Source organism: Neobacillus sp. FW104-15D2 (assembly GCF_058790155.1).
This window is the reverse complement of sequence record NZ_JBYTCJ010000004.1, coordinates 168,780-209,996: the sequence shown is the minus strand read 5'-3', so window position 1 is coordinate 209,996 and position 41,217 is coordinate 168,780. Positions and strand designations below refer to the sequence as shown.

Genomic DNA, 41,217 nt, shown 5'->3' with positions numbered 1-41,217 from the left:
GATTTTTTCTGAGGAACACAAAAACCCCGAATAAGGGGCACTTTTTTAATCGTGTCCGTTATTCGGGGTATGGATCAGTCAATGCGCACCTTTTTTGTATATTGAGTCTTATTTTTTTAGATTGTAGAAAGATTTAATTCCGTTGAACTGAGCTGTTTCACCTAATTGATCTTCGATACGAAGTAATTGGTTGTATTTTGCCACACGGTCAGTACGTGATGGAGCACCAGTTTTGATTTGGCCAGCATTTGTAGCAACAGCAATGTCAGCGATTGTAGTATCTTCTGTTTCACCCGAACGGTGAGAGACAACCGCTGTGTAGCCTGCGCGCTTCGCCATTTCAATCGCATCAAAAGTTTCTGTTAATGTACCGATTTGGTTAACTTTGATTAGGATAGAGTTTCCAATGCCATTTGCAATACCTTCAGCAAGCTTTTTAGTGTTTGTAACGAATAAGTCGTCACCAACAAGCTGAACTTTTTTGCCAAGGCGCTCAGTTAATAGCTTGTGGCCTTCCCAGTCATTTTCATCTAAGCCGTCTTCGATTGAGATGATAGGGTATTTAGAAGCAAGCTCTTCATACCAGTCAACCATTTCAGCAGATGTTTTCACAACGCCTTCCCCTGCTAAATGGTATTTGCCGTCTTCTTTGTTATAGAACTCAGAAGATGCAGCATCCATAGCAAGCATAACTTCTTCACCTGGCTTGAAGCCTGCTTTTTCAATTGCAGAAACAATGGTTTGTAATGCTTCTTCGTTAGATCCAAGGTTTGGAGCAAATCCACCCTCGTCACCTACAGCTGTATTTAAGCCTTTTTCTTTTAGAACTGATTTTAAGTTATGGAAAATTTCAGCACCCATGCGAAGAGCTTCTTTAAAGTTTGGAGCTCCAACAGGCATGATCATAAATTCCTGAATATCAACGTTGTTGTCAGCATGCTCGCCGCCATTAACGATGTTCATCATTGGAACTGGAAGCTGCTTAGCATTAAATCCGCCAAGGTATTGATATAAAGGAATATCAAGGTAGTTTGCAGCAGCGTGAGCAGCCGCAAGGGAAACACCAAGAATTGCGTTTGCACCCAATTTACCTTTGTTTTCTGTTCCGTCAAGTGCGATTAATGCTGTGTCAATTCCAACCTGGTCAAGAACACTGAACTCTTCTCCAACCAAATGAGGAGCAATAATTTCATTTACATTATCCACTGCTTTTTGAACGCCTTTTCCAAGAAAACGGCCTTTGTCTCCGTCACGAAGTTCTACTGCTTCATATTCACCAGTAGAAGCACCGCTTGGCACCATTGCGCGTCCAAAAGCGCCTGATTCAGTAAATACTTCAACTTCAATTGTAGGGTTTCCTCGGGAATCTAATACTTCACGAGCATATACATCAACGATAAATGGCATTTGTATCTCTCCTTAGAGTGTAATTTTGATTGAGGGGACTAGCATAGCCCCTCCTTAATTATTTAATAATCGACTTTCCCGTCATTTCAGCAGGCTGCTGAACTCCAAGTAAGTCTAACATAGTTGGAGCCAGGTCGCCCAGGATGCCGCCTTCACGAACCTCAACCCCATTTTTTGTCACAATGACAGGTACAGGATTGGTTGTATGTGCAGTCATTGGCTGGCCTTCAAGTGTTACCACTTCATCTGCATTACCGTGGTCGGCTGTAATAATAGCCGCTCCCCCTTTTGCAAGGATAGCATCTACAACCCGGCCTAAGCACTCATCCACTGCTTCAATAGCTTTAATAGTTGGCTCAAGCATACCGGAGTGGCCTACCATGTCAGGGTTAGCAAAGTTTAAAAGGATCGCATCAAATTTGTCAGCCTCGATTTCCTTTAGAAGGGCATCTGTTACTTCATAAGCGCTCATCTCAGGCTGGAGGTCATAAGTTGCAACCTTTGGTGAATTGATTAGGATTCTTTCTTCCCCAGGGAATTCTTGTTCACGTCCACCGCTCATAAAGAATGTAACGTGAGGATACTTTTCAGTCTCCGCAATTCTCAACTGTGTTAAGTTATTTTGAGATAGCACTTCACCAAGCGTATTATCCAAGTTTGATGGCTTGAAAGCAACATATCCATCAACTGATTCACTAAAATGTGTTAAACACACAAAGTAAAGGTCCTTTGGATGTTTTGGGCCGCGGTCAAATGAACGGAAATCTTGATTTGTAAACGTATTGGATATCTGAATAGCACGGTCAGGACGGAAATTATAAAAAATAACAGCATCATTGTCCTGAATAGTGGCAACCGGCTCACCTTGGTCATCAGTAATGACTGAAGGCAGTACGAACTCATCAAAGATCCCGTTTTGGTATGAATCCTCGACCACTTCTTCTGCACTTGAATAGGAAGGTCCTTCACCATAAACCATGGCACGATAGGACTTTTCAACACGTTCCCAGCGCTTATCTCTATCCATGCTGTAATACCGTCCGGAAATGGTGGCAAATTGCCCAACCCCATACTCCTTCATTTTGTCCAGCGTCTGCTTAATATATGTTTCAGCTGTTTGCGGTCCAACATCACGGCCATCAAGGAAAGCGTGGATATAAACTTTTTCAACGCCTTCAGATGCAGCAAGCTTCAGCAAAGCAAACATATGATTAATATGGCTGTGAACACCGCCATCTGACAAAAGTCCAAATAAATGCAGGCTTGTTCCATTTTTCTTCACATGATCAATTGCTCCAAGGAAGGTTTCATTTTTTTGAAATTCCCCTTCGCGAATCGAAACGTTAACTCTGGTTAAGCTTTGATAAACAATCCGGCCGGCACCAATGTTTAAGTGGCCAACCTCAGAATTCCCCATCTGTCCTTCAGGAAGTCCTACTGCTTCACCGCTTGCAGTCAAATGAGAGTGCGGATAGCTGTTCCAGTAACGATCAAAGTTTGGTTTGTTTGCGTGGGAAACGGCATTCCCTTTTGTTTCGCTCCTGCATCCGAAACCATCCAGGATGATCAGAGCTACTGGAGATTTACTCATACTTTCCTGCCTCCAATAATTGCAAGAATGACTGGACTTCAAGGCTTGCTCCTCCGACTAATGCTCCATCGATATCAGGCTGGCCCATATATTCTTTAATATTTGCAGGTTTTACACTTCCACCGTACTGAATACGAACGGCATCTGCAGCATCCTGTGAAAATTGCTCTGCAACTACCTTACGGATATGAGCACAAACTTCGTTGGCATCCTGAGCACTAGATGATTTTCCTGTTCCGATTGCCCAAATTGGTTCGTATGCAATGACAGTTTGTTTTACCTGTTCTTCGGTTAAACCTTCAAGCGCTTTTTTAACCTGGTTTCCAACTAGCTCATTAGTTTCACCGTTTTCACGCTGTTCCAAAGTTTCACCACAGCAAACGATTGGAGTCAAATTATATTTAAAAGCAGCAAGAGTCTTTTTGTTAACTGTTTCATCGGTTTCGTTGAACATTTCACGTCTTTCAGAGTGTCCAAGAATAACATATTTAACGCCTAGATCAGCTAGAGCTGCAGGGCTGGTTTCACCTGTAAAAGCTCCCTTTTCTTCAAAATGCATATTTTGAGCGCCAATTTCAACATCATGGTCCTTTGTTGTTTCAACAAGACTTGGTAAAAATAATGCTGGGGCACAAATAACAGACTCAATTTCGTTCTTTGAAGGAACGAGGCCGGTTACTTCTTCAGCAAAGCTTTTAGCTTCGGAAAGAGTTTTGTGCATTTTCCAGTTGCCTGCGATAATAGGTTTTCGCATTTCTTGCACGTCCTTTCGTATCGAAAAGTCTTAAATTACTTATCATTTAAAGCGACAACGCCTGGAAGTTCCTTACCTTCCATAAATTCAAGCGAAGCACCGCCGCCAGTAGAAATATGGCTCATTTGTTCAGCCAGGTTGAACTTCTCAACTGCTGCTGCAGAATCTCCTCCGCCGATCACAGAATATGTATCTTTGGATTCAGCAAGTGCTTCTGCTACAGCTTTAGTACCCTGAGCAAATTTATCGAATTCGAAAACGCCCATTGGTCCGTTCCATATAACTAGCTTGGACTTTTTAATAACATCCATGTAAAGCTCCGCTGTTTTTGGACCGATATCGAGCGCTTCCCAGTCTGAAGGGATTGAATCGATAGAAACCTCTTTAGTATTAGCATCAGGTGAAAAATCATCAGCAACAATTGCATCGATTGGCATATAGAAGTTAACACCTTTTTCTTTTGCTTTTGCAATAAAGGAATTAGCAAGGTCAATCTTATCTTCTTCAAGCAAAGACTTCCCAACTTCATTGCCTTGGGCTTTAACGAAGGTATAAGCTAATCCTCCGCCAATAATCAGGTTATCAACCTTTTCTAAAAGATTATCAATAACACCAATCTTATCTTTTACCTTTGCACCGCCAATGATAGCTGTGAAAGGGCGTTCAGGGTTGGATAGAGCTTTTCCCAATACCTCAAGTTCTTTTTCCATCAGGAAGCCGGCAACAGCAGGAAGATGGTGAGCAATTCCTTCTGTGGAAGCGTGCGCTCTGTGAGCAGCTCCGAATGCATCATTTACATATACATCAGCTAGTGCAGCGAATTCCTTTGCTAACTCAGGATCGTTTTTCTCCTCACCAGGATAAAAACGAACGTTTTCAAGTAAAAGCACATCGCCTTCGCTCATTGCTTCAATCTTTTGTTTAACAGAATCTCCGTAGGCCTCATCCGTTTTTTGAACATTCTTTCCAAGAATCTCTCTAAGACGATCAGCAATTGGAGTTAAACGCATTTCTTCAACCACTTTTCCTTTTGGACGGCCAAAGTGGCTCGCAAGAATAACTTTTGCACCTTGTTCCACTAAATAGTTAATGGTTGGCAACGCTGCACGTATCCGTGTTTCGTCAGTTATTTTTCCATCCTGCATTGGAACGTTAAAGTCTACACGGCAAAATACGCGTTTTCCCTTAACATCTACATCTTTTAATGTCTTTTTGTTCATCGAATGGACCTCCTAAATAGAAAAGTGAATCGGGCAGAGTCACCTTTCAAAAGTTTGGCGAAAATTGACGGCGAAAAAATAGTAAAAGGGAGAGGGGAATCCTCCCCGCTCCCCTTTGAAAAGCTTCAATCCATTTCACTTTCATTATTATAGACGTTCCACTAAAGGATATCCAATAATATCCACAGGGGAAGGCTTAATAATTAAAGACCTTTACCAGCGATGTAGTCGATAAGGTCAACAACGCGGTTAGAGTAACCAGTTTCGTTATCGTACCAAGAAATTACTTTTACCATGTTGCCTTCCATAACCATTGTAGAAAGGGCATCGATAGTAGAAGAATTAGTGTTGCCATTGTAGTCGCCGGAAACAAGCGGCTCTTCGCTGTAACCAAGGATTCCTTTTAAGTCACCTTCTGCAGCTTCTTTTAAAGCATTGTTGATATCTTCAACAGTTACTTCTTTTTCAAGGTCAGCAACAAGGTCAACTAAAGAAACGTTTGGAGTTGGAACACGCATTGCTCCGCCGTTTAATTTACCTTTTAATTCAGGCAATACAAGGGATACTGCTTTAGCAGCTCCAGTAGTTGTAGGAATAATGTTTTCCGCAGCTGCACGAGCACGACGGTAGTCTTTGTGCGGAAGGTCAAGAATTTGCTGGTCGTTTGTGTATGAGTGAATGGTAGTCATCATACCGCGCTTGATTCCGAATTTGTCGTTTAATACTTTTGCAAATGGAGCCAAGCAGTTTGTTGTACAAGATGCGTTAGAAATTACATTGTGGCTAGCTGCATCGTATTTGTCTTCATTAACGCCCATAACGATTGTGATATCTTCGTCAGAAGCTGGAGCAGAAATGATAACTTTTTTAGCGCCTGCTTCAAGGTGTTTAGCTGCATCAGCACGCTTTGTGAAACGGCCAGTAGATTCTACAACTACTTCTACACCTAGCTCGCCCCAAGGAAGCTGAGCTGGGTCACGTTCAGCAACAACTTTTACTTTATGTCCGCCAACTACTAGGTAGTCGCCATCAACTTTAACATCTTCCTGAAGAGTTCCGTGTACGGAATCGTATTTTAAAAGGTGTGCAAGCATGTTTGCATCTGTAAGGTCATTTACTGCTACTACTTCAACGTTAGGATTTCTAAGAGCCGCACGGAAAACTACACGTCCGATACGTCCAAATCCGTTAATACCAACTTTAACTGTCATAATTAATTTCCTCCTTTAAATTGGATAAGGATTAATTTTTTATATAAAAAGGATTTAACCTTTTAATAACTGTCTTGCTGCTCCTTCATCCGTTATCAAAATGGTTGAAGAAGGTGCCTGCTTCATGTAAGCCTGAATTGCCTTGGACTTTGATTTGCCCCCTGCAACAGCGATGACATTTGGTATGCGGCTTAAATCATCTAACTGCAGGCCTATAGTTAGGACTTTATGAACAATATCGCCTTTTTCATTAAAATAATAACCAAAGGCTTCTCCAACAGCTTTTCCCGATTTAACCCTATCCAAATCCTCTGCATTGGTTTTTCTGCGTTCAGCCATTGGAATAGCTTCTCCAATACCATGCAAAACAATGCTAGCAGATTTGATCAGGCCTAGAACCTCATGGACGATGGGTTCTTTGATAAAAGATTCATAAATATCCCTGCTAACCTGGTCGGGCACATAAAATACACGATGTTTGGCATTCGCATTAGCCGCCATAATTGAGCAAATGGTATTCGCCTGATTTTGCACATCTTCACCAATACCTCCACGTGCAGGAACAAAAAGAATATCCTTCTTACCGAAATCAGGGGTAAGCATTTCTGCAACTGACGCCATGGTGGAGCCGCCTGTAACAGCAATGATATTCTTCTCATCAAGAAGAAGCTTCATGCAATTCACACTGGCCTTGCCAAGTTCGGACTTAACAAGCGGAGAATCGTCACTGTCACCCGGGACGATAACTACATTGCGGATCCCAAGCGTGAGTATCAATTCTTTTTCCAGTACATCTATACCCTTTAGTTCACGCATTAAGCTTTCAAGGCTTTCCAATAAATTTTTCCCTTCAGAGGTTAAACTCATTCCAATATTATTAGCTGAAATTAAGTTTTGATCTTTTAAAAAATCAACCTCACTCCGAAGAATTCTCTCGGAAATACCAAGACCGGCAGCCAGACTTCTTCTTCCAACCGGCTGCATGAAACCAATGTTGTGAAGAATGTTGTACCTTTTTTGCATGACTTGAAGGAGATCGGGTAATAATTTTCTTTGGATATCGAAAATAGAATCCATTGTGCTAGCTCCTTTGTTATGTAGATGGACCACAAACGTCCCGCATAGACAAATTATGTCCCACCAGCTGTAAAAAAAATCACCCCGGTCACATTTTTCATTGTAACCGAAGTGAAAACCTATTTCAACCAATAAGTTTGCCTATTTTTTCTGCAACCGTTTACTTATGTCAAACTCGTTAACGTGCCCATATCCTAGCTCTTCCCCGTCAAGGGAAAAGACAGGAATCATCAAACCATACTTCTCCGTTAATTCGTCACTTGTTTCAATATCGATTTCATTTATTGAAAAAGAGTACTCCTTTTGCAGCCCGATTAATTCTTCCTTTGCATGCTCGCAAAGATGGCATCCCTTGCGTGTATAAAAATCAATTACTGGCACTATAGTATCCCCCTTCTTACTGTCCAGCTACAGCATCCAGCGAGTTTTCATCATGGACAACTTCTTTGATTATCTTGCATCAAGTATGAACGTAGGTGATACTTGGTGCAACTAGTGTCCATCCCACTCCTCCCTACGATAGGTCAACATTGAATCGTGTTTCCTTTATCTCAGTCGAAGCGGAGGCCTGCAGGACAAGGAACGCTCCGACAGCTTTGACATCGCACGAAGAAAAAGCTTAGCTTTTTCGAGGAAGCAGGTCTGAAAGGCGTTGCCACAGGACGTGGCGTTTTTAGCCTTTCATCGTATCCTTACGTCGCTAAACAGATGCCTCCGCTTTTCCTAATATCTTTTTCTTTTAGATGAGGATGGTATGCCCAACTGGTCGCGGTATTTCGCAACGGTTCTTCTCGATACCACCGTTCCCTCGGCATTTTTTAGATGTTCGGCAATATCCTGGTCAGATAAAGGCTTTTGCTTATCCTCTTTCTCTATTAAAAGTGAGATTGCTTTCTTAACAGCAGCAGAAGAAATACTTTCCTCATCAATTGTCTGGATTGTACTGGTAAAAAATGATTTTAGTTCAAACGTTCCTGAAGGAGTTTGAACATACTTTTCTCTGACAGCCCGGCTCACTGTAGATTCGTGGATGCTGAGTTCCTCCGCTATTTCCTTCATGGTCATCGGTTTTAAGTACTGCGGCCCCTTCTGAAAAAAGAGCGGCTGCTTTTCAGCTATTTTCATAACGACCCTTATCAAGGTTTCCCTTCTTTGCTCGATACTTTTCAAAATCCACTGATAATCCTGAAATTTATCCTGCAAAAAGCGTCTAACCTGCTGGTCTTTTATATCGGAAAACTGTTTATAATAGGACTCATTAAAGCTGATTTTAGGAAGCGGATCATCATGAGTCCGGACAATAATTTCTCCCTCTGCAACCTCTATAACAGCATCTGGAATAACAAAGGATGTTTTTTCATAAAGGAACTCTCCGCCTGGCCTTGGATTCAGTGATTGAATATGATCAAATACATCCTGAACCTCTTTAAGAGTTATATCAAGTTCCTTTGCTATAACCTTCCACTTTTTTTCCGCCAGCTGAACGAAAAAATCTGACACGACCTGGTGCGCCAATTTATGTTCAGGGCAGTTCCTCTCCAATTGGAGCAGCAGGCATTTCTGAAGACAGTCAGCGGCAATACCAGCGGGTTCCAAGCCTTGCAAAACGGAAAGACTTCTTTCAACCATTTCCCGTTCCGCCTGAAGAGCAGCAGCCGCCTCATCTATACTTCCGGAGAAGTAACCGTTTACATCGAGATTATGAATTAGATAACGTATTATTTTAAGCTGTTCATTAGAATGCTTTTTTAAATTCAATTGGGAGATTAATTGTTCTTCAAGAGTTATAGAGTTGTCCGCGATATTTTCAATCCAATCATCGCCACCCTTAACAGACCGCTTATGCTTTTGGCGGCTTCGGTCCTTTAACGGATCCATTGGCTGGACATTCCCCGGCTCAATTTGAAGAAGAGGATTTTCAAGCGCTTTATTTTCCAGGAAAGCAGTCAGCTCTTGCGCTGTATATTGCAGCAGGGCAATGGCCTGGGTAAGTTCCTGGGTCATATTTAGCTTTAACGTCTGCTGCTGCCATAATCCAGCATTTAAATTCATCTCTCATTCCTCCTACTCCTTATTTTACATTATAGGGGATGATTGGTGTATGGTAAGAAATTGGTATTAAAAAAAATTATCATACTATAGAGTAGGAGTTTTACTTAAAAACTATTCTTCATCTAAGGTACTAATCATATCCCTTTATCATGTTTTCTCGCAAATTCATCCTCACTAGAGATTAAATATTTAATACCTTCAAATAGTCCAACTAAAGAAGGTACATAGGTCCAACATAAAAGTAAGTAAATTAACCCTTGTCCCCATTTACCTAAATAAAACTTATGTAAACCTAATCCCCCTAGTAACAAAGCAAGTATGCCAGCAATAGTTTTACTTTTAGTGTAAATAGCATGTAAGTCGGATCCGAATCCCGAACTTGCTGCAGAGCTTGAAGATGAACTGGAAGAACTTGAGCCTCCTCCACCCCCGCCAGCGTCATAAATACCATAGGTTGTTGATTTTTGCTTCCATCTTCTTATATGAAACCGATCTCAGAAGCGTGGGTTTTCAGAGGATAAAAGTGATAGGTGTTCTTGGTCACTTTTTTTCCATAGATAGTATGCCTGCTGGCCCGTGAAAAATAAAAGCCCTGAATTAAAATGCAGAGCTTTCTTTTTGTTCAAGTATATGTATGGTTCTTGGCGTTCTTTCCTCCCAATCTATTCGTCTCTGTTTCTGTAGCCGGTTTAGATAACGAAGAACAGTTGCCGTTGAGTTTATGCCCACCCATTTCGAAATTTCGTGTACAGTAGGTGAATTTTTATGTTTTAAATAGAATTTTTTAATAGCTTCTAAAATTTCATTATCCCGCTTTACCATTTTTTCTTTTTGGATTACTCCCTCTTCATCTAATCTATTCATATTAACCCGCCTATTCTGCTGATTTAATCCTACTTTACGAACGAGCGTTCTGGATGTAAACATAAAAATACCCCTCTCGTTTGAGCAGGGGTTTTTCCGTCATACATTGACCAATATTTTTGATACAGTTCTATTAAAAAAACCTTTTATTAAGGAAAACTATAATTCTTTCATATCAACTTTAATATCAATTGGCAAACCAATCCTATTAAAATTAAAAGTATAGGATTGTGCTAGATGTTCTCGATAAGGAGGGAGCAATCTTAATCTTTTTCCCCCACGCGAGTGCACTATTTTTTGAATCGAACCCACCGGAATATGATAAACACTTCGAAGCATAACAACATTGTATAGGAGATTTAATTCAGGGTTATTTTCACTTTCATATTTATTCAATAAGTGAAAATCTAAATAATTTCCTTGTCTTATTTCATTAACAACTTCCGCTCTTCGTTTATCTAATTCCACTCCTGGTTCCATTCCATTAAATCTTTTTGAAACTATATCATCTACAATAGTTTTCAATGGAACTAACGGACAAACTGATATCTCTTTTACTTTTGGTTTTTTGTTCTCTAAATCACAAGCTTGGGTCATAACTATTGCTAGAACTTCCGCACCATCATCGGTGGTGTAGAATGGATATGTTTCTGTCTCTTTAAGAACCACTATTGGACATTTTCGAATAATATCTCCTTGGGTTACAATGTTCCCTTTATTTAAAGTATCTTCAAAATCAACTTCCTTGTACCATTTATACTCATCCAACTTTTAGAGCCCCCTTATTTAAACTTAAAAGTTGTTTCAGGCTCAAAGTCGAATAAGCTATATCCCCGGATAACATTTTCTTCATCATAAAAAAGATCCAGTTCTTTTGTCTTATCAATATTAAATTCACCTGAAAATTTAAAAGTTGATTTAGGTTCAAATTCATAGGAAGATTCCTTGACCAGCTTATATTCATTATTGAACGATTCTATGGCAGATTTATCCTTCAATACAATAGCCTCCCTTGACGGATCCGTCCACAGCATAATTTCAGCAATTTCATTTGCCTCATTATAATCTATTCGAGAAGCACTTGAATGATGATAATTCTGTCTCGGGCTTTCAATAGAAGGGGTAAGGAGAATTTCTCTTCCATTTGATAACTTGATTAAACCTTCAAAATGAGTTTGCAAATTACTTATTGTTTGATCAACAATAGGAGATGCACTCGGAGCATTAATTAATCCATAACTTGCGACCAAAGTGGCTCCAGTAGTTGTTCCAGCTTTAAGAACTTTCACGGCTGTTTTAGCAAAAACATCAATTGAAGGATTAGGAAAATTTTTAACAGGAATTACTGTCATGCTAATTTCTCCTTTCCTTTCACCTGAATCGGATATTTACCTAAGCTTTCTCCATCAAATATTACTTCTGTATGATAAATACCCTCTTTTCTAAAAATAACATTTTGGAATCCAAAGTTTAACATCATACCTCTCATTTCAGGAGGTAATTCAAGTCCATTTGGATCATTATTTATAGGAATAGGTAAAATGCCAGTATCAACCAATGGAGCATCTTTAATTTCCGAGCTTGAAAATTTAATTTGTAATGTGTGCTCCCGTTCTAAATCCACATCTAGGATCCCAACAGAAACAGAAAACGACATTGTACCTGGAACAAAAACGGGTGTAAAAACAATCAATGGTGAAACGATATGAAGTCGTTGACCATTTGGAACAGGTTCATGTGCCGTCCCTTCCGAGTACATAAAAGTTGTAATCCGAGGCATTTAATTCTCCTCCATACTATTCTAAAATTAGATAAAATAGAAACACTTATTAAAAGTGTTTCCAAAAACAACATGCTTAAAACTTAACTTTTTCAGACATGTTCCTTTTCATAGCTTTACATAGCTTTACATAGCTTTATATAGCTTTATATAGCTTTATATAGGACAAGTATAAACCAATTCACATGAAAATTGTAAAGTTTTTGCATTTATTTTAATAATTTTTCCAATAATTATCCCGTTTTTTTATTTTCCAAAAAAAATGCCCCTATCCTACTACAGGCAAGGGGCTTAATTCGCTTCAAGAAATGTTTAACCGCAGCAGCTACTTCATAACGATCTACACCCGTAAGAGGAACCACTTTATCCCCTTTAATGCCTGATAGAGATCCACCCACTACATAAACCTCTTTAGCGACTTTCCCAGCTGGAAATGCTGCCCTTGTATAGATAGGAACCATTAAACTAGCTGCCAAAGGTTCAGCCAATCCGAAGTCTGCAAATCTATTAATAACAATTGCTTTTTCTAACATATCGTCTTCCTCCTTTTGTTGTGCTTCAGCATTAAATAGTCCTTCATACTCTGCTTTCACATTGGCCACATGCTGGGTCCATGAGACACCATGATAGGTTAAATAACCAATAGGGGCAACATTCAGTACCGCCCAAGTTATACCCAGGCGTGAGAAACCAATGTTCCACCATCCGTAACACCTAGATTCCGTTTCTTTAATAAATAAGCAGTTAACCAATCATACCGTTTATAGGATTCTTGAAACTTAGCATTGTCCTTTGTCTCACACAGTTCAATATGCACGAATCTAGGGTTTCCATTTCCAGCAGCCCACGCCTGATTATCGATACTGGCTAGCTGAGTTATTGAATCCCAATCAACTACATAGTGAGGGAATGCTTGCGATTCCTCCAATTAGCTTTAAAATAACTGGCTTCTCTTTCATCCGTGGCCTCAGGAGTGGCCGTGGAGTGATCCACAACACCTTCATAAGCAACAGCTCCCTTACGATAAGGCTTTTTTGGAAGACCTGGGATAATATCTTGCTTTATAGGATAATTCACTGACTACCCCTTCCCTTGTAATATTTGTACAGCATTTTTAATTTGTGCCGGGACGGGCAAGCCTGTCCTTCCGACATTTTCGAATATCGAAAGTAACTCATTACCTAAGTAAAAAAAGATAATCGCGTCCTGTATCATATGATCTTTGCCAACTCTACCTTTATGATCCTAGATTCGGGTTACCCTATACTTGGAATGAGGCTACCCTTTTTGTAATAGAAACATTTAAAGTCACAGAGCAATTTGCAGCAACATATGAAATACCAATTAACCCCATAGAACAAGAAGTAAAGGAAACTTATCATTCGGTTGGGATTTATCAGAGAGAATAGCAAGACTTCGAAAAGAAAAAGGGTTAAGTCAATATGATCTTGCTGAACGTTTTGGTTTCTCTAGAGGAAAAATTGCTAACTATGATAATCGGGTTGTCTAGAACCCTGTCTGTGGGCAAAAGAATGGTCTGGATTAGTTTGGGGCATAAAGACATTATTACAACTTTACAAACGTATTCTCACGTTTTAGATGAAATGGAGCAAAAAGAATCGCGCCATGTAGATGAAACAACAGCAGACATATACCGTGCAAAATAGATTCAAAATTATTTCTAAAACTATCGTTTTCTTTAGGATTCAGCCAAAAATAAAAACGACCGCAAACGCAGTCGTATCAGGGGTTTTATAAACATTATTCTTTTTGTATAGGATACTAAAAACGCCCTCGGCAGGAATCGAACCCACATCTCAAGAACCGGAATCTTACGTGCTATCCGTTGCACCACGAGGGCAAATATACAATTTATGAATGGGCGTCTGCCCAACTCACGCTTACATATTATATGACATGTTTCTTTTCTTTGCAAGTGCAGAATATGTTTAAAATGTGCAATGGTGGGTATGATGGTTAAGGTTATATTTGTTGGTAGTATAGTGTCGAACGATTCAGTCTTTACCAAGAGTTTAATTGTTTGACCTTTATTGACCATGAGTGTATGATAACAATACATAGTTTTTCCAACTAGTCTGCCAATAGGGCAGGTAAGGCATTTCCAGTTTAAAGGAGGAAGAAAAAATGAATTTAATCCCTACAGTTATTGAACAAACCAACAGGGGGGAAAGAGCTTATGATATTTATTCCCGCCTTTTAAAAGACCGTATTATTATGCTTGGAAGCGGCATTGATGACAATGTTTCCAACTCTATTGTTGCTCAGCTGCTATTCCTTGAAGCTGAAAACCCTGAAAAGGACATCACACTTTATATTAACAGCCCTGGCGGCAGCATCACTTCCGGTATGGCGATCTACGATACTATGCAGTACATTAAACCACATGTATCAACAGTTTGTATTGGTATGGCAGCATCCATGGGTGCATTCCTTCTTGCCGCTGGTGAAAAAGGAAAACGTTATTCCCTTCCAAACGCTGAAGTTATGATTCACCAGCCACTTGGCGGAGCACAAGGACAGGCAACAGAAATCGAGATTGCTGCTAAGCGTATCCTTTTCCTTCGTGAAAAATTAAACACCATTCTTTCTGAGCGCACTGGCCAGTCACTTGAAGTAATCGCCAAAGATACTGAACGCGATAACTTTATGACTGCTGACAGAGCTAAAGAATACGGTCTTGTTGACCATATCATAACACGCAATCCAAACGTAGAAGAAAAGAAATAAGAATAATGAGAGGTTATCCTGCGGGATGACCTCTTTTTTATTGAAAATAGCTGAGTTTCAATAATCCGTCTTTATAATGAAAAGGGTGGCTCATCCACAGGTTGCATCGTGCTTCATAAAAGAAATGAAGAACTTTTACAAGGCTATTTTCTAAGAGGTTGTTGCAATTTGAAGAAACTGTGAGCAAAAATAGGCGAGATCCTCGAAAATGCATTCGCATTTTCTTCGTGCGGTGACCAATCACCGATGCAATCTCAACGTCCTGCGGGAAAAGCAAGCCAGGCGAGACCCCGCAGGTCGTTAACGACCGAGGAGGCTCGCGGATTGCCCGCGGAAAGCGAGTCTATTTTTGCTTTAATAAATAACAAAGTTTAGGAAAAGTGCTTTTTGCAAAGAATGAAGAACTCCTACAAAATCCCCTGATACTTTTCTTAAAAATCTTTGTCAATGTAAAAGGTCCGACGGCCAGCCGGACCTTCTACTATTAATTTTCTTTTTCAACAAACTGTGACAGTGTTGAAATTGCTTCTTCTTCATCACTGCCGTCAGTAATGATGCTGATGACTGCACCGGAGCCAACTGCCAGGCTCATTAGTCCCATAATACTTTTTGCATTTACTTTTTTTCCTTCTCTTTCAAGAAATACATCAGATGAAAAACGGTTAGCTTCCTGGACAAACAATGCTGCCGGACGAGCCTGAAGACCCGTTTTCAATTTTACTTCCACTTCTTTTACCAACATAACATATTTCCTCCTCTTGGATTTTCTCTTTATAATTTTAAAAAGTCTGCGGGCATAAAACCTTTTATTTAAAATGAGCAGGTTGGCCAGCCCTCAGTTTTTCAGCAATCTCGTCGATCTTGCGCAGGCGGTGGTTGATTCCTGATTTGCTAATGTTTCCGCCACCAAGCATTTCACCAAGCTCTTTAAGGGTAATATCCTGATAATTGACCCTTAGCTCAGCGATTTCTCTTAACTTATCAGGCAAAGTATGAAGCCCTACCGTCTTGTCGATAAAACGTATATTTTCCACCTGTCTTAATGCTGCTCCAACTGTTTTATTCAGATTAGCTGTTTCACAGTTGACCAGGCGATTAACGGAATTGCGCATATCCCTGACGATCCGGACATCCTCAAAGCGCATCAAAGCATTATGGGCTCCGATGATGTTTAAGAAATCAGTAATTTTTTCAGCTTCTTTTAAGTACGTAATATATCCTTTTTTGCGTTCAAGAGTTTTACTGTTCAAGCCAAATGAGTTCATTAATTCACACAAGGACTCATTATGCTCCTGATAAAGCGAAAAAATCTCCAGATGATAAGACGAGGTTTCAGGGTTATTAACGGAACCTCCCGCAAGAAAAGCACCGCGCAAATAAGAACGCTTACAGCATTTCTTTTTAATCAATTCTGGGGAGATATCATGGACAAAGGCAAATCCCTCACCTAGAATCTTCAAATCTTCCAATATACCCCGGGCGTTCTCGTTTAAACGAACGATGTATACATTGTTCTTCTTTAAACGCATCTTTTTTCGAACTAGAAGCTCCACTCGAACTTCATAATTTCTTTTAATCAGCGTATAAATTCTTCGGGCAATCGCAGCATTTTCAGTTTGTATATCAACAACCAGCTTTCTGCTTGAAAAAGAAAGAGATCCATTCATCCGAATCAGCGCTGAAAGCTCTGATTCGCTGCAGCATTGTTTTAATTCCAGTCCGGTCAGTTCTTTTTTCGTTTCCGAAGCAAAAGACATGCCTTCACCCCCTTTTAGAGACAAACGTTTGCATTAACACATTTATACTTACGAGTTAAATCTCTTTTTAGTTTCATCCAAAAGCAATGAATATAAAATTTCAGCTACTTTTTTCGGATCATGTCTAAAAGCACTTTTTTCCTGAATGGCAATATCACCATGTACCACTTCCAGCCCAAGATTAATTAACTCAGGCACATCGTAGACAACAGGATTAGCCAGTTCTTCATTGTATCTTAACTGTATATCATGAGGGATTTCCTCGTTATGAACTAAAATTGTATCAATAAAATGGCACTCCATATGGTCATAAATTGCTTTTACATGGTCACTGGCTGTAAAATCATGAGTTTCTCCCGCCTGGGTCATGAGGTTGCAAATATATATTTTTTTAGCATTCGACTCGCATAACTCTTTACCGATCCTAGGAACCAATAGGTTCGGCAGAATGCTTGTATAAAGGCTCCCAGGGCCAAGAATGATAAGATCTGCCTGCTGGATTGCCTGCAGAGTCTCAGGCAGTGGCAGAATATCCTGTGGAGTTAAAAAGACCTTTTTTATTCTTTTTCCCGAAAAAGGAATTTTCGACTCACCTGAAACGACTGTTCCATCTTCCAGCTCGGCGTGCAGCACCACATTTTGATTGGCAGCTGGAAGCACCTTTCCCCGTACATTAAGTACTTTGCTCATTTCTTGAATGGCATGCACAAAGTTTCCTGTAATGGAAGTCATGGCTGCCAGAATCAGGTTTCCAAGAGAGTGGCCGGAAAGTTCATTTGCAGTTTTAAATCGATGCTGGAACATTTCCTCAATCAAAGGCTCCACATCGGAAAGAGCTGCAAGAACATTCCTTATATCACCAGGAGGCAGGATGTGCAGTTCATCCCGGAGCCTGCCTGAACTTCCTCCATCGTCAGCAACGGTTACAATCGCTGTTATATCAACAGGATACTTTTTCAAGCCCCTCAGTAAAACAGGAAGGCCGGTACCCCCGCCTATAATAACGATTCTTGGCTGTCCGCTGTCAGTCATTTTGTTTTTCCTTCCTCTTCTCAATATCCCTATGGGTTATTTGAGTGTGGTAATCCTTTTGAAAATAGTGCCCGAGGTATTCAGCCAGTGTAACAGAACGGTGCTGTCCGCCTGTACATCCAATCGCAATTACAAGCTGGGATTTACCTTCGCGTTTGTAGTGCGGCAGCATAAAGCTTAAAAGATCCGTTACTTTTTCAAGGAACTTCTGTGTCTCGCTCCATTTCAGCACATAACTTGAAACCTCTTCATCCATACCTGTTTTTGGTCTCATATGATCTATATAATGAGGATTCGGCAAGAAGCGCACATCGAAAACAAGGTCCGCATCTATGGGAATTCCGTGCTTAAATCCAAAAGACATCACATTTACTGTAAACACCGTTTTACTGTTTGTAGTAAATTGGTTAATAATTTTTTCACGCAGTTCTTTAGGTTTCATGGCTGAGGTATTATAGATAACCTGAGCCCTTCCCTTCATTTCTTCCAAAAGTTCCCGCTCCAGCTTGATTCCTTCAAGCGGAAGTCCAGATGGGGCAAGCGGATGAGACCGTCGCGTTTCCTTATACCTTCTCACTAATGCGGCATCATCAGCATCAAGGAACAAAATTTGCGGTGTGACCCATGAGGTCTCAGCCAAATCATCAAGAGCCTTGAACAGATGATCAAAAAACTCCCTGCCTCTTAAGTCCATGACGAGTGCGACTTTATTCATTTTGTTTCCTGATTCCTTCATTAATTCAAGGAATTTCGGCAGCAGGGTTGGCGGCAGATTATCAACGCAAAAGAATCCCAAATCTTCAAAGCTTTGAATAGCAACTGTCTTTCCTGCGCCGGACATACCCGTTATGATAACCATTTGCAAATCGTTGGCAGCTCCGGTACCCATTCCAATTCCCCCTATAAAAATTGTTTATTAACTAGGATCTAATCTATAGCTGATCAGTTCAAAATTCTTCGTATATGTAAACGTGCCATAAATTATGCCGTTTCCATGAATCATATAATCAAGGATGTGAAAGTCTCCGGCTGCCATGGGCAGGTTCTGCAGCTGCTCAGCAGGGTGCCATTCCAGCTTGCCTTCAGCTGATTCCTTCAGCATGACTCCATCAGAATCTGTAGCCATGAAAGTAAACATCATCCATTCCGATATGATCTGATCATTCTCCATCATGATAAAAGTGAAAATGCCTTTTAGCTGAGGTTTTTTTAAATATATGCCGGTTTCTTCCCGGTATTCCCTAATACAGGAATCCCGTACAGATTCACCCGGCTCCATTTTTCCTCCTGGCGCCACCCACCATCCACGGCGCGGTTTTTGAAGCAACAGTACTTGATTATCCTTCACTAAAACACAATTGGTGACTCGCTGCACCTTTCTTCACCTCAATGTCCCGACTATCGATTCTTTTCATTATACTATTTTTGGCAACCTGCCACAATGAACAGAAAAGGAATATTGAGCGAAAAGGGCAGGATACTTTTACCACTAATTTGGAATAAAAAAAGAACACAGGTTATGCACCTGTGTTTAAAAGGATTATATTTTTAAAAGGGGGTCAATTTCTATATTTATCATACCCTACCAATATTTCACTTCTGTTACAGAAGAGTTAAATGCCGTTTACGATTATGTGAATTTTTATCCTAAAAACGAAATAATTGGTTATTTACTGTCTTGCTTTCATTTCTTCCTTAAGCTCTTCTACGAAATGCTGAGCACTTTGAGCCGCGATACTGCCGTCACCTGTTGCTGTAACAATTTGACGAAGTGTCTTTTCACGAATATCTCCGGCTGCAAAAATTCCAGGAACCTTCGTTTCCATAATGGCATTGGTCTCAATATAACCATTTTCGTTAGTTATTCCAAGGCTTTCAAACGGTTTGGATAGTGGAATCATTCCAATATAAATGAAAATGCCGTCTGCCTTGAATTCAGTTTCCTCACCATTGTCTGTTGAAACTAATGTAACGCTCCCTACTTTACCCTCACCATTGATCTCCTTCACCGTATGATTCCAGATAAAATCAATTTTTTCATTGGCAAAAGCGCGATCTTGGAGAATTTTTTGCGCTCTTAGTTCATTCCTTCTGTGAACGATGGTTACCTTGCTGGCAAAACGGGTTAGGTATACACCTTCCTCAACTGCAGAGTCTCCTCCGCCTACAACAACGAGTTCTTTTCCTTTAAAGAAAGCACCGTCACAAACTGCACAATAAGAAACACCGCGGCCGCCCAGTTCTTTTTCGCCTGGTACACCGATTTTCTTATACTCTGCACCGGCAGAAATTATAACAGAGTAGGCTTTATATTGTTTAGAGCCTGCAACAACTGTTTTATAGTCGCCATTGTCGATGATTTCTTTAATATCGCCATAGGCATACTCAGCACCGAACTTTTTGGCATGCTCAAACATTTTAGTTGAAAGTTCAGGCCCAAGAATGCTTTCGTAACCAGGATAGTTTTCAACATCCTCCGTATTCGCCATTTGTCCGCCCGGTACACCACGCTCTATCATAAGCGTAGAAAGGTTCGCACGTGAAGTATATACAGCAGCAGTCATTCCGGCTGGGCCAGCTCCTGCTATGATCACATCATAAATTTTTTCCTCAGTCATTATTTTCACTCCTAAAATGGGACATACATAGCTTTATTTTTTCCAATTATCTTCATACTATAAAACAATGTTTTAGACGTCCATACATCTGCTCACTGCAGACAGGAGTTCACCAATTTAATATATTTTCCGATGGTGGAGGCTGAAATGCCATATTGCCCGGCAATCACCTTTTGTGATAATTTCACACCGCGCAGTTTTGACCATATAAAGTCCATAGCAGCGGCCCAAGCTGTTTTATTTTGTATTTCTGCCCCTGTCTTTAATGCTTCCGCAAACACTGAAAACCACATTAGGTACAAACCGGCTTCCATGGTACCGATTGGCTGGTGGAACTCATATAAAATCTTGGCAACCTCATCTGCATCAGCAGCAGGAGAGTAACGCTTCCGCTTACCTGTCTTAATCATCTGCAGATATTCCTGTTCAAGCAATGACAGTTTGTCATTCTGAGTTACACGTTTTGCGGAGAGCAGTGAATCCCTTTTCTCAGATACAGAAATAAGAAATAGAGCAAATAATCGTTCTTCCAGATAATCGCTGTCCAATTTCTGATAGATAGATTCTACATGATCTTCAAAGCCATTGATTGGCTCCCTAGTCTCATTCCATGGTTCAAGGCCTTCTTTTTCCGGGCTCACTTGAAGTACCAGCTCCCACATTGTCCGGGCCATTTTTTCATGACCTGTATGGTAAGCAGCATAGGACAACCAGTAATAATAAGGGCCATCACCGTTAAATCCACTTTTATAAAGCTTACGCAGCCAAACATAAGCGGACTCATATTCACCAACAAGTGCAAATGTTGCCCCAAGCTTAAATTGATGCTCTGTTAAAAGAGGAGTGACTTTTTTCAGGATCCCAATCAAATGGGAAACCTTTTCTGGCTGCTTCAAATAATGAGCAAAAACGAGAAGATTACACAGCGCGTGTAAATTCCCGGGATTGCGTGTAAGAACATCCATTAAAATGGATTCAGCTTTCTCAGCTTCACCGAGATAAAAATAGGCCAATGCCAGATTATTATAAGCTGACCAATATTCCGGATATTCCTCCACCACTGAATTCAGCAGTTCGATTGCCTTTGGAAAATAACCGGATTCCAGCAGGTCTCTTGCCTGTTCCTGTTTGGCGATCAAATCATCCTCTTCATAGAGTTCGTCATCCATATCATCCTCTTCGAGAGTAAGCAGCTCAATGAGGTCTTCAGTATCCTCCATAAAGTCACCCTCAGGCTCCAGCTCTAAATAGAGTTTGGCATGATTATAGGCATCTTTAAAAAAGCCCATATGGGCATAATTATTGGCTAAAAAATAATGGCACTCGGCCATTTCATCATCCAATTCTTCCAAGATAAGATGCAGCAGCTTATTTGATTGCTCATAATCTCCTAGCTCGGTCCAAACGATGGCCAGCTGGCACGCAATCATCGGCTCACCCGGTTCAAGCTGAAGAGCTCGCTGCAAATACTTTTTAGATTTTATAAAATCACGGCGGTGGAAGGCTTTAAGCCCCTTGGTAAAATAGTATTCCCCCGTCGGAATAAATGAAAGGATTTTCCCCTTTTGTTTTCTTGCTTTAGAGTCTTTACTCATGAAGTCCTCCATCAAACCATAATAACTAGAGTAGTATATCACAATAATGGCACGTACGAGAAGGATTTCAGAAACTTCACCAGCCTTCTGACCCAGGAAATAAATTATTTTCCCAATATCTTATTGGTAAAGAGACTAACCTGCTGGTAAACCAAGATACAATTACCAGAATAAAGTTTGAGAGTGGTACGCCGCTGAATTGAGCTTGGCGGAATTATATATAAAATCGGCGAAATAGAAGTTAAATTTGGCGGAATAAATTTTTAATTGGCGAAAAAGAGGTCCAACCTGGCGGAAACACAATCAAATTTTGCGGAATTAATTTTATTAAACGTCTAAGGTGTACTTTAATTTAAGGAAAGTGCGCCCCCCTCGAGAAACACGGGCTCAGAAAATATCACAGCTAGGTAACGGGCAGTTCGTCAAAACAATAGAGATTTTTATCTATGTTGATTGTAGCGGAAAGTGCGAGACTCCAGCGGGAAAAGCGGTTCAGGGGAGACCCCGCAGGAACGAAGTGACGAGGAGGCTCCCGAGCCGCCCGCGGAAAGCGAGCACTTAAAGCGAAAAGCTACAATTAGTTTTTAAACCCAAAAAAAGACAGCCAATTGGCTGCCTATTTTTTATGTCTTTCATTTAATACCTTAAGAACCTCATTGAATGGAAGCTTTTGCTCTACAAGAAGAACCATCAGGTGGTATATGAGATCGGCTGATTCCCATTTGAGCTCTTCAGGATCGCGGTTTTTGGCGGCGATAATAACCTCTGCGCTCTCTTCTCCAACCTTTTTCAGTATCTTGTCGACACCTTTTTCAAAAAGGTAGGTGGTATATGCTCCTTCTGGCCGCTGGGCTTCACGGTCCATGATTAGTTTTTCCAGCGTCTCCAGGATAGTGTAGCTGCCTGTGTCAGAATTAGTTTGACTACCGCTGCCGGTAAAACAGCTTGTCGTACCATTATGGCAGGCAGGTCCTTTAGGATTAACCAAAACAAGAAGTGCATCCTTATCACAATCATATTTCATTTCCACTACAGATTGTGTATTACCGCTTGTTTCACCCTTGTGCCACAGCTCCTGACGGGATCGGCTGTAAAACCAGGTTTCACCGCTTTCAATTGTTTTTTCCAGGGATTCACGGTTCATATAAGCAAGTGTTAGAACTTCTCTTGTAGCTGCGTCCTGAATGATGGCAGGTACGAGGCCTTTTTCATCGAATTTTATTTCTTCTGGGTTCATCTTACCGTCACTCCTTCTTCTCTTAGAAAATGTTTCACTTCTTCTACAGAGGTTTCTTTATAATGAAAAATGGATGCAGCAAGGGCGGCGTCCGCCTTGCCTTCTGTAAAGGCATCTCTAAAATGGGCTGCATTTCCCGCTCCGCCTGAGGCAATGACAGGAATGGAAACAGCTTCGCTTATCGCCCGTGTCAGACTTAAATCAAAGCCCTTTTTCTCACCATCACTGTCCATGCTCGTTAATAAAATTTCTCCGGCACCACGTTCTGCAGCTTCTATAGCCCAATCAATAGCCTTTTTATCAACAGGGGTCCGGCCTCCATGAGTAAATACTCGCCAGGTTCCCCATTCTTCGTCGTACTTTGCATCGATTGCGACAACAATACACTGGGCCCCGAAAAAGTTTGACCCTTCATTTATAAGTCCAGGATTCATAACAGCAGCGGTGTTAAGGGAAACTTTATCCGCTCCTGCTCTTAATATTCTTTTCATATCATCGAGCGAGTTAATTCCCCCACCGACTGTAAAAGGTATAGCCAATTCAGATGCAACAGCCTTAACAACCTCGACCATTGTTTTCCTGCCTTCTGAAGACGCCGAGATATCCAGAAAAACAAGTTCATCTGCCCCCTGCTCATCATAAAACCGGGCAAGCTCAACAGGATCGCCGGCATCGCGGAGCTGCACAAACTGAATGCCTTTCACAACCCTGCCTTCCTTAACATCAAGGCATGGGATAATTCTTTTTGTCAGCATAATAAGTTGCCTCCATATAAAGCGGTAACGCTTATTTTTTCATCTCAGCTAATGCTTCTGGCAGTGTAAATCGATTTTCATATAGGGCTTTTCCAACAATTGCTCCGCTGACACCCTTTGAAGCAGCTTCTCTTACTGTAATAAGATCTTCAAGAGAGCTAATTCCTCCCGAGGCAATGACACTTTTTCCTGTTACTTCTGCCATCTCCATGACTGCTTCTATATTTGGGCCCGAAAGAGTACCGTCAGTTGCGATATCCGTAAAAATAAATGTTTCCGCTCCCGCATCGGCAAATCTTTTTCCAAGCTCAACAGCTTTAACCTCAGAGGTATCGAGCCATCCATGCGTAGCTACATAGCCATTTTTCGCATCAATGCCAACTGCCATTTTTGAACCATATTTTTTAATCATCTCAAAGGCAAACTCAGGATTTGAAACAGCTACGCTTCCGATAATGACTCGCTCCACGCCATTTTCAAGATAATGGAGGATGTCGGTCTCGGTCCTGATCCCTCCGCCAATTTGAATTTTAGCATCTAACTCTTTGGCAGCCTGAATGACGAAACGGTCGTTTACTCTTTTACCGTCTTTTGCTCCATCAAGGTCCACCATATGTATCCACTCAGCGCCTTCTGCTGCAAAGCGGTTTGCCATGTCAAACGGGGAATCGCCATAAATGGTTTCCTTATCATAATCCCCCTGTAAAAGGCGGACGCAGTTCCCGCCCCTCATATCAATCGCGGGGTAAATAATAATGCTCATTGAACGGTCTTCCTTTCTTCAGTAAGCTCCAAGAAGTTTTTCAAAAGCTCCATTCCAAGCTTACTGCTTTTTTCAGGGTGAAATTGCATTCCGTATAAATTGTTCCGGCCCACAATGGCCGCAACATCCTCATTATAAGATGCTTTAGCCATTACTACTTCTGACTCAGCAGCATCCACATAATAGGAATGAACAAAATACACATAATCTTCCTGAACGTTTTTAAGTATTGATGATTCCTTTACAAACTCAAGCCGGTTCCAGCCCATATGGGGAACTTTATAGGGGGAATCATTTTTCGTGCCTGGAAAACGTCTTACCCTGCCTGGCAATAGAGCCAATCCCTTTGCCGGCCCATTCTCTTCACTTTCTTCAAAAAGAAGCTGCATGCCGAGGCAGATTCCAAGTAAAGGCTTGCCTGTTGCTGCAAACTCCCGGATCATATCCGACAGGCCATCCTCATTCAGCTTTTCCATTGCATCCCGGAAGGATCCAACCCCAGGCAGAAGCAGCGCATCTGCATCCATCAGCGAAGCCTTATCTCCTGATAGAAAGTAATTGGCTCCCAGCCTTTCGAGTGCTTTACTGACACTGAAAAGGTTACCCATGCCATAATCCACAATTCCGATCATTTATAACATTCCTTTCGTTGACGGAACTCCTTTAATGCGCGGGTCAACGGTTGTCGCCTCATCAAGCGCACGGGCTAATGCTTTAAAAACAGCCTCAATCATATGGTGTGTATTTTTTCCATAGTGCACGATAACGTGTAGATTCATCCTTGCTTCAAGGGCAAGCTTCCATAAAAACTCATGAACAAGTTCCGTATCAAAGGTGCCCACTTTTTGGCTAGGAAACTCGGCACGCATTTCCAGATGCGGACGGTTGCTCAAATCAACCACTACTTGAGCTAATGCTTCATCCATTGGAACAAATGAATTACCGTAACGTTTGATCCCTTTTTTATCGCCAAGCGCTTCTCTTAACGCCTGTCCCAAACAGATGCCGATATCTTCAGTCGTGTGGTGGTCATCAACCTCAGTATCTCCTTTGGCATCTACGGTTAAGTTAAATTGGCCATGCTTTGTAAATAAATCAAGCATATGGGTCATAAAAGGAACTCCAGTCTCAAGATTTGACTGTCCTTCCCCATCTATTGAAAGCTGAAGCTTAATTTGCGTTTCATTGGTGTTCCGCACGACACTCGCTGTTCTTTCCATTTCCATGTCCTCCCTCATACTATTTAAAACGTGATTCTACTGCCCGTGCATGGGCTTCAAGGCCCTCCATCCGTGCAAACTCGGCAATTTTAGGAGCATTATCCCTAAAGGCCTGCTCACTATATACAATGACACTTGATTTCTTTTGAAAGTCATCTACATTTAAAGGGCTTGAAAAACGGGCCGTTCCGTTTGTCGGCAGTACGTGATTCGGACCGGCAAAATAATCTCCGACTGGCTCTGAACTATATCTTCCAATAAAAATTGCTCCCGCATGGCGGATTTGCCCCAGAAGCTCCATTGGATTTTCCGTTATGATTTCTAAATGCTCAGGAGCAATAGCATTGATTGTTTCTACTGCTTCATCCATGCTTGATGCTACATAAATAGCACCGTAATCGCGAATGGATGCAGAAGCTATTTCCCTTCTAGGCAGTACTTCAAGCTGTCTTTCCACTTCAGCAGAAACCTCTTCAGCCAATTGGGCTGATGTTGTCACCAAGATACTGCAGGCTCTGGCATCGTGTTCAGCCTGGGATAAAAGGTCTGCCGCTACCTCATTGGCACGTGCCGTATCATCTGCGAGAATAGCAATCTCACTCGGTCCGGCAATCATATCAATATCAACATCCCCAAAAACCTCACGTTTTGCCAATGCGACAAAAATATTTCCCGGTCCTGTTATTTTATCCACTCTTGTAATTGATTCCGTGCCATATGCAAGGGCAGCTATCGCCTGTGCTCCGCCAACCTTAAAGATTTCCCCTACTCCTGCTTCCTTTGCTGCGACCAGTACAGCAGCAGGCAGCTTTCCATTTTCACCTGGAGGAGAAACCATCACGATTCTTTTCACCCCTGCCACCTGGGCTGGAATCACGTTCATTAAAACGGAAGATGGATAGGCAGCCGTTCCTCCGGGTACATAAACACCGGCAGAATCAAGAGCAGTAATTTTTTGGCCAAGGATGGTTCCGTTTTCCTCGGTCGTCATCCAGGAAGGGCGGAGCTGCTTTTCGTGAAAGGAGCGAATGTTTTCAGCAGCCTCCCGGACAATGGCAACAAAATTCTTGTCCATCTCACTGTAGGCTTCCTCAACTTCCTCACTGCTAACACAAAAAGAATCTATATCTGTACGGTCAAATTTCTTTGTATATTCTCTTAAGGCTTCATCGCCACGTGTGCGTACGTTTTCGATAATTTCCTTTACAGCCGCTTGCTGTTCGGCTGTTCCTGCATCGATTGATCTTTTTATAGACGCTATATCCTGAACTTGTAAAATTTTCACCTTACATTCCCCACCTTTGCAACTACCTTGCTTAACCGGTCCACGAGCTGAGTAATGGGTTCATCTTTAATTCGGTAGCTTACTGGATTTACAATCAGGCGGGAAGTTATATCGACAATTCTTTCATATTCGACCAGCCCGTTTTCAACAAGCGTTCTCCCTGTTGAAACAATATCCACAATCCTGTCTGCCAAACCAATGATAGGCGCAAGCTCAATGGAACCATTCAGTTTAATAATTTCAACCTGCTCCCCCTGCTCCCGGAAATACGCAGCCGCTACATTGGGGTATTTCGATGCAATTTTAGGAGCAACTTCATTCATTTTCGTGTTAGGTAATCCTGCAACAGCCAAATAACAGCCGCTTATTTTTAAATCAAGGAGTTCGTAAACATCGCGTTCCTCTTCAAGCATGACATCTTTTCCGGCTATTCCGAGATCGGCTACACCATGCTCTACATATGTAGGAACATCCATCGGTTTTGCCAGTATAAACCGCAGTTTTTCTTGTTCGACTTCTATAATCAATTTTCGGGATTCATCAAATTCCGGAGGAAGGGCATAACCTGCCTCGCGAAGCAGTTCAGCTGCTTCTTCAAAAATTCTGCCCTTCGGCATAGCAATCGTCAGCCAGTTACTCATTTGGCTGCTCCTTCCCCGCTTTTCCTAACAGGTAAGCGGCATCTTCAAATTTGCTTGAAAAAGTATCTACATTTTTTACGCCATTAATATCCTGCAGGGCTGCCCGAATTCCCTTCGCCCGCAGCTCCTGTGCCATTTTAAATGCTTCCTGCCTTCGTTCCTGGCTAAAGAAAATGCATATTACTGGTTCTTTGCTGCCGTTTCCACCGAGTGCTTCGAGCAAGCGGTCAAGCCTAACAGCAAATCCAGTGGCACTTGCAGGTCTTCCGAATTTTTCAAGCAGCCTGCCGTATCTGCCGCCATTTCCAATCGGAAAACCAACATCGCCAGCATATGCCTCAAAAAGCACACCGGTATAGTAGCTCATATGGCTGACGAGCGTCAGGTCAAATCTTACACGTCCCTGCTCGCCATAATCACTGATAATGTTCCATAATTCCTTAAGCTCCTGCAGCGCTTCCCTGCCTTCCTCATTCTCGATAATGTCAAAAGCTTTTTCAATGACATCTTCTCCGCCGCGTAAATCAAGAAAATCAAGCAAACGCTGCTTATCTATTGAAGATAGGGCAAGTGACCGAACATGCTCCCGGTATCCAACATAATTTTTTTCATATAAAAACTTTCTTAATGTATTAGCTCGATCTTCAGTTCCTAGGATCTGCAAAAATAAATCCTGAACAAAGCCGATATGGCCAATGGAAAGCTGGAAACTTTCGAGCCCTGTGCTTTTCAGCGAGTCAATCATCAGGGCAATCACTTCAGCATCACTTGAAACCGTTGGATCATTTAAAAATTCAACGCCAATCTGCTCAAACTCAGCAGGACGTCCACCCTCTCGCTGCTGAGCTCTGAATACATTAGCAGCATAGGCAATTCGGAGCGGCAGGTCTTCCTTTAACATTCTGGAAGCAGCCACCCTGGCAATCGGTGCTGTCATATCCGGTCTAAGGACAAGCGTATGTCCCTGCTGGTCCAGTAATTTAAAAAGCTGCTGATCCAGTATCGCGGATGCAGATCCAACGGTTTCGAAATATTCTAAGGTTGGTGTTTCTAAAAATTGATAGCCCCACAGCTTGATTCCCTCTTCCATCAGTGTGCGGATCTCGTGTTTTTTCTCATATAGCTCTGGCAGGGTATCCCTCATGCCAAGCGGCTTCTCAAACATAAACAGGCGGGTCATAGTTATCCATCCTTTTATCTTTAACTATAGGAAATTGTCAAAATCCTTTAGTTCGCTAATATGGTAGTAAAATAAAGTTATATGTAGTTTACTCCTTCTCATACTTCCCGTCAATTGAAAACTTTACGCCAATTTGTTTTCATATAGTTTTCTATTCATGACCTGTTTTGTCCTCTATCGATTGGTTTTTAGGTTTTATCAATCATCTTCGGCGTTATATCGATTACGCTTGGCGTTTTATCAATCATTTTCGGCATCTTATCGATTACGCTTGGCGTTTTATCAATCATTTTCGGCATTTTATCGATTACGCTTGGAGTTTTATCAATCATTTTCGGCATTATATCGATTACGCTTGGAATTTTATCAATCAATTCGGCATTCTATCGATTACGCTTGGAATTTTATCAATCATTTTCGGCATTTTATCGATTACGCTTGGAATTTTATCAATCAATTCGGTATTCTATCGATTACGATCGGAGTTTTATCAATCAATTCGGTATTCAATCGATTACGCTTGGATTTTTTTCAATCATTTTCGGCATTTTATCGATTACGCTTGGAGTTTTATCAACATTTTTTCAACCTCTATTTTTCGGATTTACGCCACAAAAAAACAGGCACATTTCTATGCCTGTTTTCCGTAAATAGGATCACTCGACCAGCGTTCGGCCAGTTCTTCCTTCGTGTAAATTACTTTCATTGGGTTTCCGCCAACAAATGCCCCCGGAGGAACATCCTTATGGACAAGTGTTCCGGCAGAGACAATAGCACCGTCGCCAATCTTTACTCCCGGAAGGATCGTTGAATTGGCGCCAATCATGACCTCGCTCCCGATTTCAATTGGTCCGAGGCGGTATTCCTTAATCAAATATTCATGTGCCAGTATCGTTGTATTATAGCCGATAACGGTGTTGCGACCGACACTTATTTTTTCCGGAAACATAACATCCAGCATGACCATTAAGGCAAACGAAGTCTGATCCCCAACCTTCATTCCTAAAAAAGTCCGATAGAGCCAATTTTTCATTCCCAGAAACGGAGTATATCGTGCCAGCTGAATGACAATAAAATTTTTGACAACCTTCCTAAAAGGTACGGTTTTGTATACATGCCACAGAGAATTGGCGCCTTCAACCGGATAACGGGTTGTATTCCTCATCTTATTCTTCTCCGAGAATCGCCAATATGTCTGCCATACTTTCAAGCATGAAGTCTGGTTCAAAGTTGGCCAGATAGTCGCGGCCTTTCATGGACCAGGCTACTCCTGCCGTTTTTGTGCCTGCATTTTTTCCAGCCAGAATATCATGGTAGTTATCACCCACCATAATGGCTTCTTCAGGTTTTGCGCCTAGCTGCTCCAGTGCCTTCAAAACCGGTTCTGGATCCGGTTTTTCCTTTTCGACATGGTCTAAAGCCACTACTGCTTCAAAATAAGGTTCAAGATCCATCAGCCTTAACCCTTTAAGGACAACATCGTGGAGCTTAGTTGTTACGATTCCAAGCTTGTAGCCGCGCTCTTTCAGCGTATGAACCGTATCCTTTACACCTACAAATTCCTTAACAAGCAGATCGTGATTCGCAAGATTATACGTGCGATACTCGAGTATCATTTCGTCCACCCGGTCTGGATCCAGCCCTGAAAAAGTGTCCATCAAACTTGGGCCCATAAAAGGATATACATCCTCTCGCTGATACTTGCCTGGATAATATTTATCGAGTGTGTGCATAAAAGTAGAAATAATCAATTCATTTGTATCAATTAATGTTCCATCAAGATCAAATAAGATGGTTGTTATTTTATTGCTCATACGTTGCTTCCTTTCTTTTTAAAAAGCCTTTTCGCTTCCAAATAAAGCCGACCAATAGAGTTAGTACGATTGCAACACCAATGCGTATCAGGAATAAAGGCCAAACTGGTATCCCCAGCGGAATGAATAACAGAGTATCCTCTACCACCGCATGGCAGGCCACCAGAAAAATAAACGCTAGTGTCAGATCCTTCTTGCTGACGCCATCCTCTTTTACTGCCTGAATCATAACGCCTGCACCATAGGCCAGACCAAACAAAAGACCAGCAGCCATAGTTGTAGAGGTATTTTCCTTCATACCCAGGGAGCGTGTAATCGGCCCCATGCCTTTTGAAAAAATATCAAGCCATTTATAGTCCTTCAAAATTTGAATAACAATCATCAATGGCAAAACAATCATAGCTAGCTGTAAAATACCTAGCCCTGCTTTTTGGACGGCTTGGAGAAGTATTTGGATAATCCCGTGGGCATGTCCTGTTTGATCAGGAATAAGTCCATATATAGCCGTATTTGAACCACCATGCCACACCAAATTAATCACAATCGCTGAGAGAAAAGCAAGGCCAAGCCTGGTCACAATAACGATCCAAACCTTCACGCCTGCTTTTACAGCTACACTTGTCTCAACTAACAAATTATGCGAAAACGAAAGCATGACAGCCAATATAAAAACTTCTTTTACAGTAAAATGAAGGGTTAAAATGGCACCGATTGCTCCGTATAAATTCAGGAAATTACCCAGAACGAGCGGAATAGCGGCATCCCCGGACAAGCCAATTAGCTTCATCACGGGTGTTATCAGCTTCATCAGCCAGGGAAGAACAGGTGTATATTGTAAAATTGCCACGATTAGAGTGACAGGGAAGATAATTTTCCCCAATGTCCAAGTTGTCTTGAGTCCAACCAGCAAGCCCCTTTTGAGAGAGCCAATCAGCATGTTCCATCCCCCATTGATTAATTATTTTCTAAATCCTGATACCTATGATTTGCCATTCCAGATTTCCTTCTGATAATGATAGCAATGATTGCCACGACAATCAGGACGATGGATATGGCCTGGGCAATTCTAAGAGTCTGGGTAAGCATTAAGCTATCTGTTCTCATTCCTTCTACAAAGAATCTTCCGATTGAATACCAGATTACATATGATAAAAACAATTCCCCGCGGCGCAGGTTCACTCTTCGCAGTGCAATCAGCAAAATGACCCCGGCAAAATCCCATAATGATTCATATAAAAAAGTAGGATGATAGTAAGCACCATTAATATACATTTGGTTAATGATAAAGTCTGGTAAATGCAAATTTTCAAGAAATGCTCTGCTTACTTCTCTCCCATGGGCTTCCTGATTCATAAAATTTCCCCAGCGGCCGATTGCCTGGCCCAGAATAATACTTGGAGCGGCAATGTCAGCAACCTTCCAGAAAGAAATTCCCCTTGACCTTGTAAAAAAGTAGGCTGTGAGAACAGAACCGATCAGAGCCCCGTGAATGGCGATTCCCCCGTGCCATATTTGAAAGGTTTCCCCGGGATGACTTTTATAATAATTCCATTCAAAAAGGACATAATAAATTCTTGCAGAAATAATGGCAATTGGGATTGCCCATAGCATTAAATCAGGAAAAGTTTCCTTTTGGAGCCCTCTGCGGTCACCTTCCCTAATAGCAAGAAGCAGCGCCAGCGCAAGCCCAGATCCGATAATAATGCCGTACCAGTGAACTTGAATCGGCCCAAGGCTAAAAGCGATTGGATCAAGCGGGTGTATGTTTTTTTCCATGAACATTCTCCTTATTCCTTTGTTCTCTATTTATAAGTGAAGCCTATGGGATCACCCTAGGCTCCTCATCCCCAAATCATTTCCTACATATCGTCATGATCGTTGTCTTCAATTACATCTGAAAGTCTTTCCGTAAACTGCTGGGCAGCATTAACTCCCATCCTTTTCAGACGGTAGTTCATTGCAGCTACCTCGATAATAACAGCAAGGTTTCGACCTGGACGTACAGGAATCGTAAGTTTTGTAACATCAGTGTCAATAATCTTCATTTTTTCTTCATCCAGACCAAGGCGATCATATTGCTTTTTAGAATCCCAGATCTCAAGATTGATAACAAGGGTAATCCGTTTATTGCTTCGAACCGCTCCCGCACCAAATAAGGTCATGACATTGATAATTCCAAGGCCTCGGATTTCAAGCAAATGCTCAATCAGTTCAGGAGAAGTTCCGACGAGTGTATCCTGGTCCTCCTGACGAATTTCCACGCAATCATCCGCTACCAACCGGTGGCCGCGTTTAACCAATTCAAGCGCCGTTTCACTTTTACCAACCCCGCTTTTACCGGTAATTAGCACGCCGATACCGTATATATCAACAAGTACACCATGAACGGCAGTTGTTGGAGCAAGTTTGCTTTCTAAAAAGTTTGTCAGTCGGCTCGAAAAACGGGTCGTTTTCATATTAGCTCTTAATACAGGGACGGATTCCCGTTCTGCGGCTTCCATTAATTCTTCGGGAACTTCAAATCCCCTTGTAACTATGATAGCCGGAGTAATATCTGTACAAAGCTGTTCCATCCGGTTAATACGTTCCTGTTTCGGCAGCTCATTGAAGAAAGACAGTTCAGTTTTTCCTAATAGCTGAATCCGTTCAGCAGGATAATATTTAAAGTAGCCGGCTATTTCCATACCAGGCCTGGAAATATCACTAGTGATGATCGGGCGGTTAATTCCTTCCTCTCCGCTCACTAGCTCAAGGTCAAATTTTTCATAGATATCTTTGGTGCGTACCTTTCCCAAACGAAGCCCTCCTTTTTTGCAAATCATTAATATGGCAGTGCATCCGAAAATCGGATTTAATTTTTATTTCCACGATTCCTCTTATTTTAGCACTTTTCAGCAAAGAACCAAATGAACGAATGCGAATTGAGCTACTTTTTTGTGTGAAAAGTGGTACTAGAACCTCTAACTGGTATAGACAACTAAACCACAAATCAATATAATAATTTTATAAAAGCTATTATCGATAGGAGCTGGTAATGTGGGCACTCTTCTGCTTGTTCAAGGGAAAGCTGTATTGGAAAAAGAAATAAAGGAAGAAATTTATATATATCTAGAAAATGAAAAGATTATGGAAATCGGGCCTCTTAAAGATGCAGAGCTTCGTTTTCCTGAAGCTGAAAAAATTTCAATACCAAAAGGCCAGACAGTTGTTCCGGGATTTATCGACCTTCACATTCACGGAGCTGCAGGCGCTGATACGATGGATGCTACACCTGAGGCACTCAAAACGATTGCCGAAGCTCTTGCCAGGGAAGGAACAACAAGCTTTCTGGCGACCACTATTACTCAGGAAAAAACTAATATAGAAAAGGCTTTGGAAAATGCAGGCAGCTATATTCAAGAGGATAACCAGACTGGAAGTGCTGAAATACTTGGAATCCATCTGGAAGGTCCATTTATAAATGAAAAACGTGCTGGAGCGCAGCCAAGGGAGTATATTCTCAAGCCGGATCTTGATTTATTCAAGCAGTGGCAGAAGCTTGCCGGGGGACATATAAAACTGGTTACTATCGCACCTGAAATGGAAAACGGATTAGAATTTATACGCTTTCTAAAAGAAAGTGGTGTGATTGCATCAATCGGCCATACGGATGCCGTTTTTGATGAAGTAGAAGCAGCTGTATATGCAGGAGCAAGACAGATTACCCATCTTTTTAACGGAATGAGAGGAATGCATCATCGGGAACCGGGAACTGCAGGATCGGCCCTTCTTTTTAAAGAGCTGATGATTGAGGTAATTGCTGATGGCATCCACGTTCATCCTCAAATGTTAAAACTAGCCCTGTCTGCCAAGGGAACAGATGGAACACTTTTGATAACAGACTCCATGAGAGCTAAATGCCTTAAAAATGGAGTTTACGATTTGGGCGGACAGGACGTCCATGTTGCCGATGGAAAAGCTCTTTTAGAAGACGGGACATTAGCGGGAAGTATTTTAAAAATGAATGAAGCAGTCAGAAATATTGCGAAGTTTACGGAATTGACGCTTTTGGAAGCAGTTCAATTGGCAAGCACCAATCCAGCAAGGCAGCTCGGTGTTCTTGAACGAAAAGGAAGCATCACAGCAGGAAAAGACGCAGATATTACCGTGTTAAATGATCAATTCGAAGTGGAATTAACATTATGCCGCGGCGAAATTGCTTTTAAAAAGGAGGAAAAAGAAGGATGAAAATCATTCGAACAGCCAATTATCAGGAAATGAGCCAGGCGGCGGCTAATATAATGACGCATAAAATCCGCTCAGCTGGAAAGCTGACTTTAGGGCTTGCAACAGGGAGCACGCCAAGCGGGGTATACGAACAATTAATTTCCGACCATTTCAAGAATGGAACCTCTTATATAAATGTTCAAACGGTTAACCTTGACGAATATATAGATTTTGCTATTGATGACCCTAATAGCTATCATTCTTTTATGAAAAAAAATCTGTTTGACCAAATAGACATCAATGCTGAAAATACAGCGATTCCTAATGGAATGGCGGACGACCTGGACAGGGAATGTGAACGTTATGACGAGCTAATCAGAGGTAGAGGCGGTATTGATCTTCAGCTGCTGGGAATTGGGCAAAATGGGCATATCGGCTTTAATGAACCGGGAACACCATTTAGCACCCGAACACATATTGTGAACCTCGCCGAAAGTACTCGCCAGGCGAACTCAAGATTTTTCCCTTCTCTTGAAAATGTTCCAAAAAGGGCAATTACCATGGGAATCGCAACCATTCTGGACAGCAGAGAAATCCTTCTGCTTGCTTCCGGAGAGGCGAAGGCAGAAGCCATTTCCCGGCTAATCAGTGGCGATTGTGATGAAAGCTTCCCCGCCTCTGCTCTTAAGCTTCATGAAAATGTCACGATCATTGCGGATGAAGAAGCTTTAAAATATATTTAAGTCCGTTTTCGAAGGAGACTTTTAATGATAAATAAACAATCACCTATACCGATCTATCATCAGCTGGAGAATTTTTTAAAAGAGCAGATTGAAAACAGGACACTCCTGCCAGATGAAATGATTCCTTCTGAACGGGAGTATGCCGAACGGTATGAAATAAGCAGAATGACTGTCAGACAAGCCATTAACAATCTGGTAAGCGAGGGATTTTTATACCGCCAAAAAGGCAAAGGAACATTTGTCAGTAAGAAAAAGATTGAACAGGATTTGGAATGGCTGACGGGTTTTACAGAGGACATGCTGGCACGGGGAATGACACCAAGCAGCCGGCTGCTTTCTTTTAAAATCATTCCTGCCGATATCCAGGTCTCTAGCCAGCTGAAAATATCTGAAAAAGATTCCATCTATGAAATCGTCCGCGTCCGTCTTGCTGATGGGATACCAATGGCCCTTGAATACACCTATGTTCCGGCGGATGTTGTGCCAGGCCTCACGGAGGAAAACAGCAACAGGTCATTATATGAATATATTGAAACAAATTCATCCCGCCGGATAAGTGAAGCCTACCAGGAGATTGAAGCAGCCGCAGCCAGAGAGTCAGAGGCAGAGCTGCTGGAGGTTTCGGAAGGAGCCCCTGTCCTGTTAATCATGCGGACAGCTTCCCTGGACGACGGAACACCCTTCGAATTTGTAAAATCCATTTATCGGGCGGACCGTTATAGATTCATTCATAAATTAAAGAGAAATATATAAAAAGCAGGCAGATACCGATTTAGGTATCTGTCTGCTTATAGCCAATTTTTACCTTTTAATTTGTCCCTGACCTTTCTAGCTTATTTTCCATATATTAAAGATAGAAACAGAGAGGAGATGAATGGAATGAAATTCATGATTGATGCCGGCCATGGGTTTAACACACCAGGCAAAAGAAGTTTTAACGGAATGAGAGAATACGAATTTAACCGTGTTGTTGCTTCCTATGTAAAGTCCCTTCTTGAAACCTATCAAAATGTTACCGTTTATTTTGCCCACTCCGACGAACGAGATGTTCCTTTAAAAGAAAGAACCGATACCGCAAACCATCTAAAGGTGGATGCCTACATTTCCATTCATGCCAATGCGTCGGGAACAACCTGGAATGAAGCAAGCGGAATTGAAACATTCGTATATACGACAAGACCAAAAGAAGCAGTTGAGCTTGCCCAAAAGGTTCAAAAATACCTGGTGACAATGACCGGTGAGAGGAACCGCGGCATAAAGACGGCCAATTTCCATGTTCTCAGGGAAACCAATATGACAGCGATTTTGTCAGAATGCGGTTTTATGACTAATAAGGAAGATGAGGCTCTTTTGGAATCTGATTCCTATCGGCGAACCTGCGCTGAAGCAATTACAAGGGGAATTGCGGAACAATACCATTTAGTGAAGAAATCAGCAGTGAAAGCTGACTCTACACCAGCTCCAAAACCTGCATCGAGCCCTGCTCCTGCGCCTAGTTCAGCCACCGCGTCAAATGCATCAGCGCCTACCGCTTCAGGCTCTCAGCGGGATGGACTTTATCATCTGCAGGTTGGTGCCTTTACGGATCGAAAAAATGCGGAAGCACTCGCCTCACGATTAAAGGCTGAAGGCCATGATGTTTTCATAGACTTCGAAACGAAAAAATAAGCGCAGCAATTAGCTGCGCTTACTTTTTTCAAAAAGAGTTTTCTGAACGATTAAATTTATGACCGACATTAAAATGGCTGCCAGGAGAGCCATCCCGAATCCCGAGATATCAAACGAGCTCCCCATCAGCCTGTCGGTCAGCATAAGGGTAATGGCATTAATAACAAACAAAAACAGACCAAGCGACAGGACGGTAACTGGCAGTGTCAAAAGGATTAGCACAGGACGGACCAAAATATTTAAAATGGACAACAATAAACTTGCCTCCAGGGCAGAAGTAAATCCGTCTAAATGAAAACTCCCCTGAAAATATCCTGCAAACGCCATAAACAAAACGGCATTAATAATAATTCCGGCTATCCACCTCATTTATAGTTTCCTTCATTTGGCATAATGAAAATCAGCAGAATATAAAGAAGCCCCATTGGAAAAAATCCTGTAAACAAAAAGAGTACGAGATACAGAACCCGAAGCAAAGTTGAATCCATTCCTATTCTTTCTGAAATTCCTCCCAGCACTCCGGCCAGCTTCCGATTGGACTTGGACCTAATCAGCTTATTCATGACTATCCCTCCTTACTTATATAAATTCACGATATCAGACTGATCAACAGTGATAGCCCCTGTTTTTGTATCAGCGAATATCTTAGTTGCTCCTGCTGTTTCAATAGACTTAAAGCGGAGTAATTTTTGGAGCTTTTCACTTTTTTCTTCAACAATCTGAATGCCCTCGAGCTTAACATTAAAACTGCCCAAATTGCTTCTCAGCTCACCGTCCACCTTTGTTCCAGCCGGTAAAAATAAATCAATGCTTCCTGTAGTTCCTTTGGCAGAAAAATTTTCACAGCTTTTCCCCATTAAATGACAGGAGATATTCCCGTTTAAGGTTTGAGCCTCTGCCTTTTTAAAATCACCTGAAAGCTCAATGGCTCCATTAATGGTCTCCGCTTCCAATGCTGAAATCCTGCTATGTTCAATCTTTATATATCCATTCGCAGTCTCAGCTTCCATTCGATTCCCTTCAAAAGCTGTAAATTCAATTTTTCCATTTGCAGTCTTCACGCGAAGGTCTCCGATATTCAAGTTTTCACCACTAATCGGGCCGTTAAACATTCTGATTCTCGCTCTCTCGTATTCGGTCCGAGGAATATAAACAATCGCCTCTACCTTCATCCATTTCTGCTGGGTTCCAAAACGGAGCTTCTCTCCCTCAATGGCAAAGAATACATCCTTTAAAAAGTTTTGCCGGGCCTGTTCCTGTGTCTCTACACGGTACACCTTCGCCTGGCATTCAATCCTCACATCTTGCTCGTTCCATGGAACAACCTTCATCGAACCATTGGCAATATCCAGGTCCATCTCTTTTAAATAAACACCGTTCTGCTGAAAGATATGGGAAATTTCAACGGACTGCCCAAAGTTAAAGTCCAAATCAAAATCTTTAATTTTTTTCAGAGCAGAATCAACAAATTCAAAAATTTTATCTTTTGCTGACTGAAATTTATACTGAAACGGCTCTTCCTTCTTGGCCTCTTCAAAGTGAACAGCAGTAGTTAATTCATTGACTATTTCCGCCTGCTTTTGAGCCATCGTTTTCTCTGCTTTATCCAATTCCTCAAGCAGGGTCAATGCTTCCTCAACCTTTAGCTTTCCTTCCTCCACCATTTTCAAAATCCGTTTCCGTTCGTTCTGCATACCATTCCCTCCCCAATTTTTCCTGACTTATTATATTTATTCCGCCCGTAAAGCCTTTACGCCTTTAACGATATTCCATATAACCACAGCCAGGCTTACCAATCCCATAACGATGGATGTAATCAATGTCAAAATAGGTATACTATCCGCCATCCTGCTCATATCGTAAAAAATACTCATAACAAACAGTGGAATTAGGATTAATGGAATAAGATGCGAAAGTAAGGCAGCTTTTGCGTGTTGTTTTGTAACGTGATCGTTTGAGGCCAAATACACTACCAGCGGAAAAAGAAAGCCTGCAAAGAAAATACTAAAATAACAAAGTGAAGAAAGGATCCTTCTAGTTTCCAATCCAGTCAACTCCCCTAACGTTCTTATGAATGGCCATAATGGGCCGTTCCTCTTATAAATAGTACGTTTGGGCGGGCAAAAAGATTCACTGTGGAGTGTTGAAGATTTTTAAAGGGGCAGTTAGATACCGTTCTGCCTTTTTACACCAAAAAGACCGGCCCCAGCCGGTCCCCTTACATATGTTCTTCCCTAATGAAAAGAACTTCTACTTGTTTCACTAAAACTTCTACCTCTTTTCGCAAAACTTCTACTCCTTTTTCCGAAACTTCTACTTCTTACACTAAAAAGACCGGCCCCAGCCGGTCCCCTTACATATGTTCTTCCCTATTGAAAAGAACTTCTACTTGTTTCCCGGAAACTTCTACTCCTTTTTCCCAAACTTCTACTTTTCACACATAAAAGACCGACCCTAGCCGGTCTCCTCAAGTCAAGTCCTATTAATTGTGTAAAATCGAATGCAAATGTTTTCAACTAAAAATTGTGGGCTGTGATCCAAACCCTTTTCATTTTTGAGCGAGACTTCCATGGGTTTCATTCTTCATATCCAGTGCAGATTGTCAAAGGCTTTTCACTTTGACAGTCTGTCCTGGATATGAAATCATCCATAATGGAAGTTTAGCTGAAAAATCATTTTGTGCTATTGTTTAGTGCATTTTTTTTGGAATAAACGGTTTCTTGATAGTGCATTAACACGGCCCCTACGAGGCGGAAAGCAGATTGCGTATTTGGAAAGATACGAATCACTTTTTCTCTTCGGCGAACTTCTTGATTTAAGCGTTCAAGAGAATTGGTACTTCTGATATGAGAGCGTATTTTTTCGGGAAAGTTCATGTATTGAATGGTATCTTCGAAACCTTCATCTAATATGCCGAGTGCTTTCTCATATTTTTTGTCTTCGCTAAACCGGGTCATCAGTTCATCTTTGAATTTCCGTATATCCTCAATTGTAACAGCTTCAAAAACACGCTTAAGCATCAGGCGGAATTCGTCTGAGTCTTTTTTAGGGATTGTTTCAATGATATTCCGTTTGAAATGCACATTACATCTTTGCCAGCTGGTTCCGATGAATTCCCTTTGAATTGCTTTTTGAAGTCCCTGATGTGCATCTGAGATGACCAAATTAGGTGATTGAAGACCTCGGGATTTAAGTTGTTGTAAGAATTTGCTCCAGCTCTCATAATTTTCAACATGATCAACACTCAAACCGAGTATTTCACGTTTGTTTTTCTCTGAGATAGCAGTAGCGATATAAACCGCTTTTGAGACAACCCGGTGATGTTCACGTACTTTAATATACATGGCATCGACAAAAACATAAGGAAAATACATTACATTTAAAGGCCGTTTTGCCCAGTCATTAACAATGGGATCGAGCTTTTGGGTAAGAGAAGAAACAAATGATTTAGAAATGGTTTCACCACATAGCTGTTCCACAATGTGAGTAACCTTCCGGGTGGAGACTCCATTGATGACCATCTCTAACATAGAGAGGACAAGTGCCTGATCGCAACGGGCATATTTTTCAAAGACCGAAGTTGAAAATTCCCCATTGCGAGTTCTAGGGACTTTTAGTTTTAACTTACCTATACTCATAGTTAATTCCCGATCATAGAAACCGTTGCGATAGTCCCGACGCTCTGTAGAACGTTCATAAGCAGCAGCGTTTAAGAAGTCATCTCTCTCTTTTTCCATAAACTCATTTAGAACTAAAACAATAGCTGACCTAACCACTGCATCAATATTTGAATTCATAACTGATTCTTTTAAAAGGTCCATATCTAGGTTAAACTGTAAGTGAGTCATTATTATTCCTCTTTTCATTGTTTATCGTAGTTGAAAACAGTGTTGCCAAGAGTGAATAAAATGACTCTTTCTTTTTACACAATTATATGGACTCAATCGTCTCCTCACATATGTTCTTCCCTATTGAAAAGAACTTCTACTTGTTTCATCA

At 41.4% G+C, this 41,217-nt stretch carries 49 protein-coding genes, 1 tRNA gene and 1 pseudogene; 7 read left to right on the top strand and 44 right to left on the bottom strand.

Going from position 1 to position 41,217, the window contains the following annotated elements; translation table 11 throughout:
* Nucleotides 1-108 precede the first annotated feature (108 nt).
* The 17 genes from eno to AC3WR0_RS05510 all read right to left on the bottom strand — a co-directional run bounded on the left by eno (nucleotide 109) and on the right by AC3WR0_RS05510 (nucleotide 13,171).
* Nucleotides 109-1,407, bottom strand: coding sequence for a phosphopyruvate hydratase (gene eno / locus AC3WR0_RS05590; protein WP_492551373.1), 1,299 nt, complete (start codon nucleotides 1,405-1,407; stop codon nucleotides 109-111).
* A 58-nt stretch (nucleotides 1,408-1,465) separates the two neighbouring features.
* Nucleotides 1,466-2,998, bottom strand: a complete 1,533-nt coding sequence (gene gpmI, locus AC3WR0_RS05585; protein ID WP_492551372.1) for a 2,3-bisphosphoglycerate-independent phosphoglycerate mutase — start codon at nucleotides 2,996-2,998, stop codon at nucleotides 1,466-1,468.
* Nucleotides 2,991-3,752 carry a triose-phosphate isomerase gene (gene tpiA, locus AC3WR0_RS05580; protein WP_492551371.1) on the bottom strand — a complete coding sequence of 254 codons (762 nt, stop codon included), beginning with the start codon at nucleotides 3,750-3,752 and terminating at the stop codon, nucleotides 2,991-2,993. Before tpiA ends, gpmI begins: the two co-directional genes overlap by 8 nt.
* A 35-nt stretch (nucleotides 3,753-3,787) precedes the next feature.
* The gene (locus AC3WR0_RS05575; RefSeq protein WP_492551370.1) at nucleotides 3,788-4,972 is read right to left on the bottom strand and encodes a phosphoglycerate kinase; all 1,185 of its coding nucleotides are present in this window, start codon (nucleotides 4,970-4,972) and stop codon (nucleotides 3,788-3,790) included.
* 203 nt (nucleotides 4,973-5,175) lie between these two features.
* Entirely contained in the window at nucleotides 5,176-6,183 is a 1,008-nt protein-coding gene (gene gap / locus AC3WR0_RS05570; protein ID WP_492551369.1) for a type I glyceraldehyde-3-phosphate dehydrogenase, read from the bottom strand.
* Nucleotides 6,184-6,237: 54 nt separating this feature from the next.
* The gene (locus tag AC3WR0_RS05565) at nucleotides 6,238-7,260 is read right to left on the bottom strand and encodes a sugar-binding transcriptional regulator (RefSeq protein ID WP_492551368.1); all 1,023 of its coding nucleotides are present in this window, start codon (nucleotides 7,258-7,260) and stop codon (nucleotides 6,238-6,240) included.
* 141 nt (nucleotides 7,261-7,401) lie between these two features.
* Complete coding sequence (locus AC3WR0_RS05560; RefSeq protein ID WP_492551367.1) at nucleotides 7,402-7,641, bottom strand: glutaredoxin family protein; 240 nt, start codon at nucleotides 7,639-7,641, stop codon at nucleotides 7,402-7,404.
* A gap of 342 nt (nucleotides 7,642-7,983) precedes the next feature.
* The gene (gene rpoN, locus AC3WR0_RS05555; protein ID WP_492551366.1) at nucleotides 7,984-9,312 is read right to left on the bottom strand and encodes an RNA polymerase factor sigma-54; all 1,329 of its coding nucleotides are present in this window, start codon (nucleotides 9,310-9,312) and stop codon (nucleotides 7,984-7,986) included.
* A gap of 134 nt (nucleotides 9,313-9,446) precedes the next feature.
* Nucleotides 9,447-9,641, bottom strand: coding sequence for a TM2 domain-containing protein (locus AC3WR0_RS05550; RefSeq protein WP_492551380.1), 195 nt, complete (start codon nucleotides 9,639-9,641; stop codon nucleotides 9,447-9,449).
* 268 nt (nucleotides 9,642-9,909) lie between these two features.
* Nucleotides 9,910-10,239 (bottom strand): LexA family protein, encoded by a 330-nt coding sequence (locus AC3WR0_RS05545; protein WP_492551365.1) that lies wholly within the window; start codon nucleotides 10,237-10,239, stop codon nucleotides 9,910-9,912.
* A 96-nt stretch (nucleotides 10,240-10,335) separates the two neighbouring features.
* Entirely contained in the window at nucleotides 10,336-10,944 is a 609-nt protein-coding gene (locus AC3WR0_RS05540; RefSeq protein ID WP_492551364.1) for a hypothetical protein, read from the bottom strand.
* Nucleotides 10,945-10,958: 14 nt separating this feature from the next.
* Complete coding sequence (locus tag AC3WR0_RS05535; protein WP_492551363.1) at nucleotides 10,959-11,528, bottom strand: hypothetical protein; 570 nt, start codon at nucleotides 11,526-11,528, stop codon at nucleotides 10,959-10,961.
* On the bottom strand, nucleotides 11,525-11,956 hold the full coding sequence (locus AC3WR0_RS05530) for a DUF6941 family protein (protein WP_492551362.1): 432 nt from the start codon (nucleotides 11,954-11,956) through the stop codon (nucleotides 11,525-11,527). Before AC3WR0_RS05530 ends, AC3WR0_RS05535 begins: the two co-directional genes overlap by 4 nt.
* Nucleotides 11,957-12,189: 233 nt before the next feature.
* Nucleotides 12,190-12,708 carry a hypothetical protein gene (locus AC3WR0_RS05525; protein WP_492551381.1) on the bottom strand — a complete coding sequence of 173 codons (519 nt, stop codon included), beginning with the start codon at nucleotides 12,706-12,708 and terminating at the stop codon, nucleotides 12,190-12,192.
* Complete coding sequence (locus tag AC3WR0_RS05520; RefSeq protein WP_492551361.1) at nucleotides 12,627-12,884, bottom strand: N-acetylmuramoyl-L-alanine amidase; 258 nt, start codon at nucleotides 12,882-12,884, stop codon at nucleotides 12,627-12,629. Before AC3WR0_RS05520 ends, AC3WR0_RS05525 begins: the two co-directional genes overlap by 82 nt.
* Nucleotides 12,851-13,033, bottom strand: coding sequence for a hypothetical protein (locus tag AC3WR0_RS05515; RefSeq protein ID WP_492551360.1), 183 nt, complete (start codon nucleotides 13,031-13,033; stop codon nucleotides 12,851-12,853). Before AC3WR0_RS05515 ends, AC3WR0_RS05520 begins: the two co-directional genes overlap by 34 nt.
* Nucleotides 13,034-13,036: 3 nt before the next feature.
* Nucleotides 13,037-13,171: a phage holin family protein gene (locus AC3WR0_RS05510; protein WP_492551359.1), complete on the bottom strand. Its 135-nt coding sequence runs from the start codon at nucleotides 13,169-13,171 to the stop codon at nucleotides 13,037-13,039.
* Nucleotides 13,172-13,361: 190 nt separating this feature from the next.
* Between AC3WR0_RS05510 and AC3WR0_RS05505 the strand changes: the two genes are divergently transcribed.
* Together AC3WR0_RS05505 and AC3WR0_RS05500 are read left to right on the top strand one after the other, a co-directional pair.
* A complete protein-coding gene (locus AC3WR0_RS05505; RefSeq protein ID WP_492551379.1) occupies nucleotides 13,362-13,466 on the top strand; it encodes a helix-turn-helix domain-containing protein in 105 nt (34 codons plus the stop codon).
* Between the two features lie 37 nt (nucleotides 13,467-13,503).
* A pseudogene (locus AC3WR0_RS05500) lies at nucleotides 13,504-13,623 on the top strand (site-specific integrase); the annotation flags it as partial.
* 122 nt (nucleotides 13,624-13,745) lie between these two features.
* Here AC3WR0_RS05500 and AC3WR0_RS05495 read toward each other — a convergent pair.
* Nucleotides 13,746-13,817, bottom strand: a tRNA-Arg gene (locus AC3WR0_RS05495).
* 257 nt (nucleotides 13,818-14,074) lie between these two features.
* On the opposite strand from AC3WR0_RS05495, the gene clpP reads away from it, so the two are divergent.
* Nucleotides 14,075-14,704 carry an ATP-dependent Clp endopeptidase proteolytic subunit ClpP gene (gene clpP, locus AC3WR0_RS05490; RefSeq protein WP_492551378.1) on the top strand — a complete coding sequence of 210 codons (630 nt, stop codon included), beginning with the start codon at nucleotides 14,075-14,077 and terminating at the stop codon, nucleotides 14,702-14,704.
* 484 nt (nucleotides 14,705-15,188) lie between these two features.
* Here the strand turns inward: clpP and AC3WR0_RS05485 are convergent, their stop codons facing one another.
* The 21 genes from AC3WR0_RS05485 to hprK form a co-directional block, all read right to left on the bottom strand.
* The gene (locus tag AC3WR0_RS05485; RefSeq protein WP_492551358.1) at nucleotides 15,189-15,446 is read right to left on the bottom strand and encodes an HPr family phosphocarrier protein; all 258 of its coding nucleotides are present in this window, start codon (nucleotides 15,444-15,446) and stop codon (nucleotides 15,189-15,191) included.
* Between the two features lie 64 nt (nucleotides 15,447-15,510).
* Nucleotides 15,511-16,461, bottom strand: a complete 951-nt coding sequence (gene whiA / locus AC3WR0_RS05480; RefSeq protein ID WP_492551357.1) for a DNA-binding protein WhiA — start codon at nucleotides 16,459-16,461, stop codon at nucleotides 15,511-15,513.
* A gap of 48 nt (nucleotides 16,462-16,509) precedes the next feature.
* Entirely contained in the window at nucleotides 16,510-17,493 is a 984-nt protein-coding gene (locus AC3WR0_RS05475; RefSeq protein WP_492551356.1) for a gluconeogenesis factor YvcK family protein, read from the bottom strand.
* Nucleotides 17,486-18,382: an RNase adapter RapZ gene (rapZ, locus tag AC3WR0_RS05470; protein WP_492551355.1), complete on the bottom strand. Its 897-nt coding sequence runs from the start codon at nucleotides 18,380-18,382 to the stop codon at nucleotides 17,486-17,488. Before rapZ ends, AC3WR0_RS05475 begins: the two co-directional genes overlap by 8 nt.
* Before the next feature lie 27 nt (nucleotides 18,383-18,409).
* Nucleotides 18,410-18,868: an 8-oxo-dGTP diphosphatase gene (locus AC3WR0_RS05465; protein WP_027320690.1), complete on the bottom strand. Its 459-nt coding sequence runs from the start codon at nucleotides 18,866-18,868 to the stop codon at nucleotides 18,410-18,412.
* Between the two features lie 295 nt (nucleotides 18,869-19,163).
* Entirely contained in the window at nucleotides 19,164-20,111 is a 948-nt protein-coding gene (gene trxB / locus AC3WR0_RS05460) for a thioredoxin-disulfide reductase (protein WP_492551354.1), read from the bottom strand.
* Between the two features lie 92 nt (nucleotides 20,112-20,203).
* Nucleotides 20,204-21,706: a tetratricopeptide repeat protein gene (locus AC3WR0_RS05455; protein WP_492551353.1), complete on the bottom strand. Its 1,503-nt coding sequence runs from the start codon at nucleotides 21,704-21,706 to the stop codon at nucleotides 20,204-20,206.
* Nucleotides 21,707-22,322: 616 nt separating this feature from the next.
* Nucleotides 22,323-22,943 carry a bifunctional phosphoribosyl-AMP cyclohydrolase/phosphoribosyl-ATP diphosphatase HisIE gene (hisIE, locus tag AC3WR0_RS05450; RefSeq protein ID WP_492551352.1) on the bottom strand — a complete coding sequence of 207 codons (621 nt, stop codon included), beginning with the start codon at nucleotides 22,941-22,943 and terminating at the stop codon, nucleotides 22,323-22,325.
* Nucleotides 22,940-23,698, bottom strand: a complete 759-nt coding sequence (gene hisF / locus AC3WR0_RS05445) for an imidazole glycerol phosphate synthase subunit HisF (protein ID WP_492551351.1) — start codon at nucleotides 23,696-23,698, stop codon at nucleotides 22,940-22,942. The genes hisIE and hisF overlap by 4 nt, the downstream gene beginning before the upstream one ends.
* Before the next feature lie 31 nt (nucleotides 23,699-23,729).
* A complete protein-coding gene (gene hisA / locus AC3WR0_RS05440; RefSeq protein WP_492551350.1) occupies nucleotides 23,730-24,461 on the bottom strand; it encodes a 1-(5-phosphoribosyl)-5-[(5-phosphoribosylamino)methylideneamino]imidazole-4-carboxamide isomerase in 732 nt (243 codons plus the stop codon).
* Nucleotides 24,458-25,093 carry an imidazole glycerol phosphate synthase subunit HisH gene (gene hisH / locus AC3WR0_RS05435; protein WP_492551349.1) on the bottom strand — a complete coding sequence of 212 codons (636 nt, stop codon included), beginning with the start codon at nucleotides 25,091-25,093 and terminating at the stop codon, nucleotides 24,458-24,460. The genes hisA and hisH overlap by 4 nt, the downstream gene beginning before the upstream one ends.
* Nucleotides 25,094-25,681: an imidazoleglycerol-phosphate dehydratase HisB gene (hisB, locus tag AC3WR0_RS05430; protein WP_492551348.1), complete on the bottom strand. Its 588-nt coding sequence runs from the start codon at nucleotides 25,679-25,681 to the stop codon at nucleotides 25,094-25,096. It lies immediately after the preceding gene.
* A gap of 19 nt (nucleotides 25,682-25,700) precedes the next feature.
* Nucleotides 25,701-26,966 carry a histidinol dehydrogenase gene (gene hisD / locus AC3WR0_RS05425; RefSeq protein ID WP_492551347.1) on the bottom strand — a complete coding sequence of 422 codons (1,266 nt, stop codon included), beginning with the start codon at nucleotides 26,964-26,966 and terminating at the stop codon, nucleotides 25,701-25,703.
* Nucleotides 26,963-27,607, bottom strand: a complete 645-nt coding sequence (gene hisG, locus AC3WR0_RS05420; RefSeq protein ID WP_492551346.1) for an ATP phosphoribosyltransferase — start codon at nucleotides 27,605-27,607, stop codon at nucleotides 26,963-26,965. Before hisG ends, hisD begins: the two co-directional genes overlap by 4 nt.
* Nucleotides 27,600-28,787, bottom strand: coding sequence for an ATP phosphoribosyltransferase regulatory subunit (locus AC3WR0_RS05415; protein WP_492551345.1), 1,188 nt, complete (start codon nucleotides 28,785-28,787; stop codon nucleotides 27,600-27,602). Before AC3WR0_RS05415 ends, hisG begins: the two co-directional genes overlap by 8 nt.
* Before the next feature lie 188 nt (nucleotides 28,788-28,975).
* Nucleotides 28,976-29,161 carry a hypothetical protein gene (locus AC3WR0_RS05410; RefSeq protein ID WP_492551344.1) on the bottom strand — a complete coding sequence of 62 codons (186 nt, stop codon included), beginning with the start codon at nucleotides 29,159-29,161 and terminating at the stop codon, nucleotides 28,976-28,978.
* A gap of 257 nt (nucleotides 29,162-29,418) precedes the next feature.
* The gene (locus AC3WR0_RS05405) at nucleotides 29,419-29,952 is read right to left on the bottom strand and encodes an acyltransferase (RefSeq protein WP_027321960.1); all 534 of its coding nucleotides are present in this window, start codon (nucleotides 29,950-29,952) and stop codon (nucleotides 29,419-29,421) included.
* A gap of 1 nt (nucleotide 29,953) precedes the next feature.
* Nucleotides 29,954-30,601, bottom strand: a complete 648-nt coding sequence (gene ppaX / locus AC3WR0_RS05400) for a pyrophosphatase PpaX (protein WP_492551343.1) — start codon at nucleotides 30,599-30,601, stop codon at nucleotides 29,954-29,956.
* Entirely contained in the window at nucleotides 30,591-31,538 is a 948-nt protein-coding gene (locus AC3WR0_RS05395) for a nucleoside recognition domain-containing protein (protein ID WP_492551342.1), read from the bottom strand. The genes ppaX and AC3WR0_RS05395 overlap by 11 nt, the downstream gene beginning before the upstream one ends.
* 17 nt (nucleotides 31,539-31,555) lie before the next feature.
* Nucleotides 31,556-32,377 (bottom strand): prolipoprotein diacylglyceryl transferase, encoded by an 822-nt coding sequence (lgt, locus tag AC3WR0_RS05390; RefSeq protein ID WP_492551341.1) that lies wholly within the window; start codon nucleotides 32,375-32,377, stop codon nucleotides 31,556-31,558.
* Between the two features lie 83 nt (nucleotides 32,378-32,460).
* Complete coding sequence (gene hprK / locus AC3WR0_RS05385; RefSeq protein ID WP_027321956.1) at nucleotides 32,461-33,396, bottom strand: HPr(Ser) kinase/phosphatase; 936 nt, start codon at nucleotides 33,394-33,396, stop codon at nucleotides 32,461-32,463.
* Nucleotides 33,397-33,637: 241 nt separating this feature from the next.
* Here hprK and nagA point away from each other — a divergent pair, with 241 nt between their 5' ends.
* The 4 genes from nagA to AC3WR0_RS05365 all read left to right on the top strand — a co-directional run bounded on the left by nagA (nucleotide 33,638) and on the right by AC3WR0_RS05365 (nucleotide 37,218).
* Nucleotides 33,638-34,828, top strand: coding sequence for an N-acetylglucosamine-6-phosphate deacetylase (nagA, locus tag AC3WR0_RS05380; protein WP_492551340.1), 1,191 nt, complete (start codon nucleotides 33,638-33,640; stop codon nucleotides 34,826-34,828).
* Nucleotides 34,825-35,550 carry a glucosamine-6-phosphate deaminase gene (gene nagB, locus AC3WR0_RS05375; RefSeq protein ID WP_492551339.1) on the top strand — a complete coding sequence of 242 codons (726 nt, stop codon included), beginning with the start codon at nucleotides 34,825-34,827 and terminating at the stop codon, nucleotides 35,548-35,550. The genes nagA and nagB overlap by 4 nt, the downstream gene beginning before the upstream one ends.
* 24 nt (nucleotides 35,551-35,574) lie before the next feature.
* Nucleotides 35,575-36,303 (top strand): GntR family transcriptional regulator, encoded by a 729-nt coding sequence (locus AC3WR0_RS05370; protein WP_492551338.1) that lies wholly within the window; start codon nucleotides 35,575-35,577, stop codon nucleotides 36,301-36,303.
* Between the two features lie 126 nt (nucleotides 36,304-36,429).
* Nucleotides 36,430-37,218, top strand: a complete 789-nt coding sequence (locus AC3WR0_RS05365) for an N-acetylmuramoyl-L-alanine amidase (protein ID WP_492551337.1) — start codon at nucleotides 36,430-36,432, stop codon at nucleotides 37,216-37,218.
* 9 nt (nucleotides 37,219-37,227) lie between these two features.
* Here the strand turns inward: AC3WR0_RS05365 and AC3WR0_RS05360 are convergent, their stop codons facing one another.
* The 5 genes from AC3WR0_RS05360 to AC3WR0_RS05340 all read right to left on the bottom strand — a co-directional run bounded on the left by AC3WR0_RS05360 (nucleotide 37,228) and on the right by AC3WR0_RS05340 (nucleotide 41,066).
* Complete coding sequence (locus AC3WR0_RS05360; protein WP_492551336.1) at nucleotides 37,228-37,587, bottom strand: phage holin family protein; 360 nt, start codon at nucleotides 37,585-37,587, stop codon at nucleotides 37,228-37,230.
* Nucleotides 37,584-37,781, bottom strand: coding sequence for a PspC domain-containing protein (locus AC3WR0_RS05355; RefSeq protein ID WP_492551335.1), 198 nt, complete (start codon nucleotides 37,779-37,781; stop codon nucleotides 37,584-37,586). Before AC3WR0_RS05355 ends, AC3WR0_RS05360 begins: the two co-directional genes overlap by 4 nt.
* A 12-nt stretch (nucleotides 37,782-37,793) precedes the next feature.
* A complete protein-coding gene (locus AC3WR0_RS05350; RefSeq protein ID WP_492551334.1) occupies nucleotides 37,794-38,912 on the bottom strand; it encodes a DUF4097 family beta strand repeat-containing protein in 1,119 nt (372 codons plus the stop codon).
* Between the two features lie 36 nt (nucleotides 38,913-38,948).
* Entirely contained in the window at nucleotides 38,949-39,263 is a 315-nt protein-coding gene (locus tag AC3WR0_RS05345) for a magnetosome magnetite crystal formation protein family (RefSeq protein WP_492551333.1), read from the bottom strand.
* A gap of 627 nt (nucleotides 39,264-39,890) precedes the next feature.
* Nucleotides 39,891-41,066 carry an IS256 family transposase gene (locus AC3WR0_RS05340; protein ID WP_492551332.1) on the bottom strand — a complete coding sequence of 392 codons (1,176 nt, stop codon included), beginning with the start codon at nucleotides 41,064-41,066 and terminating at the stop codon, nucleotides 39,891-39,893.
* Nucleotides 41,067-41,217: the final 151 nt, after the last annotated feature.

Excerpts from the sequence above, each read along its gene's own strand:
- eno (WP_492551373.1), bottom strand. The coding sequence starts at position 1,407 with ATGCCATTTATCGTTGATGTATATGCTCGTGAAGTATTAGATTCCCGA.
- gpmI (WP_492551372.1), bottom strand. The coding sequence starts at position 2,998 with ATGAGTAAATCTCCAGTAGCTCTGATCATCCTGGATGGTTTCGGATGC.
- tpiA (WP_492551371.1), bottom strand. The coding sequence starts at position 3,752 with ATGCGAAAACCTATTATCGCAGGCAACTGGAAAATGCACAAAACTCTT.
- AC3WR0_RS05575 (WP_492551370.1), bottom strand. The coding sequence starts at position 4,972 with ATGAACAAAAAGACATTAAAAGATGTAGATGTTAAGGGAAAACGCGTA.
- gap (WP_492551369.1), bottom strand. The coding sequence starts at position 6,183 with ATGACAGTTAAAGTTGGTATTAACGGATTTGGACGTATCGGACGTGTA.
- AC3WR0_RS05565 (WP_492551368.1), bottom strand. The coding sequence starts at position 7,260 with ATGGATTCTATTTTCGATATCCAAAGAAAATTATTACCCGATCTCCTT.
- rpoN (WP_492551366.1), bottom strand. The coding sequence starts at position 9,312 with ATGAATTTAAATGCTGGATTATGGCAGCAGCAGACGTTAAAGCTAAAT.
- AC3WR0_RS05545 (WP_492551365.1), bottom strand. The coding sequence starts at position 10,239 with ATGTTTACATCCAGAACGCTCGTTCGTAAAGTAGGATTAAATCAGCAG.
- AC3WR0_RS05535 (WP_492551363.1), bottom strand. The coding sequence starts at position 11,528 with ATGACAGTAATTCCTGTTAAAAATTTTCCTAATCCTTCAATTGATGTT.
- AC3WR0_RS05530 (WP_492551362.1), bottom strand. The coding sequence starts at position 11,956 with ATGCCTCGGATTACAACTTTTATGTACTCGGAAGGGACGGCACATGAA.
- AC3WR0_RS05510 (WP_492551359.1), bottom strand. The coding sequence starts at position 13,171 with ATGATACAGGACGCGATTATCTTTTTTTACTTAGGTAATGAGTTACTT.
- AC3WR0_RS05485 (WP_492551358.1), bottom strand. The coding sequence starts at position 15,446 with ATGTTGGTAAAAGAAGTGGAAGTAAAATTGAAAACGGGTCTTCAGGCT.
- whiA (WP_492551357.1), bottom strand. The coding sequence starts at position 16,461 with ATGTCTTTTGCTTCGGAAACGAAAAAAGAACTGACCGGACTGGAATTA.
- AC3WR0_RS05475 (WP_492551356.1), bottom strand. The coding sequence starts at position 17,493 with ATGACTGACAGCGGACAGCCAAGAATCGTTATTATAGGCGGGGGTACC.
- rapZ (WP_492551355.1), bottom strand. The coding sequence starts at position 18,382 with ATGGGTACCGGAGCTGCCAACGATTTGCAAATGGTTATCATAACGGGT.
- trxB (WP_492551354.1), bottom strand. The coding sequence starts at position 20,111 with ATGACTGAGGAAAAAATTTATGATGTGATCATAGCAGGAGCTGGCCCA.
- AC3WR0_RS05455 (WP_492551353.1), bottom strand. The coding sequence starts at position 21,706 with ATGAGTAAAGACTCTAAAGCAAGAAAACAAAAGGGGAAAATCCTTTCA.
- hisIE (WP_492551352.1), bottom strand. The coding sequence starts at position 22,943 with ATGAACCCAGAAGAAATAAAATTCGATGAAAAAGGCCTCGTACCTGCC.
- hisF (WP_492551351.1), bottom strand. The coding sequence starts at position 23,698 with ATGCTGACAAAAAGAATTATCCCATGCCTTGATGTTAAGGAAGGCAGG.
- hisA (WP_492551350.1), bottom strand. The coding sequence starts at position 24,461 with ATGAGCATTATTATTTACCCCGCGATTGATATGAGGGGCGGGAACTGC.
- hisH (WP_492551349.1), bottom strand. The coding sequence starts at position 25,093 with ATGATCGGAATTGTGGATTATGGCATGGGTAACCTTTTCAGTGTCAGT.
- hisB (WP_492551348.1), bottom strand. The coding sequence starts at position 25,681 with ATGGAAAGAACAGCGAGTGTCGTGCGGAACACCAATGAAACGCAAATT.
- hisG (WP_492551346.1), bottom strand. The coding sequence starts at position 27,607 with ATGAGTAACTGGCTGACGATTGCTATGCCGAAGGGCAGAATTTTTGAA.
- AC3WR0_RS05415 (WP_492551345.1), bottom strand. The coding sequence starts at position 28,787 with ATGACCCGCCTGTTTATGTTTGAGAAGCCGCTTGGCATGAGGGATACC.
- AC3WR0_RS05405 (WP_027321960.1), bottom strand. The coding sequence starts at position 29,952 with ATGAGGAATACAACCCGTTATCCGGTTGAAGGCGCCAATTCTCTGTGG.
- ppaX (WP_492551343.1), bottom strand. The coding sequence starts at position 30,601 with ATGAGCAATAAAATAACAACCATCTTATTTGATCTTGATGGAACATTA.
- AC3WR0_RS05395 (WP_492551342.1), bottom strand. The coding sequence starts at position 31,538 with ATGCTGATTGGCTCTCTCAAAAGGGGCTTGCTGGTTGGACTCAAGACA.
- lgt (WP_492551341.1), bottom strand. The coding sequence starts at position 32,377 with ATGGAAAAAAACATACACCCGCTTGATCCAATCGCTTTTAGCCTTGGG.
- nagB (WP_492551339.1), top strand. The coding sequence starts at position 34,825 with ATGAAAATCATTCGAACAGCCAATTATCAGGAAATGAGCCAGGCGGCG.
- AC3WR0_RS05370 (WP_492551338.1), top strand. The coding sequence starts at position 35,575 with ATGATAAATAAACAATCACCTATACCGATCTATCATCAGCTGGAGAAT.
- AC3WR0_RS05365 (WP_492551337.1), top strand. The coding sequence starts at position 36,430 with ATGAAATTCATGATTGATGCCGGCCATGGGTTTAACACACCAGGCAAA.
- AC3WR0_RS05360 (WP_492551336.1), bottom strand. The coding sequence starts at position 37,587 with ATGAGGTGGATAGCCGGAATTATTATTAATGCCGTTTTGTTTATGGCG.
- AC3WR0_RS05355 (WP_492551335.1), bottom strand. The coding sequence starts at position 37,781 with ATGAATAAGCTGATTAGGTCCAAGTCCAATCGGAAGCTGGCCGGAGTG.
- AC3WR0_RS05350 (WP_492551334.1), bottom strand. The coding sequence starts at position 38,912 with ATGCAGAACGAACGGAAACGGATTTTGAAAATGGTGGAGGAAGGAAAG.
- AC3WR0_RS05340 (WP_492551332.1), bottom strand. The coding sequence starts at position 41,066 with ATGACTCACTTACAGTTTAACCTAGATATGGACCTTTTAAAAGAATCA.